Source organism: Pseudomonas sp. PKS (genome assembly GCF_051913525.1).
GTDB classification, from domain to species: Bacteria; Pseudomonadota; Gammaproteobacteria; order Pseudomonadales; family Pseudomonadaceae; genus Aquipseudomonas; species Aquipseudomonas guariconensis_D.
Genome location: NZ_JBEGDO010000010.1, coordinates 113199 through 165886, shown reverse-complemented (window position 1 = coordinate 165886; position 52688 = coordinate 113199). Strand labels below are relative to the sequence as shown.

Below are 52688 nucleotides of genomic sequence, written 5' to 3'. Positions count from 1 at the left end.
AATACCGGCCTGTCACGCCGGGGGTCGCGGGTTCGAGTCCCGTCCGCTGCGCCATCTTCGCCTCGAGGCCCCATGAACACCTCGAAGCAACAAGAAAGCGACCTTATGGTCGCTTTTTTGCTTTCTCGACCCGTCTCATTCAAGTGGGCCAGCTTGTCGGTTATATGAATTTTGCCCAGCCAAGCGTGTAACGCGGTTTCAGTGATGAGCCATGTGTTGCACAATAGGCGCAGTTTGTCCTACCCGGAACCCATGATGTCCAGAACCTCCGTCTTCGGTGCGCTCGGGCTAGCCCTTGTGCTGGCGGGCGTATCCGGTTGCTCCTCGAAGAAGCCCGCCATCTATGAGCACGAGAACTTCGACGACTCGGGCACGTTTTCGCGCAGCTTCCCGGTCAGCGAAGCCGGCTCGTGCGAGGCTGCCCGGCGCGCATTGCTCAGCCAGGGTTACATCATCACCAGCAGCGCTGCCAACCAGATCGCGGGTAACAAGAGCTTCCAGCAGAACGCCGAGAATCACCTGCAGATCAACTTCAACATCACCTGTGTTCCGGACAGCGGTGATGAACAGCGCTCCACCATGTTCGCCAACGCCCTGCAGGACCGTTATGCGCTGAAGAAATCCAACACCTCCGCGAGCCTTGGCGTGGGCGTGCTGGGTTCGGTGTCCATGCCTATCGGTTCGACTGACGACTCCATGGTCAAGGTGGCCAGCGAGACAGTCACTGCACCGCAGTTCTACGAGCGCTACTTCGCCTTGGTCGAAAGTTACCTGCCAAAGCCTAAGAAAGTGAAAAAAGCCGAGCCCAAGGCCGAGGTGCCAAAGCCGGAAAAGCCAGCTGCTGATCTGGGGCTGCCGGAGCAGGCCTCTGCACAGCCTGTGGCCGCGCCGCTTGCGGTAAGCGCACCGGCTTCGACAGCCGAACCCGTACCGGTCCCAGCCCCAGTGGCAGCCCAAGCGCCCGCAGCCTTCACGGCGCCTGCCAGCGAAGTGCCGGCGGCCCCCGTGGTCGATGATAGCCAGGGCTCGCAGCCTGTTGCCCCGCCTGTCGAACCTGCGCCGATCCAGGTGCAGCAGGAGGCTCCTGTGACCGAGGCGGCTCCTGCGCCGCTGTAAAGGCAATCACCTAACTTCCCGAATGTCGGCTACGTTTACCTTTCATAAGTCTGTCATGAAACGTTCATCCGGCCCGCTTAGCGTGGCGGCATGACCCGAACAGATGAATGAGAAGAGGAAGCAAGCCAATGGATGACTATCAGGAAGAGTTGCTCGAATACCAGGCCTACGAGCTGGACCCTATGGAGCCGGCAGACGACGCCACCGAGCTCTAGCATTTCACACAGACTTTAGCCCACCCGCCGCTGATTGCGGCGAAACTCCCCCGGTGTCAGGCCGGTCCAGCGCTTGAATGCGCGCTGGAAGGCCTCCGCCGACGCAAACCCCAAAAGATAAGCGATTTCACCAAAGGCCAGCTCCGTGTCGCGGATGTAGGTTTCGGCGAGGTCGCGGCGTGTGTCATTGAGCAGGTTGCGAAACCGCGTGCCCTCCTCAGCCAGCTTGCGGCGCAGGGTCCAGGTGGGCAGTTGCAGGTGACGCGCCACAGCTTCAAGGTCCGGCTCCTGGCCGCCATTGAGCAGCGGGCCGAGCAGATGAGTGATGCGCTCACCCAGGCTGCGCACGCGGGTGCGTTGGGCCAGTTCCGCTTCGCACAGCTGCAACAGGTGCTGCCAGGTGCTGGGGCAATGCTGGAGGTTGGGCAAGTCCAGGGTGGCGCGGTCCAGGCGTAATTGGTTGCTGGATGCGCCAAACTGCACCGGGGTTGCGCTCAACGCCTGGTATTGGGCCGCATAGCTGGGCGCCTGGAACTCGATCTCCATGCGCTCGGCCTGCACCGAACGGCCTGCCAAGTGCGAGAGTTGGGCCAGCCAGCCGGCCAGCAGTGAGTCGACCACGAAACGGTTATAGGCGTTGTAGGGGCTGATGGAGTAGAAGCGCAGCCAAGCGCCGTGGGCGTCCTCCAGGAAGCTCGACTGACCCCGGTAATTGGCGGCATACAGTGGCTCGAAGTGCAGCAGGACACGCGCGGCCTCGCCCAGGGTCGGGGCCTGGGCTGCCGTGACGCCAGCCAGCCCTGCCTGGGCCAGGCGGCTTAGGCGGCCTATGTGCAGGCCCAGTGCCGGATCGCCGCACAGCTCGATCGCGGCATGACCCAAGTGCATGTAGCGGGGAATCGACAGGCGTGCGCCAGCTTCGGCCAGGCGAGGGCGGTCCAGCCCATAGCGGCGTAGAAGAGGAACCGGGTCATGGCCCAATTGCTGGAGTGCTTCGCCCAGCGGCTGGACGAAGCCCACCGAAAGGTCGCCCAGGCGCACGCGAGGCCGAGTCATGGGATTACAACCAGAGGTTGAGCAGGCGGGCACCCTGGCTGGAGCTGCCGGCCAAATGCGTGCCTGCCTGGTTGGCAAAGCCCTGGCCGTCACTGCCCTGTTCCCAGAACTGGCCACGCAGGAATACGCTCAGGCTTGGCGTGATGCTGTTGGCGCTCAGGGTCAGTTGCTGCCAGGCCATTTGTTCGCTGACTTCGCCACGTTGCAGTGGCAATTCGGCCGTCGCATCCTGGTGGCGGTTGCCGCGCCAGGGCGTGTTCCAGGAGTCCTTGCCGCTGAGGAAAACAGGATTGGCGATCAGATCCACCGACTGCTGCGCCAGTTGGCGGTAGTTTTCCGGATACCAGCTGTCGCTGCCCACCAGCACGCCCAGGCGGCCAGCCGGGGTCTGGATGACATGCAAGGGGAACTTGCGACCGTGATGGACGTAGCGGCGTACTTCGCTGTCCGGATACTGCTGGCGTTGGGGTTGGCCTAGTACCGAACCGTCACCGCCGAACACCAGGCTGCTGTTGAACAGCGGGCCGCTGCCAGGGCGCAGCACGCCATTATCCAGGTAGGGCGCGGGCAGGATGATGGAGCCGGCCACCAGCGTCACGCCGAACTCCTTGGCCAGGCCGCCGAACAGTTGTTGGTAGTCGCTGGCCATCTGTTCGGCCTTCATTCGCAGATGGGCGTCGGAGCGGCGATCGTCACCGGTGGCGGTGAGCATGGCCAGGCCATAGCGCAGCGGGTTGCTCACCTCCAGCCACTGCCAGGCCTCGTGGCGCTGGGTGACCTGGTACAGCTCGTTCTTTTCACCCCGAGCCCAGAGCCAAGTGCCGATGTGTTCCGGCAACACCACCACCGTGCGCGGACCGACCAGTCCTTGGGCGCGAGCCTGTTCAAGGTAGGCTGACAGCTTGCGGTGCAGGCGTTGCAGGTTTTGGTAGTCGCCCGGGTAGAGCACCGGTTCGATACCCAGCAGGTTGCCGTGTTCGCCCGGTACACCGTGGTTGAGCGCCAGTTCGATACGCAAATCGGAAAGGTAGTGGCCTTCCGGGCGCTGCATCGTCCAGAAGCCGTAGCCGCAGAGGGCGGCGATCATCACCAGCGCCAGAGCGCCTGCCAGGAGTTTTCGCATGAAGCGCCAGGGCACCTTCACAGTCTAGGGTGTCCTAGGGTAGACCTGCTGTGCAGGAGGATCAATAAGTTGTCAGTTTCGATCATTGAGCCTGTTCAAACGGCTGTTTAATGTCGATGTCTATAAACGACGGGGCCTGCGAGGCACCCGCGCTCCGTGATCCTGCCACCTGGGAGTTCATCCATGGCCGCCACCCTTTATCCGCACCTGCTGGCCCCGCTCGACTTGGGCTTTACCACCTTGCGCAATCGGACCTTGATGGGCTCGATGCACACAGGTCTTGAGGAGCGCCCTGGTGGTTTCGAGCGCATGGCCGCCTATTTCGCCGAGCGGGCTCGGGGTGGTGTCGGCCTGATGGTCACCGGTGGCATCGCGCCGAACGACGAAGGTGGGGTGTATTCCGGCGCGGCCAAGCTCAGTACCGAGGAGGAGGCCGACAAGCACCGGATCGTCACCGAGGCCGTGCATGCCGCCGGTGGCAAGATCTGCCTGCAGATCCTCCACGCCGGGCGTTACGCCTATAGCCCCCGCCAGGTCGCGCCCAGCGCCATCCAGGCGCCGATCAACCCGTTCAAACCCAAGGAGCTGGACGAGCAGGGCATCGAAAAGCAGATCGCCGACTTTGTCAATTGCGCCACGCTGGCCCAGCGCGCGGGCTACGATGGCGTCGAGATCATGGGGTCGGAAGGCTACTTCATCAACCAATTCCTCGCCGCCCATACCAATCAGCGTACCGACCGTTGGGGCGGCAGCTACGAGAACCGCATGCGCCTGGCCGTGGAAATCGTGCGCCGGGTGCGTGAGGCAGTAGGGACCGACTTCATCATCATCTTCCGCCTGTCGATGCTCGACCTGGTGGAAGGGGGCAGCACCTGGGACGAGATCGTGCAACTGGCCAAGGCCATCGAAAAGGCTGGGGCTACCCTGATCAACACCGGTATTGGCTGGCACGAGGCGCGTATTCCGACCATTGCCACCAAGGTGCCGCGCGCGGCTTTCACCAAAGTGACCGCCAAGTTGCGTGGCGCTGTGAGCATTCCGCTGATCACCACCAACCGTATCAACACGCCGGAAGTGGCCGAAGCCGTGCTGGCTGACGGCGATGCCGATATGGTGTCCATGGCCCGGCCTTTCCTGGCTGACCCGGAGTTCGTCAACAAGGCCGCTGCAGGCCACAGCGAAGAGATCAACACCTGCATCGGTTGCAACCAGGCCTGCCTGGACCACACCTTCGCCGGCAAGCTCACCAGTTGTCTGGTCAACCCTCGTGCCTGCCACGAGACCGAGCTCAACTACCTCCCAGTCACCCAGATCAAGCGCATCGCCGTGGTCGGTGCGGGTCCCGCAGGCCTGGCCGCGGCCACCGTGGCCGCCGAACGCGGCCACCAGGTGACGCTGTTCGACAGTGCCAGTGAGATCGGCGGGCAGTTCAATGTCGCCAAGCGTGTCCCTGGGAAGGAAGAGTTCCATGAAACCCTGCGTTACTTCCGCAACAAGGTGGCGCGCACCGGTGTCGACCTGCGTCTGAATACTCGGGTTGGGGTCGATGAACTGGTGGCGGGCGGTTTTGACGAGATCATTCTCGCCACCGGCATTAGCCCGCGCACGCCGGCGATTCCAGGCATCGAGCATGCCAAGGTGCTGAGCTACCTGGACGTGCTGCTCGAGCGCAAGCCGGTGGGCAAGCGTGTGGCGGTGATCGGTGCGGGGGGGATCGGGTTCGACGTATCCGAGTACCTGGTGCATGAGGGGGTAGCCACCAGCCAGGATCGCGAGGCGTTCTGGAAGGAGTGGGGCATCGATACCCATCTCGAGGCCCGTGGTGGTGTGGCGGGCATCAAGGCCGAGCCGCATGCGCCAGCGCGGCAGGTGTACCTGTTGCAGCGCAAGAAAACCAAGGTCGGTGATGGCCTGGGCAAGACCACAGGCTGGATCCACCGCACGGGCCTGAAGAACAAGCAGGTGCAGATGCTCAACAGCGTGGAGTACCTGGCCATCGACAACGATGGCCTGCATGTGCGTATCGACGAGGGCGAGCCTCAGGTACTGGCAGTGGACAATGTCGTCATCTGCGCAGGTCAGGAGCCGTTGCGTGAGCTGTATGACGGCCTGGTCGCGGCGGGGCAGTCGGTACACCTGGTCGGTGGAGCGGACGTGGCGGCAGAGCTTGATGCCAAGCGGGCAATTAACCAGGGATCGAGGTTGGCTGCTCAGTTGTGATCGACCCATGGTCGCAGGGGGCGCTTTGCGCCCCTCTTCGCTGTACCTGGTGGCTTGGGAAGTTTCCTCAAAACGCTCGGAAACGTCGCCTATAGAGGGATTCAGCACAGCACATAGGCTCTTGGGCTACCCGGACTTATGAGAGCGCTGCATGTTTCCCTCAAAGATGCTCGAAGCATTTACATCCTTGCGTTGGTTCAAGACAAGCGTGCTTTTGGGGGCGCTGGCCGGGCCGTTGTGTGGCCAGGCGGCAGAAACCATCATCAGCGCTCGCTACAACGGCAATGCTTCTGGAGAATTCGAAAACACCACGCCAGCGGCAGCCTACTGCAAGATGTTCCCTGGGCGTTGCGTTGGCTACAAGCTGTTCACGGCCAACTTGCCCATTACCTACGACAAGCAGTCGGTGCATGGCTCCCCGAATCCTCGCCAGCAGTTCTACATAAAGGCACCCGCGCGCCGTACCGTTCGAGTGACCCATGACAAGGGCAGCGACGCCTATGATCTGTTGTTCGAGATCACTCACCTCAGCCAGGGACTGATGAACGACCCGAGATTCCCGGGTGCGGCGAATCCGGTGTTCACGGCCTACCCTCAAGGCGGTTGCAATCATGTGGTGGCAACGGCCAATGGCCGCGCGAGTTACTACCTTTGGGCCGTACGCTCACCGGCAAACCCAACCGGTTGTTATTCAAGCGGTGGGGGGGCGGGCACTGTGGGTGACGTTCACCAGAATCCTGTCGATGCGCTGGGCGTGGGCTACAGACTGGCCATGCCTTCGGCGCTGCGAATGAAGCAAGGTATCTATCGCGGCAGTCTTGACTTCACGATCGGTCCCGGTGGGGATATTGACCCGGGCGAGGGCGTCACCAATCTCAGTTCGCCAGCCCTGCGGATCAATTTCGAACTGGATGTCCAGCACGCGTTTGTCCTGAACTTCCCGGCAGCGAGTGATCGTGCCGTGCTGGAACCTCCAGGGGGCTGGTCGCGGTGGCTCGGGGGTGGCACGCCGCCTTCTCGCCTAGAGCGCAGCCTGCGCTTGAACCTGTGGTCCACCGGCCCGTTCAAGGTCTACAAGATGTGTCAATACGATCAGGGTACGAGCTGTGGCATTCGCAACGGTGCGGGCCACCAGGTGCCGGTAGACTTGGCTCTGACGCTACCCTCGGGCGTGCAGCATGCCAATGCGCCTGTGCAGCGACTGACCATTCCGACCGGCCGCGATGCCGCCTTGGCGTTTGAAATGGCGATGCCCGTGGCAGGCCAGGCGGGACAGTTGCACTTCGATGTCATCTCCCAGCATGTCAAATCCATGCTCGACTATCCCGGCAGTACGTATCTGGGCGATGTGACGGTATTGTTCGATGCCACGCTCTGAGAGAAGGGCCCAGGTGGTGCAAAGGCGGAAAATGGGGTGCACAGCAGCCCGCTGATCTCGATACACTCGCCCGATGTCTTACGCCTTTGCCGACCTTCCCCACGCACCTTTGCAGCCATTGTCCTTGCCCTGGCTCGAGCACGCCGGTGTCCAGCTCGCCGTGCTGCGTCTGGACCTGATCGACCCGCTGGTCAGCGGCAACAAAGGCTTCAAGCTTCACCACCACCTGCTCGACGCCCATGCCATGGGCGCCCCGGGGCTGATCAGCCTCGGCGGCAATCACTCCAATCACCTTCACGCCCTGGCGGCGGCGGGCAAGCGCCTTGGCTTCGCCACCGCCGGGTTGCTGCGTGGACATCCGCAGGACACTCCCACCGTTCGTGATCTGCAGGCCTTTGGCATGGAGTTGCACTGGCTTGGTTACGCCGGCTACCGGGCGCGACACCAGGCCGGTTTCTGGGCGCCCTGGCAGGCGCGTTATCCCGGGTGGTATTGCATTCCCGAAGGCGGGGGCGGGCTAGCAGGGGCTGAGGGTTGTCGATTGATCGTCGAGCAGGCACGGGCGCAGCTCCCGGCGCTCGGTTGGGAGGATTACCACGGCTGGTGGCTGGCGGTGGGGACCGGTACCACGTTGGCGGGCCTGGTGATGGCAGAGCAGGGCCGTCGAGGGGGGCATGGCGCCTTGGCGGTGCCATCCGGGCATGGCGTCGAAGAAAACCTCTCGGCCTTGGTGCAGGGCGGCTATGAACTGCATGACGCGTGCCGTGGCGGATTCGCCCGGATCGATGACGAACTGCTGGCTTTCATCGACCAGAGCGAGCGCGAAAGTGGCCTGCCGCTGGAAGCGGTGTACACCGGCAAGGCCTTGCTGGCCCTGCGCGATCAGGTCGTGGCCGGACGTTTCGCGCGTGGCACACGACTGATCTTCCTGCACACCGGCGGGCTGCAGGGGCGTCGCGGTTACTTGTAGGGCAGCATGCGCAGCAGCGTGTCGTCGCGGCGTACATAGTGGTGATAGAGGCCGGCCACGGCGTGCAGGCCGATCAGCCAGTAACCCCAGCTGCCGACTCGCTCATGCCAGCCTTTGACGAACTTGGCCAGGTCCTGATCGGGCGCGACCAGTGCAGGCAGGTCGAGGCCATAGAAAGGGATCGGTTTGTCGGCGGCGCTGAGGATGATCCAGCCGGCGATTGGCAGGCCAATCATCATCACGTACAGCAGCAGGTGCACCAGGTGCGCCAGGCCCGTCTGCCAGGCCGGTGGTTTGGGGACGATCGGTGGCGTCGGGCGGCTCAGGCGTAGGGCCAGACGCAGCCAGACCAGCACGAACACCGTCAGGCCGAGCATGAAGTGCAACTCTTTCATCAGGTCGCGCTCGGCGCTGCCTTTGGGAAACAGGCCGCGCAGCTCGATGGTGGCGTAGACCGCAGCCAGCAGCACCAGCATCAGCCAGTGCAGGGCGATGGACAGACGCGCGTAATGCGCCGTGGGCGTGGGTGAAGCCATGGTGGTTCCTCATCATCAGGTCGGGGTAGCGCTCTTGGGGGCGCGTGTGGGTATTTTAATGGCTGGCAGGATTTTTTCTTTGCGCCAGGTCGATGAAATTTGATGTCGATGGTGGCCCTGTCGCGAGGTAGGGGCGCTTTAGTATCAAGTCGAGAGTTGCGGCCAGCTGTCCGCGACCAGGAACACCCGCTCGGCCTCTTGCCAGGTACCGTCCCCGGCCACCTCCAGCCTGACCAGCAATTGCGCGCGCGCCTGATCGTCCAGTTCGGCCAGCCAGGCCTCGAACTGCTGGGGCGACCAGCACGCCGTGGTTTCCACTCGCGCCGGTGCCAGCCAGGCATGGCGGGGCAGGGGCTGCCAGCGTCCGGTTGGATTGGCCTGCTGGTAGTCAGGCCAGTCGCTTCGACGCAACCAGCGCCCGCGCAGATGCTGTGCGTTGGCGCCGACCGGTGAATCGGCAAGCACTGGCCAAGGGTAGAACAGGTAGCCGCCGAGCCAGGCATGTGCCCGTGCCTCGTGTACCCCTAGCAAGGCCAGGGCCTGGCGGCTCTGGGGCCAGGACGAGATCGTCAACTGATGGCGGGCCAGGTGGCCCAGCTTGCGGTCCAGGCGGTCATGGCAGCCCGGGCCCAGCCAGTGCGCAGGATCATGGCCGTCACCGCCGGATGGCCCAAGGTAGAGCTTGATAGCCAGTTCCAGATGGTGAACGCCTTCCTGGTCACGCAGGACGATATCCAGCTCTCCCAGGGTGTGTCCGCCTTCGCGGATCGGCAGATTGGCCGCCAGCAACTCAACGCCGGGCGCCTGGCCCAGGGCGAACTGCCACAGGCTTTCGTAGTACAGGCCAAGCCGGTGGCTGGTGAGGCGGGCGAGCCAGTCGAGCAGCGCCTGGTCGTCCTGGTCCAGCGCCAGCAGCCACTGTCGCAGGCGTTCGGGGTCGTCCGCCCAGGCGCTGGCTGTCAGCGGATGACGTTGCGCGCAGGGTGGCTGGCTCAGCAGGGCGGGCGACAACACTGTCCACGCCAGGTCGCGTACGGCGGGGCGGCGCAACTGGCCAGGGAGGTCGTGAAGATCGGCGAAGGGCGTCATCCAGCGAGCATAGCCGGTTTGCCGCTGGCTGGTCGTTTCGCCCATAATCCCAAGGGCCACACTGGCCATCCGTCACCCGTCGCAGAGCCTTGCAGGAGCACCATGGAGCAATTTCGCAATATCGGTATCATCGGTCGCCTTGGCAGCTCCCAGGTGCTCGACACCATTCGCCGACTGAAAAAATTCCTGATCGAGCGCCACTTGCATGTGATCCTCGAGGACACCATTGCCGAGGTGTTGCCCGGCCATGGCCTGCAAACCTCCACGCGCAAGCTGCTGGGCGAGGTCTGTGACCTGGTCATCGTGGTCGGTGGTGACGGCAGTCTGCTCGGCGCCGCCCGCGCCCTGGCCCGACACAACATCCCGGTGCTGGGCATCAACCGCGGCAACCTGGGCTTTCTCACCGACATCCGTCCCGACGAGCTGGAGACCAAGGTCGCCGAGGTGCTCGACGGCCATTACCTGGTGGAAAACCGCTTCCTGCTGCAGGCGGAGGTGCGTCGCCACAACGAGGCCATCGGCCAGGGCGATGCGCTCAATGACGTGGTGCTGCACCCAGGCAAGTCGACGCGGATGATCGAGTTCGAGATCTACATCGATGGCCAGTTCGTCTGCAGCCAGAAGGCCGACGGCCTGATCATCGCCACCCCCACCGGCTCCACTGCCTACGCGCTCTCCGCGGGTGGGCCGATCATGCACCCAAAGCTCGATGCCATCGTCATCGTGCCGATGTACCCGCACACCTTGTCCGGACGGCCGATCGTGGTGGACGGCAACAGTGAACTCAAGATCGTCGTCTCCCAGGACCTGCAGATCTACCCGCAGGTCTCCTGCGACGGTCAGAACCACTTCACCTGCGCCCCTGGCGATACCATCACGGTGAGCAAGAAACCGCAGAAGTTGCGCCTGATCCATCCGCTGGACCATAACTACTACGAGGTGTGCCGCACCAAACTCGGCTGGGGCAGCCGTCTGGGGAGTGGAGGCGACTGATGCTCGATCCGGCACGCAGTTTCGACATCATCGGCGATGTACACGGTTGTGCCCTGACCCTGGAGCGCCTGCTCGACGCCATGGGCTACAAGCGCCAGGGGGGCGTGTGGCGCCATCCCCGTCGCCAGGCGCTGTTCCTCGGCGACATCGTCGACCGCGGCCCGCGCATCCGCGAGGCCCTGCACATCGTCCATGACATGGTCGAAGCCGGCCAGGCCTTCTGCATCATGGGCAATCATGAGTACAACGCCCTGGCCTGGGTTACTCCGGCGCTGCCAGGCAGTGGCAAGACCTACGTTCGCGAGCACACCCCGCGCCACGCTCGGCTGATCGACGAAACCCTGACCCAATTTGCCCAACACCCAGGTGACTGGCACGATTTCCTGCAATGGTTCTATGAGCTGCCATTGTTCGTCGACGCCGGGCGCTTCCGCCTGGTCCATGCCTGCTGGGACCCGGGGCTGATCGAACCGCTGCGTCGGGAGTACCCGAACGGGTGCATCGATGAGCATTTCATCCAGGCCTCGGCAGTCTCCGGCAGCTTTGCATCCACCGTGTGCAACCGCCTGCTGCGCGGCACCGACATGCGCCTGCCGGACGGTCTGACGCTGACCGGTGGCGATGGTCTGACTCGCGCCTTCTTCCGCACCAAGTTCTGGGAAGAAGACCCCCAAACCTATGGAGACATCGTGTTCCAGCCCGACGCTTTGCCCGAGGACGTAGCCCGCACGCCCCTGAGCCACAGCCAGAAAAACGCCCTGCTGCGTTACGCCGAGGACGAGCCGTTGCTGTTCGTCGGTCACTACTGGCGCAGCGGCCGCCCGGCACCGATCCGCGGCAACCTGGCCTGCCTGGACTACAGCGCCGTGCTCTACGGCAAGCTGGCGGCCTACCGCCTGGATGACGAAACCCGTATCGACCCCCACAAGTTCGTCTGGGTCGACGTCGAACGCCCGCAGGCCAGCCAATGAACGTGATCGCAGCAATGCGCCTGCCGCTAACGGTCGACCTGGGCGGTTTCGTCAAGATGTTGCGCCGGTTGCAGGTCCCGCACCGGGTGGTCGAGCAGGGACAGGAGCAGATCCTCTGGGTGCCGGAGTCCCTGGCCGCGGATGTGCGCGAGCTGTATCAGCGGTACCCCGAGGGCAACGACGAGATCCAACTGCCCGAAGAGGTGCTCGCCGGCATGGCCCAGCGTCCTTCCCTGGCCGACCAGGCCCGGGCCTGCAAGGTCACCGCCGGGATGCTGCTGCTGTGCCTGGTCGTCGCCGTGCTGACCGGGCTGGGCGACAACCTGTCGACGGTCGGCTGGTTCACCTTCCTGGATTTTCGAGTGCAGGGCCAATACCTGTACTTCACCTCGTTGGAACAGGGCTTGGCCGAGGGGCAGTGGTGGCGGCTGGTATCGCCGATGCTCCTGCATTTCGGTGTGCTGCACCTGGCCATGAACGCCCTGTGGTACTGGGAGTTGGGGCGGCGCATCGAGTTGCGCCAGGGCCCTTGGGCGCTGCTGGGCCTGACCCTGCTGTTCAGCCTGGTGTCCAACCTGGCCCAGCATTACACCAGCGGTCCCAGCTTGTTCGGCGGCTTGTCCGGTGTGCTCTACGGTTTGCTCGGGCATGTCTGGCTGTATCAGTGGCTGGCGCCCAGCCCGTTGTTCAGCCTGCCCAAGGGCGTACTGGTGATGATGCTGGTGTGGCTGTTGATCTGCCTGACCGGCGTGGTCGGCCAGCTCGGCTTTGGCCAGATCGCCAATGCCGCCCACGTCGGTGGGCTGCTCATCGGATGCCTGACCGGGCTCTTGGGCGGGGCCCTGGCACGGCGTAAACTGTCGGCTTGATTTAGGAGATGTTATGTCCACCTTTGCGCAAATGATCGAAAACATCACCCCCGAGATCTACGAGAGCCTTAAACTGGCCGTGGAAATCGGCAAATGGGCCGACGGCCGCAAGCTGACCCCGGAGCAGAAGGCGCTGTCGCTGCAGGCGGTGATCGCCTGGGAGATGAAGAACCTGCCCGAGGAGCAACGCACCGGCTACATGGGCCCACAGGAGTGCGCGTCGAAATCGGCACCGGTCCCCAACATCCTGTTCAAGTCGGACTCGGTACATTGATCGAACTCGCTCGTGGCTCTCTGAGCAAAATGGCGGTGCGCCTGGAAGCACCGGTTGTCCAATACGCCTTTCGCCTCGGTGAGGAGCAGGTGCCGGTCAATCCACTGATCGGCAAGACCCTGCGCCTGGAGTACCTCGGCGCCATCCACTGCACCCACTGCGGCAAACGTACCAAGACCAGCTTCAGCCAGGGTTACTGCTACCCCTGCATGACCAAGCTGGCCCAGTGCGATGTCTGCATCATGGCCCCGGAAAAATGCCATTACGACGCCGGCACCTGCCGCGAGCCGTCCTGGGGCGAGCAGTTCTGCATGACCGATCATGTGGTTTACCTGGCCAACTCCTCGGGCATCAAGGTCGGCATCACCCGCGCCACCCAGCTGCCCACCCGCTGGCTCGACCAGGGCGCCAGCCAGGCCTTGCCGATCCTGCGCGTGGCCACCCGGCAACAGTCCGGCCTGGTCGAGGATCTGCTGCGCAGCCAGGTACCGGACCGCACCAACTGGCGAGCGCTGCTCAAGGGCGACGCCGAGGTGCTCGACCTGCCGGCCATCCGCGAACAGATCTTCGATGCCTGCGCCGAAGGCCTGAAGGGCTTGCAGGCGCGCTTTGGCTTGCAGGCGATCCAGCCGCTGGCCGACGCCGAAGTGGTCGAAATGCGCTACCCGGTCGAGGCTTATCCGAAAAAGATCGTGAGCTTCAACCTGGACAAGGACCCGGTGGCCGAAGGCACGCTGCTGGGCATCAAGGGCCAGTACCTGATCTTCGACACCGGTGTGATCAACATTCGCAAGTACACGGCCTACCAATTGGCCGTGCACCAGTAAAAGGACCAGCACGATGCGTACCGAACAACCGCAAGTGATCTACCTCAAGGATTACCAGGCGCCTGAGTACCTGATCGACGAGACGCACCTGACGTTCGAGCTGTTCGAGGACCACAGCCTGGTCCATGCGCAGCTGGTCATGCGCCGCAACCCGGCCCGTGGCGCCGGCCTGCCGCCGCTGGTGCTCGACGGCCAGCAGCTGGAGCTTCTGAGCGTGCAGCTGGATGACCAGCCACTGGCCGCTGGCGACTACCAGCTCGACGATGACAGCTTGACTGTGCAACCGAAGGCCGAGCGTTTCACCCTCGACACCAGCGTGAAGATCCACCCGCAAAGCAATACGGCACTCGAAGGCCTGTACAAGTCCGGCAAGATGTTCTGCACCCAGTGCGAGGCCGAAGGTTTTCGCAAGATCACCTACTACCTCGATCGCCCGGACGTGATGAGCACGTTCACCACCACCGTGATCGCCGAGCAGCATCGCTACCCGGTGTTGCTGTCCAACGGCAACCCGATCGGCAGCGGACCGGCTGAGGACGGTCGTCACTGGGCGACCTGGGAAGACCCGTTCATGAAGCCGGCCTACTTGTTCGCCCTGGTGGCCGGTGACCTGTGGTGCGTCGAGGACACCTTCACCCGCCAATCCGGTCGTGACGTGACCCTGCGTATCTACGTGGAGCCGGAGAACATCGACAAGTGCGACCACGCCATGGTCAGCCTGAAGAAGTCCATGCGCTGGGACGAGGAGGTCTACGGCCGTGAATACGACCTGGACATCTTCATGATCGTCGCGGTCAACGACTTCAACATGGGCGCCATGGAAAACAAGGGCCTGAACATCTTCAACTCCAGCTGTGTGCTGGCGCGCGCCGAAACGGCCACCGACGCCGCCCACCAGCGGGTCGAAGGCGTGGTGGCCCACGAGTACTTCCATAACTGGTCGGGCAACCGGGTGACCTGCCGCGATTGGTTCCAGCTGTCGCTCAAGGAAGGCTTCACGGTGTTCCGCGATGCCGAGTTCAGCGCTGACATGAATTCGCGCACCGTCAAGCGCATCGAGGACGTGGCTTACCTGCGCACGCACCAGTTCGCCGAGGACGCCGGTCCCATGGCCCACCCGGTGCGCCCGGACAGCTTCATCGAAATCTCCAACTTCTACACCCTGACCGTGTACGAAAAGGGTGCCGAAGTGGTGCGCATGGTCCGCACCCTGCTGGGCAGCGAAGGCTTCCGCAAGGGCAGCGACCTGTATTTCGAGCGTCATGACGGCCAGGCCGTGACCTGCGATGACTTCATCAAGGCCATGGAAGACGCCAACGGCGTGGACCTGACCCAGTTCAAGCGTTGGTACAGCCAAGCCGGTACGCCACGCCTGGAGGTCAGTGAAGCCTATGACGCCGCCGCGCAGACCTACAGCCTGACCTTCCGCCAGAGCTGCCCGCAGACCCCGGACAAAGCCCAGAAGCAACCGTTCGTGATCCCGGTGGAGCTGGGCCTGCTGGACGCCCAGGGCAACGACCTGCCACTGCGCCTGGCCGGCGAAGCCGCGCCGCAGGGTACCAGCCGCGTGCTGTCGGTGACCGAGGCCGAGCAGACTTTCACCTTCGAAGGCATCGCCGCCAAGCCACTGCCGTCGTTGCTGCGTGGCTTCAGTGCGCCGGTCAAGCTGAGCTTCCCGTACGATCGCGACCAGTTGATGTTCCTCATGCAGCACGACAGTGATGGCTTCAACCGCTGGGAAGCGGGTCAGCAGCTGTCGGTGCAGGTGTTGCAGGAGCTGATCGGCCACTATCAGCGTGGCGAGGCCCTCAAGCTAGATCAGCGGCTGATCACTGCCCTGGGCACGGTACTGGGCAATGCGTCGCTCGATGCGGCCATGGTCGCCGAGATGCTGTCGCTGCCGGGCGAGGCCTACCTCACCGAGATCAGCCAGGTGGCCGACGTCGATGCCATCCATGCCGCCCGCGAGTTCGCCCGCAAGCAGATCGCCGAACAGCTGTTCGACGCCCTGTGGGCGCGCTACCAGGCCAACCGCGAAGTCTCCGGCAAGACCGCCTACGTCGCCGAGGCCGAGCACTTCGCGCGCCGCAGCCTGCAGAACATCGCCCTGTCGTACCTGATGCTCACCGGCAAGCCGCAGGTGTTGGAGGCGACGTTGGAGCAGTTCGAGCACTGCGACAACATGACCGAGCGTCTCACCGCCCTGGCGGTGCTGGTCAACTCGCCGTTCGAGGCCGAGCGCGCCAAGGCCCTGGAAGCCTTCGCCGAGCACTTCAAGGACAACCCGTTGGTCATGGACCAGTGGTTCAGCGTGCAGGCCGCCAGCACCCTGCCGGGTGGCCTGGCACGGGTCAAGGCGCTGATGCAGCACCCGGCCTTCACCCTGAAGAACCCCAACAAAGTGCGTGCTCTGATCGGTACCTTCGCCGGGCAGAACCTGGTGAACTTCCACGCCGCCGATGGTTCGGGCTACCGCTTCCTGGCGGACCTGGTGATCGAGCTCAACGCCCTCAACCCACAGATCGCTTCGCGCCAGCTGGTGCCGCTGACCCGCTGGCGCAAGTACGACGATGCGCGCCAGGCACTGATGCGTGGCGAGCTGGAGCGCATCCTGGCTTGCGGTGCGCTGTCCAGTGATGTGTATGAAGTGGTGAGCAAAAGCCTGGCCTGAGCCGGTCTGACAGGGGCTGCTGGGCAGCCCATCGCAGGCTGCGTCAGCTCCTACACGCTAGGTAGGAACTGGCGAAGCCTGCGATGGCGCGCGCAGCGGCCCCTTTCTTTTTGCTTAACAAAACATAACGTCCCGCTCGTTGTTTTCCCGCCGATATCCCCGATAGGATGGCCCCAAAGCCATTGCAGTGCTCTGGAACAGGGTTTTCGCAGCACCTGCCAATAGGCTTACCCACTACAAGAACACAAAAGGGGAGCGGTCATGAGAGACCGGACAAGGGCGCGTGCCCGGCGTGGTGCCTGGCCACTGGCGGCCAGTATGTGGCTGGCGCTGGCCATGGCGACAGCAGCAGGTGGTGCCCAGGCCGCCGCTGCCGAGGAGTACTCGGTGGAGTCGGCCAGGGCCAGCCAGAGCCTGCTGATCGATGCCGCCAATCTCGGTAAACGGCTGGTGGTGGTCGGCGACCGTGGCCATATCCTGTTCTCCGACGACCAGGGCAAGACCTGGACCCAGGCCCGGGTGCCCACCCGGCAGTTGCTCACGGCAGTGTTCTTCCTCGACGACAAGCGCGGCTGGGCGGTCGGCCATGACGCCCAGGTGCTGACCACCAGCGATGGCGGCGCCACCTGGAGCAAACAGTTCGAGGACCTCTCCCGCGAAGCGCCACTGCTCGACGTGACCTTCCTCGATGCCCAGCACGGATTTGCCGTGGGTGCCTATGGCGCCCTGATCGAGACCACCGATGGTGGCCAGCACTGGCAGGACATCGCCGAGCGGCTGGACAACCCCGACCAGTTGCACCTCAACGCCATTGCCACCATCAAGGACGCAGGCCTGTTCATCGTCGGCGAACAGGGCAGCATGTTCCGTTCCAGCGACAACGGCCAGAGCTGGTCGCGCGTCGAAGGCCCCTACGAGGGGTCGCTGTTCGGCGTGATCGCTACCTCCCACCCCCGCACGCTGCTGGCCTATGGCCTGCGCGGCAACCTGTTCCGTTCCACCGATTTCGGCGATACCTGGCAGCCGATCCCGCTCAAGGCCGCCCGTGGCTCGCTGGAGTTCGGCCTGGCAAGCGCCACCTTGCTCAACGATGGCAGCCTGGTCCTGGTGGGCAACGGCGGCACGGTGCTGCGCAGCCAGGATGACGGCCAGAGCTTCACGGTCTACAACCGCGCCGACCGTCTCGCCCTGTCGGCCGCCGCGGCGCTTGCCAATGGCGGTCTGCTGCTGGTGGGCCAAGGGGGCGTGCACCTGGCCACCGCCGAAGGCGCAGAGGAGGGGCAGCAATGACCAGCCGGGAGAGTTTCGACATGCACCAGCAGCACCATCAAGACAAGGCGACCTTGCTCGAACGGCTGATCTTCAACAATCGGCCGGCGGTCATCGCCCTGTGCCTGCTGGTGAGCATCTTCCTGTTCTGGCAGGCCACGCAGATCCGCCCGTCCACCAGTTTCGAGAAGATGATTCCGCTGCAGCATCCGTACATCGAACAGATGCTCGAGCACCGCAATGACCTGGCCAACCTCGGCAACACCGTGCGCATCTCGGTGGAGGCGGTCAACGGCGATATCTTCGACAAGGACTACATGGAGACTCTGCGCCAGATCCATGACGAGGTCTTCTACATTCCAGGCGTCGACCGGGCCGGGCTCAAGTCGCTGTGGAGCCCGAGCGTGCGCTGGACCGAGGTGACCGAAGACGGCTTCGCCGGCGGTGAGGTGATCCCCAACACTTACAACGGCTCGGCCGAAAGCCTCGACGAGCTGCGCGACAACGTGCTCAAGTCCGGCCAGGTCGGGCGTCTGGTGGCCAACAACTTCAAGTCCAGCATCGTCGACGTGCCGTTGATGGAGAGTTACCCGGACCCTCAAGACCAGAGCAAGCAGGTCAAGCTCGACTACCAGCAGTTTTCCCATCAGTTGGAAGAGAAGATCCGCGACAAATTCCAGGCCCAGAACCCCAACGTGAAGATCCACATCGTCGGTTTCGCCAAAAAAGTTGGTGACTTGATCGACGGTCTGGTGATGGTGGTGATGTTCTTCGGCGTCGCCCTGGCCGTCACCTGGGCACTGTTGTACTGGTTCACCTGGTGCATCCGCAGCACCATCGCCGTGCTCATCACCACCCTGGTGGCCGTGGTCTGGCAGTTGGGGTTGATGCATGCGGTCGGCTTCGGGCTGGATCCGTACTCGATGCTGGTGCCGTTCTTGATCTTCGCCATCGGCATCTCCCACGGGGTGCAGAAAATCAACGGCATCGCCTTGCAGTCGAGCGGAGCCGACAACGCCTTGACCGCTGCCCGGCGCACGTTCCGACAGCTGTTCCTGCCGGGCATGATCGCCATCCTGGCCGATGCGGTGGGCTTCATCACCTTGCTGGTGATCGACATCGGCGTGATCCGTGAGCTTGCCATCGGTGCGTCGATCGGCGTGGCGGTGATCGTCTTCACCAACCTGATTCTGCTGCCGGTAGCGATTTCCTACGTAGGCATCAGCCAAAAGGCCATCGCCCGCAGCAAGAAGGACGCCACCCGCGAACACCCGTTCTGGCGCCTGCTGGCGAACTTCGCCAGCCCCAAGGTGGCCCCGGTGTCCATCGCCCTGGCCCTGGCAGCCTTTGCCGGCGGCCTGTGGTACAGCCAGAACCTCAAGATCGGCGACCTCGACCAGGGCGCGCCGGAGCTGCGTCCTGACTCGCGCTACAACCAGGACAACAACTTCATCATCAGCAATTACTCCACCAGCTCCGACGTGCTGGTGATCATGGTCAAGACCCCGGCCGAGAGCTGCTCGATCCATTCGACCATGGCACCGATCGACGAGCTGATGTGGACCATGGAGAACACCCCCGGCGTGCAGTCGGCGATCTCCTTGGTGACCGTGTCCAAGCAGGTGATCAAGGGCATGAACGAGGGCAGCCTTAAATGGGAGACCCTGTCGCGCAACCCGGACGTGCTCAACAACTCCATCGCCCGCGCCGATGGCCTGTACAACGCCGACTGCTCCCTGGCACCGGTGCTGGTGTTCCTCAACGACCACAAGGCCGAGACGCTGGAGCGGGTGACCGCGGCGGCCCAGGCCTTTGCCGACAGCCATAACAAAGAGGGCCTGCAGTTCCTCCTGGCGGCCGGTAACGCGGGCATCGAGGCGGCCACCAACGAGGTGATCAAGTCGGCCGAGCTGACCATCCTGGTGCTGGTGTACCTGTGCGTGGCGGTGATGTGCCTGATCACCTTCCGCTCGTTCGCTGCAACGTTGTGCATCGTCCTGCCGCTGGTGCTCACCTCGGTGCTGGGCAACGCCCTGATGGCCTTCATGGGCATCGGCGTCAAGGTTGCCACCTTGCCGGTGGTGGCCTTGGGCGTGGGGATCGGCGTGGACTACGGCATCTACATCTACAGCCGTCTGGAGAGCTTCCTGCGGGCAGGGCTGCCGCTGCAGGAGGCCTACTACGAAACCTTGCGCTCCACCGGCAAGGCGGTGCTGTTCACCGGCCTGTGCCTGGCCATCGGGGTGTGCACCTGGATCTTCTCGGCGATCAAGTTCCAGGCGGACATGGGCCTGATGCTGACCTTCATGTTGCTGTGGAACATGTTCGGTGCGCTGTGGCTGCTGCCAGCGCTGGCGCGGTTCCTGATTCGTCCGCAGAAACTGGCGGGCAAGGCGGGTGGGTCGATCTTCGCGCATTGATCCAAAGGGGGGGCCGCTTTGCGGCCCTTCGCAGGCTTGACCTGCGGCCACAGGTATCGCGTCGCCGAGGCTATAATGCCGGTCCATTTCTCTGCGGACCTCCCCATGACCACCCTTGCCACTGCCCTAGAATCCTGTGACATGCTGCTGATCGACGGCCTGCATGCCTTCGATTTCACCTTCGACGCCGATGGCCTGTCGGTCGAATGCATGGACGGTCGTCAACTGCGCCGCTGGCGCTTCACGCCAGAGCAAGTCGCCGCTGCAGTCGCCGAGGGCGATCAATGGCTGCTCGACGATGCCGACGGTGAGCATCGGCTAGTCTGTATGGATGCCTTGCGCGCCTCGGAAGATGATGACGATGAAGATCTGGAAGAGCCTGCTGACCGCTAGTCTCATGGGCCTGACGCTCAACGCACACGCAGGCGTGCTGTTGGTCGGTAGCTACACCGACGGCACCAGCCAAGGCCTCTATCGCTATAGCTTCGATACCCGCAGCGGCCAGATCGACGCCACGCCCCGGCAGGTGGTCAAGAGCGTGAGCCCCTCGTGGCTGGTGCTCTCGGCTGACCAGCGCCTGTTGTTCGCGGTCAACGAAACGCCCCAGGGCCACGTGAGCAGTTTTTCCCTGGGCACCCAGGGCCAGATCAAGCCGCTCAACCAGGTGGCCAGCCGGGGCGACGAACCGACCCACGCCAGCCTTAGTCATGACCAGCGCTACCTGTTCATTGCCAACTACGCTGTCGCACCCGTGCCGGGTGGTAGCCTGGTGGTGATCCCGGTGGCACGGGACGGCACGCTCAAGGATGTAGTCCAGCAACTGCGCCATGCCCCGAGCAAGGTCAACCCTGAGCGTCAGGCCGGTGCCCATGTGCACTCGGTGGTGCTCTCGCCCGACGGTCGCCATCTGTACGCCAGCGACTTGGGTGCCGACAAGGTATTCATCTACCGCTACGACGGTGCCAGCCCAGAGCACCCGTTGAGCCCGGCGATTCCCGCCTCGGTGACCTTGCCTGCCGGCAGTGGCCCGCGTCATCTGTTGTTCGACGCCAAGGGCCGGCACGCCTACCTGACCCTGGAAATGAGCGGCGAGGTGGTGACGTTCGACGTACACGACGGCAACCTGATCGAACGCCAGCGCCTGCCCCTGACCGAGCAGCAGGACGCTGCGGCCAAGGCGTCTGGTGGCCTGCACCTGTCGGCCGACGGGCGATTCCTCTATGTCAGCAACCGCGGCACTGCCAACGAAATCGTGGTGTATGCGGTGGGCAAGGATGACGGCCAACTGAGCCTGTTGCAGCGCCGCTCGGTGGAGGGAGACCACCCCCGGGAGTTCGCCCTTGATCCCAGTGGCAACTTCTTGCTGGTGGCCAACCAGAAGAGCAACCAGATCGTGGTCATGCGCCGCGACCCACGCAGCGGCAAGCTCGGCGAGACCGTTCAGACCCTGCCCCAGGACGCGCCGTCGGACCTCAAGTTTCTCGAGTGACTATCAATCGGCTTGATAATCGCTACTGGCGCAATGAATTTCTGCGGGCCTCCCTGGCGGCGTAAGTTTGACCCAAGGCCAACAACGGCCATCGTCAAACCACCGACGTCGAGGACAGCCCCCATGAACTTCAATCTCTTCCCGGTCATTGCCGCTTCCGCCATTTCCGCCTCCGTCGTCCTGCCGGCCCATGCCCAGGTCGAAGTGCGCGGCAAATCGTCCGTCACCCAGAGCTATACCGAAAAGTACCTGCAGCAAAGCGCGCATTTCCATGCAGCCCTGGGCGGCAAACACGCACATTGATCGTAGAGAGGGGTGGTAGTAGCACAACGCCATGTGTTTAAATTTGACGCTGTATTTTTGACTCCGGAGGTGGAGCATGATGTGGCGTATCGCGGCGGTGGTGCTGTTGCTGTTCTCTTCGCCGATCCTGGCTATCTAAAAGATACAAACCTGCTGCGCTGGCTTCTTAGCGGGTGAACCCCTTTCCACAGGTACAGCGGTGCTCTCAAGCACACCGCTGTACCTGTGGAAACGGGCTTATCTAGGCGTCGAGCCGCCGCGAATGGGCACCCTGCAGACAGAGTGCATCAGCGGGCCATGATGGCCTTGAACAGGTCTGATGCCAGCCAGCCCTGTAACCAGGTGCGCAAACGTGGGTACGGGGCCTCGGTAAACCAGGCCGGTTCCACCCCGGAAAACTGACGCATCAACGGGAGCAGGGCGGCATCGGCCAGGCTCGGGTGCTCTGCCAGCAGGTAGGGACGACCTTCGAGCAATCCCTCCAGCTCCGTCAGCCAGGGTTCGGCCTGCTGGCGATAGTGCTCGCGCGAATGTTCAGGGTAACGTTCGGCGTACTTGTACAGGTTCACCTGGGCCTTGAAGGTCTGGTCGTTGCGCGCAATCAGCTCCAGCGCCTGGGCCGCCGCCGCAGGGGCGGCCTGCAGACGCCAATCCTGCGGATCGTTCTGCTCCAGGGCCCAGCGCATGATGTCCAGGCTTTCTTCGAGCACCTGGTCACCGGTGTCGAGCACCGGCACCGTGCCCTTGGGCGACAGTGCCAGCAGTTCGGCGGGCTTGTTCTTCATCGCCACTTCGCAAATCTCCACCGCGCAACCGGCATAGCTCAGGGCCAGGCGTGCGCGCATGGCCCAGGGGCAGCGGCGGAACGAATAGAGCTTCACCCGCACACCTCCACATCGCTCAGGCCATTGCCCTGGCGGCGCACCTGGATCTGCACCGGGATGCGCTCATGCATCTCCTGCACGTGGGAAATCACCGCCACTTTGCGCCCCTGGGCCTGCAGGCCGTCGAGGGCATCCATCGCCAGTTGCAGGGACTCCGGGTCTAGGCTGCCGAAGCCCTCATCGATGAACAGTGATTCGATGCGCAGGGTGCTAGAGGCCATGGACGCCAAGCCCAAGGCGAGGGCCAGGGACACCAGGAAGGTTTCACCGCCGGAGAGCGAATGCACCGAGCGCAGCTCGTCGCCCATCTCGGTGTCCAGCACCAGCAGGCCCAGGGCGCTGCCGCCCCGCTTGAGGCGATAGCGCTTGGCCAATTGGCGCAATTGGCTGTTGGCGTGATGCAGCAACAAGTCCAGGTTGTAGCCTTGGGCGATCTTGCGGAAGACATCGCCCGAGGCTGAGCCGATCAGCGCGTTCAGGCGTGCCCAGCGCTGCCACTGTTGGTAGGCCTGTTCGATCTCGTTGGCCAACGCCTGGTGCGCTTGCTGGCGACGCTGATCGTCGGCCTGGCGGGCGCGCAGTTCGGCGCACTGCTGCTCCTGGCTGGCCAGCGCTTGCTCAAGGGTGCTCAGCGCTGCTTCCAGAGACTCGGGCTCCACTTCGACAGTGGCTTGGGCGGCGTGCTGCTGCAGGCGCTGTTCGCGCTCCTGCAACAGCACGCGGCCTTGCTCGATGGTTTTTTCCGCTGTTTGCAGACGCTGGCGCAGTTCGCCGAGCTGGGCATCGTCGATGGCCAGCAGGCGGTCGAGGCCGGTGTCGTCCAGTTCGGGATGTTCGCTGCGCCATTGGGCAATCTGGCCCTGCAACTGCTGGCACTCCTGCTCCAGCGTGTGCTGGCGCTGGCGGCTGGCCTTGAGCTCGCCGGCCAGTTGCACGCCTTGGGTGCGCAGCGCCTGCAAGCGCTCGGCGGTCTCGCTCTCGGCGAGGCGGGCGTGTTCCAGTTGCGCGTCCATGTGCTGTTGCCAGGCCTCGGCACTGGGCTGTTCGCCGAGCAGTTCGGCCAGGGTGGCCAAGGCTTGCAGGCGCTGTTCATCCAGGGTGGCGAGCTTGTGTTGAAGCTGCTGCTGGGTGTTCAGGCGCACTTGCTGCTGGTCGCGCAGCTTGTCCAGCTGAACCTGGCGCGCCTGCTGTTCTTGCTGCTCGTCCTTGCGCTGGTCGAGCTGCTGGCGGCGCTGGGCGATCTGCTGGTCGAGGCCGAGGAAGGCGTTGGCCGGATCGTCGCGCAGGGCCTGGAGGATGTCCGCGGGCAAGACGTTGGTCAGATCGTCCAGCGCTTGTTCGAGCTGTTGCTCGTCGGCGGCCAGGGCCTGGTGTTGTTGCTCGAGATGACGTTGGGCCTGCTGCTGTGCTTCGTTGGTGGCCTGCAACTGCTGGTTCAGGCGGGCAGCCTCTTTTTGCAAGGCGAGCAGGGTGCTCTGGCGTTTCTCGTCGCGGTTGATCTCTTCTTCCAGGCGGCGCAGCTGGCCGTCGAGCCAGGCACTGCGGGCTTTGTCGTCCTGCGGTGCGAGGGCCGGCCACAGGGCATGGGCCTGGAGCTGCTCGAGGATCGGTTGCAGTTGCTCGCCCAACTGTACCTGTTGCTGCTGGTAGTCCTTGAGCTGGGCGTTGACCACGCCCAGTTGGGTACGCAGTTCCATCAACTGGCTGTTGAGGGCCTCGACCTGGGTGCGGGCGGCGTCTTCTTCGGCCTGGTCATGGCGACCCAGGCTCTGTAACAGGGCTTCGGGCTGGTGGAAGGGATGCTCGGCGCTGCCGCAAACCGGGCAGGGCTCGCCGTCGCGCAGTTGCGCGCGCAGCTCCTCGACACTGCTGGTTCGGGCCAGGCGCTGGCGTTCCAGCAACTGGCGGGTCAGGGCGAGGGCCTGTTCGGCGGTTTCCAGCTCGGCCTTGGCGGCGGTGCCTTGGCCGATGAGCTGTTGGCGCTGTTGCATGGCCTGTTGCTGGCGCTCGCGCAGGCTAGCCAGGGTATGACGCAGTTCCTGTTCACGGCCATGCAGGCGTGACAAGTCTTCGACCAGGCGTTGCTGCTTGCGGTTGTCCTGAAGCATCGCGCCCAGCAGGTCGATCTGCTCGGCCAGCGCCTGGGGCTCGGCACCGGCTTCGCGGAACAACAGCTCGAAGCTGTCGCGTTGGGACTGCAACTGGGCATTGGCCTGGCTGACCTGGGCCTGCAGGCCCGGCAGCTCTTCGCGGCCCTTGGCCAGGCGGCCGCCCACCAGCATCACTTGCTTCAACTGAGGCAGATAGGCCTGCCAGGCATCGGTCAGCCCGGCCAGCTGTTCACTGTGCGCGAGCGCCGCGTCGATCTGCTCCAGGGTTTGCAGACTGCGTTGCTGGTTTTCCTCCAACTGCTGCAATTGCTGCTGGCCGTCGGCGACGTCCCGGGCTGCGTGCTCAGCGGCGGCGCGTTGGGCGGCCAGCTCTTCGCTCAGGCGCGCCAGGCTGTCCTGGGCGGCGAAGGCCTGGCGCAGGCGTGGGGCGTTTTCGCTGTGCTGGGCTTGGCGCTGGGCAAGCGCTTGGCGCGCGCCTTCAAGCGCTTGCTCAAGTTCGCCTGTGCGGCTCTGCAGGTCGTCTTGCTGGCGTGCTTGTTCGGCGAGTTCTGCGGCCAGTGGGGTCAACTGTGCGGTCAGTACTTGCTGGCGATGGAACTGGTGGCGCTGCGGCGCCAGGCGTTCCAGGCGCTGCAGGTCCAGGCGCTGCTCGGCCAGTTGCTGCCATTGTTGCTCGGCCGCTTGCAGCGCCTGTTGGGCCTCGGTGTGCTGGGCCTGCAACTGGCGCTGCTCCTGAAGCCAGGTGCGCTGTTGCTCCAGTTGCCGCTGGCGCGTCTGGTCGGTCTTGAACTGCTGCTGGGCCTGCTCCAGTTGCTGGTCGAGTGCGGCGCGGGCTTCGGTGTCCATGGGCAGCAGGTGCTCGGCCTGCTTCTTCAGGTCGTTGTGCTGCTCGCCGGTTTCCCTGGCCTTGGTGAAGGCACGTTGGCCCAGGCGGGTGTAGATGGCGGTGTTGGTGAGCTTTTCGAGCAGCTCGCTGCGTTCTTTGTCGTCGGCCTTGAGGAAGGCACCGAACTCGCTCTGGGCCAACATCACCGCGCGGGTGAACTGTTCGAAGTTCAGGCCCAGGCGTGCTTCGACCAATTGCTTGTATTCGTTCTTGCCGCTGCCAAGCAGTTGCTCGCTGTCCAGGTCGTACAGGCTCTGGCGGCTGTGTTGCAGCTTGCCATTGGCTTTCTCGCGGGCGCGGTTGGCTTCCCAGCGGGCGCGGTAGCGGCGCCCGTCGATGCCGACGAAGTCCACCTCGGCATAGCCGCTGCCGGTACCTCTGCGCAGCAGGTTGCGTGGGTCGGAGGTCGGGATCTCGCCGTCGGCATCGGGCACCTTGGCCTCCCGGCCGATGTCCTCGAGCCGAGGGACTGCGCCGAACAGCGCCAGGCACAGGGCATCGAGCAGGGTGCTCTTGCCGGCGCCGGTGGGGCCGGTTATCGCGAACAGGCCGGCGCTGGCCAGGGGCTCGGCGGTGAAGTCGATGTCGATCGGGCCTGCCAGGGAGGCGAGGTTTTTCAGGCGAATGGCAAGGATCTTCATGGTTGCTCCTCCTCCAGCTGGACGTCTTGCAGGAGCTGGGCGAAATCAGCCAGCGCCTGCTCATCGACCGGGTTGCCATAGGCCTGTTCCCAGGCGCGACTGAACAGGTCCTGCGGGGTCAGTTGCGACAGCTCGACGAAGGGCTGCTCGTCATCGTCCTGCCTGTCGCGCCCAGCGTATTCGGCGCTGATGCGCACCAGGCGCACGGCCTTGCCCTGCAGGGCACTCTCGATCTGCTGGCGCAGGTCTGGCTGCGGCTCGTCCAGGTGCACCCGCACCTCCAGCCAGGGCTGGCGGTTGGGATCGTCCAGAAGATCGACCACCGGCAGGTCGGCCAGCTGTTGCAGCAGCTCGCCCAGCGGTGCCGGACCGATGCGTTGCAGGGCCACGGCCCGCGGTACCGGGCGAGGCTCGACGCTGACCAGTTCGGCACCGTCGAGCTCGATTTCCAGTATCTGGTGCGGGTAGTTGATTTCAGCGAACGACAGCGGGATCGGCGCGCCGCTGTAGCGGATGCGCTCCTCACGGTTGACCCGTTGCGGTTTGTGCAGGTGGCCCAGGGCGACGTAGCTGATGGCTTTGTCGAACAGACGCGCCGGCAGGGCCTCGGCGTTGCCGATGATCAGGCTGCGCTCGGAGTCTTCCGAGACTGCGCCACCGGCCATGTGCGCATGGCTGATGGCGACCAGGGCCTGGTCTTTCTTGCGCTTGGCCTGGGCGGCGGCGATCAGTTGCTGGTGCACCTGGGTGATGCCTTGCAGGTAGTCGTCGCCCAGCTGTGGGCCGGTGACTTCCGCCGGGCGTAGGAACGGCAGGGCCAAACACCAGGCGCAGACTTTGCCGCGGGCGTTGGTCAGCGGGATCAACAAGCGCTCGGCGTCCAGCTGGCCTTCGTCGAGCCAGTGCACACGCCCCAGCGCGTGAGTGCGCAGGCGCCGCATCAAGGCAGCCGGCAGTTCGATCCGCGAGCCGGAGTCGTGGTTGCCGGCGATCATCACGATGTCGAGCTTGGGCTGTTGCTCATGGGCCTGGACGATGAAATCGTAGAGCCGCTCCTGGGCTTTGACCGGTGGGTTGACTGTGTCGAAGATGTCGCCAGCGATCAGCAGGGCGTCAGGTTGGCGCAGGCGCAGCTGGCCGAGCAGCCAGTCGAGGAAGCAGGCATGTTCGAAGTCGCGTTCCTGGCCGTGCAGGCTTTGGCCCAGGTGCCAGTCGGAGGTGTGAAACAGACGCATTGAAATTTCCGCAAGCATGCAGGGGTGGTGTCGGGCACCACGCGCTGAAGGTTATTTGGGGTAAAGCGGCGGCAGGCTGCCTGTTTCGCCCGAAGGCGCCAGGACCTGCTCGGCCGGGGGGATGGTGCCGATGGCGCGCCACAGCTCGTCGCCTTGCCAGTATTGGCCGCTTTCGCTGTACAAGGCGCCATTGAGCCCATCCAGGGCATCGGACAAGGGTACGAAACGGGCGGCCATCTCGGCCAGGGTTTCCGGCTGCTGGCGCGCCCAGGCGTCGAGCGCCTGACGGGTGGCCTGGGGGTCGTTGGCTTGGCAGGCACGCTTGAGATCGTCCAGCAGGCTGCGTGGGCTCGGACCGCTCTGGGTGGCCCGCAGCACCGCCGGCTGCGAGCGGGCGCGCCACCACAGGGCGAAGCCCAGCAGGGTGGTCAGCGCCAGCACCAGGGTCGCCAGTTGCCAGGGCCACAGGCGAGCATTGCTGGCACTGCTGTCGCCGACCGGCGTGTCGGCGCTCAGGGCCGGGTTGTCTTCCACTTGCAGGGTGCGCGCCGGCAGGCTGCTGTGCTCCAGGTGGTCTTCGCGGGTATTCCACCAGGTGATTTCCAGCGCGGGCAGGGCCAGGTCGCCGCTGTGGGTCGGAACCAGCGCCTCGCGCTCCTCGCGGTTGGCGGTCATGCCCCGTTCGCTGATTTCATTGCGCAGCACGGGTTGGTCCGGATAACGGCGCAAACCGCGGATCTCGGTGGCCGGCAAGGGCGGAAGCTGGGTGCTGGACAGCCCCTCGGCGCGCAAGGTGATGCTGCGGGTCAGGGAGTCGCCGATCTGCGTCTGCTGGCCGCTAGGGTCCGGGCTCCAGTGCTCTTCCAGGGTCAGGCTGCGCGCCGGCAGCCAGGGCTGGTTGGCGGGCCAGGCGCCGGGGATCGGCCGCACCTTCAGGTGCAGCGGCAACGAGCTGACCTGGACCTGGCGACCCACACGCGGGGTGCCGGCCGGCTGCTCGCCAGTGTCGGCGGCGGTGGCGGTGAAGGTCAGTGCCGGGAGCTCCAGGGTGCCGCTTTGTTGCGGGTAGATCGCATAGCGGGTCTCGATCACGCCGTGGCGTACGCCGTTGATTTCCTTTTCATAGGTGCGCGATTCGCCCAGTGGCTCGACCTTGGCGTTGTCCAGTTGCAACGGGCTCAGGCTGCTGTCGTCGTACAGCGACACCGAGTGATAAATGCGCAGGGTCAGCACCGCTTGGGCCTGGACGTAGACCTCTGGGCTGTCCAGGCTGGCCTCGACGAAGACCTGGGAGGCGCGTTCAGGACGGCTGGCATCGGCTTGCAGCACTTGCAGCTCGATGGCCTGGCTCTGCGATTGGCCCAGTTGCAGCTCAGGGATACGCAAGCTGCCACTGCGCTTGGGCAGCAGGGTGATGATCCAGCGGGTGCTTGCGCGGGTCTCTCCGTCAAGGGTGTGCAGGCTGTTGAGCTGGCGGGTGCCACGCACTTCGAAGTCGCCTTCCAGGGCGCGCAGGTCGGGTTTGCCGAACTGTGTGACGTCCTGGCTTTCCAGGGTCAGCTCCAGGGTTTCGCCGGCCTGCAGGCGGGTGCGGTCGACGCTGGCCTGCAGGGTAGGTTGGGCCTGGGCCTGGAAAAGCCACAGCAGGCTGAATAGAAAGACGCCGAGGCGACTCATCGTGAGGTGTCCTGATGCAATTGCTGTTCATACCAGAATTTGCGCCGCAGCAGTTGGGCCGGGTTGTCGGGGATTTCCCGCAACCATTGCTCCAGGGCCTGGCGCTGTTCGGCATCCAGGCTGGTGGAGACCGGCCGCTGCGGCGGCTGGGTGGTGCTGTCGTCATCGCCAGGCTGCGAGCTGCCAGGCCCTTGCGCATTGCTTGCGTTCTCGCCCTGGGCCTGGGCCGAAGCCTGCTCATCGCTGCCAGGCGTGCCCTGAGCCGGATTGGACGCCGAGCTGCTGTTGCCCTCGGTCTCGTTGCCGGGGGTACCTGCGGACTCGCTGCCTGCCGGTTGTTCCTCGGCTTTGGCCTGGCGTTGCTGCAACAATTGCTGGACCAACGCCTGGTTGTCCAGGGCCGGCTGCAGGTCGGGTTGACGTTCCAGGGCCTGCTCGTAGGCATCCAGCGCGGCTTCCAGTTCCCCGGCGCGGGCCAAGGCATTGCCTCGATTGTAGTGGGCTGCGGCGCTGCCGCCCTGGGCAAAGGCCTTGGCCGCGCCTTCGTAGTCGCCCGCCTGGTACAGCGCCATGCCGCGCCACTGCGGGTCTTCGAAGCGCCGGGCGGCGTCGGCTGGGTGTTTTTGCTCAAGCAGGCGCTGGCCTTGCTGGTCCGGGCGCAGCCATAGGTCGTTGAATTCGAAGGCCTGGCTCGGTTGCGGCAGGGCCAGCAGCAGCGGCAGGCAGAACAGCCAACCGCGCCGACCGGCGCAGGCGGCCAGCACCAGCAAGGGCAACAGCAGCCAGTAGCCCTGGTCGGCCCAGCTGTCCAGTTGCACGGTCTGGCCGTTGCTGCGCAGGGCGTGAGGGTTGTCGAACAGCCCCAGGCCACGCAGGTCCAGGTCGTCGATGCGTGCATGGCGGTAGCGTCCACCGGTGCCGTTGATGAAGGCTTTGAGGCTGGCGCTGTCCAGGCGGGGCAGGAGAATGCCGCCTTGATCGTCCTTGAGGTATTCGCCGTTGGCCTGACGCACCGGTGCGCCCTCGCTGCTGCCGATCCCAAGCATCAGCAGGCTGGGGCCCTGGCGGCCCAGGGCCTTGAGTATGCCGCTGCGTTCGGTGTCGCTCAGCGATGAGCCGATCAGCAACAGGCGCCCCTGGCCCAGGCCGCTCTGGGCGAGCAGGGCAAGGCCTTTCTGTACGGCCAGGTCGGCCCGTTGGCCGGGTTGCGGCATGATCGACGGGTCGACCGCCTCGAGCAGGTTGCGGGTGGTGCCCAGGTCGTCGGACAGTGGCACCAGGGTATGCGCGCTGCCGGCATACACCACCAGGGCGGTCTGGCTGTCGCGACGGTGCTCGAGCAGGTCGAGGATCTTGCGGCGGGCCTGCTCCAGGCGGTTGGGCGTGCTGTCCTCGGCGAGCATCTGCGGGGTCAGCTCCAGCAGGATCACCAGCGGGTCGGCGGGGCGCTGGCGGGTTTCTTCCAGGCGTTGCCAGCTTGGGCCGAGCAAGGCCAGGACCACCAACAACCAGGCCAGGCCCAGGGCAATCCACGGCAGTTTGCTGGTCTGGCCTTTGCCGCCGCCGAGCAGGACGCCATGGAACTGCACGGGCAGGATCAGTTGCCAGCGCCCGGCGCGCTTGCGCCGGTGCCAGAGCTTGAACAGCAGCCAGCCGAGCAGAGGGACCACCAGCAGCCAGAGGGGGCGCAGCCATTGCGGCCAGAGTTCGATCATCGTCGCCTCCTCAGACGCAGGCGCTTGAGGCGCTGGCGCCATTCCGGGTGCGGCTGCAGAAAGCGTGGGCGGCGCAGCAGGCGCTGGAAGACGTTGTCCGGCCATTGCACGGCGACCACCAGCAGCACGCTCAAGAGCAATGCCACGGCCAGCGGCCAGGCGTAGAGGGCTTTGGCGGTGCGCGCCTGGGTCGGTTGCTGGGCCACCGGTTCGAGCTGGTCGAGGGTATCGCCGATCGCGACCAGCTCGGCGCCGTCATGGGCGCGGAAGTAGGCCCCCTGGGTCAGTTCGGCGATTTCCTTGAGCGAGGCTTCGTCCAGGTCCAGGCTCGGGTTCAAGCCCAGCAACCCTGGCGTACCGCTGGCTTCGGGGTTGGCACCGATGCCGATGGTGTAGATGCGCACGCCTTCCTGGGCGGCCAGGCGGGCGGCGGTGAGCGGGTGGATCTGCCCACCGTTGTTCGCACCGTCGGTGATCAGCACCAGCACCCGGCTCTGCGCCGGACGCTGGCGCAAGCGTTTGACCGCCAGGCCAATGGCGTCGCCGATGGCGGTGTTCTTGCCGGCGATGCCGATCTGCGCCTCGTCCAGGAAGGTGCGCACGGTGCGTCGGTCAAAGGTCAGCGGCGCCTGCAGGTAGGCTTCGCTGCCGAACAGGATCAACCCGACCCGGTCGCCCTCGCGGTCCTGGAGAAAATCGCCGAGCAGCGCCTTGACCAGGTCCAGGCGGCTGATTTCGTCGTCCTTCCACTGCATGTCGGGAAAGTCCATCGAGCCGGACACATCCACCGCCACCAGCAGGTCGCGACCGCTGGCCGCCACCGGCACCGGATCACCGAGCCATTGGGGGCGGGCGGCGGCCAGCAGCAGGAGCAGCCAGATCGTCACGAAGGGCGCCTGCTGGCGCCAGGTCGGCAGATTCAGGCGGGCACGGCGCCCGGCCAGGCCTTCGAGTTCATCGAGAAAACCCACCTTTAGCACTGGCTCGCCGCTGTCGGCAGCCGGCAGCACCAGGCGCGCGAGCCAAGGCAACGGCAACAGCAAGAAGACCCACGGCCAGGCCAGCTCAAACATGCTTGCGGATCCAGATTTCGACCGCCTGGGCGAGCCCGGCGATGGCCTTGTCGTCGAGCTTGCACTCGGGTTTGTAGGCACCTTCGACCAGCACCATCCAGCGGGTTAGGCCTGCGGCCGGGCAGCGGTTGTCGAGAAACGCCAGCCACTGACGGCCGTTGAGCGTGTGGCTGTTGGCGCCAGGGTAGTGGTTGCGACACAGGCGCTTGAGCAGCGCATTGATTTGCTGCAGCCAGGCGCCGGCGGGGGCGCCGTCGTAGGGGCGGGGCAGGCGAGCCAGTTCGGCCAGTGCTTCCAGGCGGATGGGGTCCAGCGGCTGCTCGGCGCGCACCACTCGGGGTTTGGCTGGACGCCAGTGGCGCAGCCGCCACAGCCCCCAGCCGAGCAGGGGCAGCAGGGCGAGCAGCCCCCACCAGCCCGGCGCGGGCGGCCACAGGCTCACCGCCGGCGGCGCGATCAAGGGGTGCAACTGATCCAGCGGGTTCATTGACCGCTCCCCGGGCGCTGGGCGTTGAGGTACTCACGCAGTTGCTCGATCATCTCACTCTGGGTGCTCAAGGGCATCATCAGTACCCGCAGCTTCTGCGCCAGCAGCTCCCAACGCTCGATGCGCGCCTCGGCCTGCTGGCGATAGGCCTGGCGCAGGTTGGCATCGAGGGTGTCGAGCTCCAATTGGGCGCTGCGTTGGGCAAAACGCAGCAGGCCGGCGGCCGGCAGGGCGTGGTCGAGCGGGTCGGAGACGGGCATCAGCAACAGGTCGCAGTGGCGCGAGAGCATGCTCAAATGCTGCTCGACACCGGGGGTCAAGGCGCGTTCGTCACAGATGATGATGGCCAGGCTGCCTGGGCGCAGCACTTCGCGGGCGCGGCGCAAGGCAAGGCCCAGGCTGTCGGGCTGGGGCACGGCCTCGGTGTGCAGCGACTGATTCACTTTGGCCAGGCGGTTGAGCAACTGCAGCAGGCTTTGCTTGCTGCGCCGGGGCTTGATCTCGTGGTGTTCGTTGTCGCCGAACACCAGTCCGCCGATGCGGTCGTTGTGACCCAGCGCGGCCCAGCCGAACAGGGCTGCAGCCTCGGCTGCCAGGACTGACTTGAACATCAGTCCGGAGCCGAAGAACAGGCGCTGGCTCTGCTCGACCAGGATGAAGATCGGCCGCTCGCGCTCCTCGTGGAACAGCTTGGTGTGCGGCTCCTGGGTGCGCGCTGTGACGCGCCAATCGATGTTGCGCACGTCGTCGCCGGCCTGGTAGACCCGAACCTGGTCGAAGTCCACGCCGCGCCCGCGCAGCTTGGAGTGGTGCAGGCCCACCAGCGGGCTGCGTTGGCCGGGCCGGGAAAACAGCTGGATTTCGCGCACGCGGTGACGCATGTCGATCAACTCGGCAAGGCCGATGCGGATGCCGGGTTCGGTCAGGTGCGCGGTGGGCATGGGGTCAGGCGACAGCGACAACGTCGAGGATGCGCTGGACCACCCGGTCCTGGTCGATCCCCGCCGCTTCCGCTTCGAAGGACAGGATGATGCGGTGGCGCAGCACGTCGAACAGCACTGCCTGGATGTCCTCGGGGCTGACGAAATCACGCCCGGCCAGCCAGGCGTGGGCGCGGGCGCAGCGGTCCAGGGCGATCGAGCCGCGGGGGCTGGCGCCATAGGCGATCCAGTCGGCCAGCTCGGCGTCGAACTTGGCCGGTGTGCGGGTGGCCATCACCAACTGCACCAGGTACTCCTCCACGGCGTCGGCCATGTACAGGCCGAGGATTTCCTTGCGCGCGGCGAAGATCGCCTGCTGGCTGACCCGCCGCTCCGGCTTGACCTCGCCGCCGAGCGCCTCGCCGCGGGCCTGCTGGAGGATGCGCCGTTCCACGGCGGCATCCGGGAAACCGATTTTCACGTGCATCAGGAAGCGGTCGAGCTGGGCCTCGGGCAGGGGATAGGTGCCTTCCTGCTCGATCGGGTTCTGGGTGGCCATGACCAGGAACAGCGGCGACAGCTCGTAGGTGCTGCGCCCGACGCTGACCTGGCGTTCGGCCATGGCTTCGAGCAACGCCGACTGCACTTTGGCCGGTGCGCGGTTGATTTCGTCGGCCAGCACCAGGTTATGGAAGATCGGCCCCTGCTGGAACACGAAGCTGCCGGTTTCCGGGCGGTAGATTTCGGTGCCGGTGATGTCGGCCGGGAGCAGGTCGGGGGTGAACTGGATGCGGTGGAACTGCGCTTCGATACCTTCGGCCAGTTCCTTGATGGCCTTGGTCTTGGCCAGGCCCGGTGCGCCTTCGACCAGCATATGGCCGTCGGCCAGCAGCACGATCAGCAGGCGTTCGACCAGCTTCTCCTGGCCAAGGATCTGGGAGGAAAGAAAGGTGCGCAGCGCGATCAGCGCCTCACGGTGTTCCATCGTCGACGGTTCCTGGAAATGGGCCTGGCGTGCTGGCACAGCGGCGTCCGGGCAGGGGGTGATACTTTAATCCATCCAGGCCCATGCCGACCAATGGCGGCGTGGATTTTTCTCACAGGGCTGTCCGGTGAAGCCGAGGCGGTTCATCGGGCCGCCGCGCCACCAGGGCCAGTCCGCCCAGCGGCGCCAGGCCGTCGGCCGCAGGCGTACCGATCTCGTGGCCGGTACCAAAGCCCGAAGAGCGCGTCTGGGCTAGTGTTTCCTTATTGCCTTTGTCGTGGGCTATGTAGGGGGGCAGTGGGCCTTGAGGATCTTCGCGGCGATCATCTGGCCAATAGGGATAGCGGAGGTGGCTGCCGGCGAGGGGGCGTTGCAGACATGCACCATGCGTGGGGTTTCGGCGAACAGGAAGTCATGCACCAGGGTGCCGTCGCGCATGACCGCTTGGGCGCGAATGCCGGCCTCGTAGGGCAGCAGGTCTTCTACCTCCAGCTGCGGGCAGTACTTGCGGCACTGCTCCAGGTAGCCTCGCTTGAACAGCGAGTTCTTCATTTCGGTGGTGCCGGAACCCAGGTTGTTCCAGATCGTTTTCCAGAACCCCGGGAAACGCGCGTACTCGGCCACATCGCGCCAGTTCACCGAGAACTTGCGGTAGGTCTCCCGGCCCAGGCCCAGCACGGCGTTGGGGCCGACGGTGACGCTGCCGTCGATCATGCGTGTCAGGTGCACGCCAAGGAACGGCAGGTCTGGGTCGGGGATCGGGTAGATCAGGTGGTTGACGATCTGGTTCTTGCTCGCCGGCAGGCGGTAATACTCTCCGCGGAAGGGGATGATCTGGTGGTCGATCTGCACCCCGGCCAGGCGCGCCAGGCGGTCGGACTGCAAGCCGGCACAGGCGACCAGCTGGCGGGCGCGCCAGCTCTGACCGTCGCTGCTCACCTCGACGTAGTCGCCCTGTTCCTGGATCGCCCGCACGGTGGTGGCCAGATGAACGTGGCCGCCGGCTTTCTGGATGACCCGGGCCATGGCGTCGCACACCTGCTTGTAGTCGACGATGCCGGTGGCATCGAGAAACAGCGCGCCCTTGCCGACGATGTTCGGCTCGCGGCGCTTGAGCTCGTCGGCGTCCAGGCGTTCGACCTTCAGCCCGTTTTGCTGCGAGCGCTCGTACAGCGCCTGCATGCGCTGCATTTCCAGATCGTTCGAGGCCACCAGCAGTTTGCCGCAGACGTCGAAGGCGATGCCGTGCTCGGTGCAGAAGTCCTTGGTGGCCTGGGCGCCGCGCTTACACAGGTCGGCCTTGAGGCTGCCCGGTGCGTAGTAGATGCCCGCATGGATCACGCCGCTGTTGTGGCCGGTTTGGTGAAGACCCAGGCTGGTCTCCTTCTCGAGGATCAGCAACGAGGCACCAGGGCGCTGTTCGAGCAGGGCCATGGCGGTGGCGAGGCCAACGATGCCGCCGCCGATGATGCAGTAGTCGTAAGTCATGCAGGGAATACCTTGGTGTTTTTGTCGGTGAACCTGCTTATAAGGTTGTCAGACTATGCGGGGCGTATGAAAGGCTCGCCAAGCCGTATGCGAAGGCTCGGAAACCAGTCGAGGGCGGGAAGGTCGATCTTCAGGCGTCTGGCCGACGCCCGCAGGTGGGCTTCGGCGCAGGTGGTATCTCGAACCACTCACGAGATCCGGCTTGCGCCCGTTGCTCCCGGGGAGGCGGAGCTCCGTGCCGCAGGGTGTTTGCGAGATATAGGAGCCGAGCCCACGGGGAACAAGCCCGCCGCTACCGCGTTCAGAGCTCGCTGACGTAGGTCCCGGTGCCGTCGAGAATGTTGCGCAAGGTCAGCTCGACCTCCTCGAGGTCTGTGCCCGGTGAGGTCAGCAGGATCTCCAGTTGCTCCGAGCCTTTGAGCGCATCCCGGTCGCCGGCGGCCACTTCGATCAGCAGGCGGTTGGCGCTGAGGGTGACCTTCAGCCCGTCGAGCGTCGAGGGCTCGTCGTCCAGGGTCAGGTCCACGGTGTCTTCGTCGGGATAACGGGTGAGCAGGAACATCTGCCCCTTGTCGCTGTGGCAGCACAAGGTCGCCATGTTGTCTTCCTCTTCGTCGCAGGGTGTGGCGAAGAGCAGGGCGGTTTTCAGTTGCATGGGCAGGCTCAGGTCAAGGAAGTGAGCGGGAATTCTGACAGCCTTGCGCATGGACATAAACGTAAAGTTACCGCCCCTTGACCGAAATTGTCGCAGCGCTGCAAGCCGTGGTGACCGCTCAGTCGTTAAGCTGCCCAGTCGATGGACACCCGTAAAGCCACAGCCCTGAGGGGCAGTCGTCTTTGCAGGTGCCCATCCATGGAACGGATGGACGTGCAGATTGCGTCCAAACGCCTGGTTTTCACCGCCCTGTCGCCACGGTTTGGCTATCGTTGACCGTGAACGGCGGACGCACGCGACGCTTCACCTAATAACAAAGCCCAAGCGGAGTACCACAGATGGCGTTCTTCACCGCAGCCAGCAAAGCCGACTTCCAGCATCAACTGCAAGCGGCCCTGGCGCAGCACATCAGCGAGCAGGCACTGCCACAAGTGGCGCTGTTCGCCGAACAGTTCTTCGGCATCATCTCTCTGGACGAACTCACCCAGCGCAGGCTTTCGGACCTGGCGGGCTGCACCCTCTCTGCCTGGCGCATCATCGAGCGCTTCGACCCCCAACACCCGCAGGTGCGGGTCTACAACCCCGATTACGAACGCCACGGCTGGCAATCGACCCACACCGTGGTCGAGGTGCTCCACCACGACCTGCCGTTCCTGGTCGACTCGGTGCGTACCGAACTCAACCGCCGCGGCTACAGCATCCACACCCTGCAAACCACCGTGCTCAGCGTGCGCCGCGGCGCCAAGGGCGAGCTGGTGGAGTTGCTGCCCAAGGGCACCCAGGGCGAAGGCGTGCGCCATGAATCGCTGATGTACCTGGAGATCGACCGCTGCTCCAGCGCTGCCGAGCTGACCACCCTGACGAAGGAAATCGAGCAGGTGCTGGCCGAGGTGCGGGTGGCTGTCGCCGACTTCGAGCCGATGAAGGCCAAGGTCCGCGACCTGGTGCAACTGGTGGAGCAGACCGCATTCGGTCCGGCACAACATGACAAGGCCGAGGTGAAGAGCTTCTTGTCGTGGCTGCTGGACAACCATTTCACCTTCCTCGGTTACGAAGAGTTCGTGGTCGAGTCCGACGCCGATGGTGGCCACCTGGTCTATGACGAAGGCTCGTTCCTCGGCCTGACCCGCCTGCTGCGCGCCGGGCTGGGCGCCGACGACCTGCGCATCGAGGACTACGCCGTCGCCTACCTGCGTGCGCCCGAGCTGCTGTCGTTCGCCAAGGCCTCGCAGCCGAGCCGCGTGCACCGCCCGGCGTACCCGGACTACGTGTCGATCCGTCAGATCGACGCCGACGGCAAGGTCATCAAGGAGTGCCGCTTCATGGGCCTGTACACCTCGTCGGTGTATGGCGAGAGCGTGCGCACCATTCCGTACATCCGCGGCAAGGTCGCCGAAGTCGAGCGCCGCTCGCACTTCGACGCCAAGGCCCACCTGGGCAAGGAGCTGGCCCAGGTGCTCGAGGTGCTGCCTCGTGACGATCTGTTCCAGACGCCGGTGGACGAGCTGTTCACCACGGTCATGTCGATCGTGCAGATCCAGGAGCGCAACAAGATCCGCGTGTTCCTGCGCAAGGACCCGTACGGCCGCTTCTGCTACTGCCTGGCCTATGTGCCGCGTGAAATCTACTCCACCGAGGTGCGCCAGAAGATCCAGCAGGTGCTGATGGAGCGCCTGAAGGCCAGCGACTGCGAGTTCTGGACGTTCTTCTCCGAGTCGGTGCTGGCGCGTGTTCAGCTGATTCTGCGCGTGGATCCGAAGAACCGCATCGACCTGGACCCACAGCAGCTGGAAAACGAAGTCATCCAGGCGTGCCGCTCCTGGCAGGACGACTACTCCGCCCTGGTGGTGGAGAATTTCGGCGAGGCCCAGGGCACCAACATCCTGGCTGACTTCCCCAAAGGCTTCCCGGCTGGCTACCGCGAGCGCTTCGCTGCCCATTCGGCGGTCGTCGACATGCAGCATGTGCTGGCGCTGTCCGAGAGCAAGCCGCTGGCGATGAGCTTCTACCAGCCGCTGACCCGCCTGGGCGAGCGCCTGCTGCACTGCAAGCTGTACCACGCCGATACCCCGCTGGCGCTGTCGGATGTGCTGCCGATCCTGGAAAACCTGGGCTTGCGCGTGCTCGGTGAGTTCCCGTACCGCCTGCGCCATGCCAGTGGTCGCGAGTACTGGATCCACGACTTCGCCTTCACCTACAGCGAAGGCCTGGACCTGGACATCCAGCAGCTCAACGACATCCTGCAGGATGCCTTCATCCACATCGTCAAGGGCGACGCCGAGAACGACGCCTTCAACCGCCTGGTGCTGACCGCCGGCCTGCCATGGCGTGACGTGGCGCTGCTGCGCGCCTACGCACGCTACCTCAAGCAGATCCGCCTGGGCTTCGACCTGGGTTACATCGCCAGTACCCTGAACAACCACACCGACATCGCCCGCGAGCTGACCCGGTTGTTCAAGACCCGCTTCTACCTGGCGCGCAAGCTCACCGTTGAGGACCTGGACGACAAGCAGCAGCGCCTGGAGCAGGCCATCCTTACTGCTCTGGACGAGGTCCAGGTGCTCAACGAAGACCGCATCCTGCGTCGCTACCTGGACTTGATCAAGGCCACCCTGCGCACCAACTTCTACCAGCCGGACGCCAACGGGCAGAACAAGTCGTACTTCAGCTTCAAGTTCAACCCCAAGCTGATCCCCGAGCTGCCCAAACCGGTGCCGAAGTTCGAGATATTCGTCTACTCGCCGCGGGTCGAGGGTGTGCACCTGCGCTTTGGCAACGTTGCCCGCGGTGGCCTGCGCTGGTCGGACCGCGAGGAAGACTTCCGCACCGAAGTGCTCGGCCTGGTCAAGGCGCAGCAGGTGAAGAACTCGGTGATCGTGCCGGTGGGGGCCAAGGGTGGTTTCCTGCCGCGTCGTCTGCCGCTGGGCGGCAGCCGCGACGAGATCCAGGCCGAGGGCATCGCCTGCTACCGGATCTTCATCTCGGGCTTGCTCGACATTACCGACAACCTCAAGGACGGCGGCGTGGTGCCTCCGGCCAACGTGGTGCGTCACGATGACGACGACCCGTACTTGGTAGTGGCCGCGGACAAAGGCACCGCGACCTTCTCCGATATCGCCAACGGCATTGCCAATGACTACGGCTTCTGGCTGGGCGACGCCTTCGCCTCCGGTGGCTCGGCTGGCTACGACCACAAAGGCATGGGCATCACCGCTCGTGGCGCCTGGGTCGGCGTTCAGCGCCACTTCCGCGAGCGCGGCATCAATGTGCAGGAAGACCCGATCACCGTGGTGGGCATCGGTGACATGGCCGGCGACGTGTTCGGCAACGGCCTGCTGATGTCCGACAAGCTCAAGCTGGTGGCGGCATTCAACCATCTGCACATCTTCATCGACCCGAATCCGGACCCGGCCACCAGCTTCGTCGAGCGCAAGCGCCTGTTCGAGCTGCCGCGTTCGGCCTGGAGCGACTACGACACCAGCATCATGTCCGAAGGTGGCGGGATCTTCCCGCGTAGCGCCAAGAGCATCGCCATCACCCCGCAGATGAAGGAACGCTTCGCCATCGAAGCCGACCGCCTGACGCCCACCGAACTGCTGCACGCCCTGCTACAGGCCCCGGTGGATCTGCTGTGGAACGGTGGTATCGGTACCTACGTCAAGGCCAGCAGCGAAAGCCATGCCGATGTCGGCGACAAGGCCAACGATGCCCTTCGGGTCAACGGCAACGAACTGCGCTGCAAGGTGGTGGGCGAGGGCGGCAACCTGGGCATGACCCAGCTTGGCCGGGTCGAGTTCGGCCTCAACGGCGGCGCGACCAACACCGATTTCATCGACAACGCCGGTGGCGTGGACTGCTCCGACCACGAGGTCAACATCAAGATCCTGCTCAACGAAGTGGTGCAGGGTGGCGACATGACCGAGAAGCAGCGCAACCAACTGCTCGGCAGCATGACCGACGAAGTCGCCTCGCTGGTGCTGGGCAACAACTACAAGCAGACCCAGGCCCTGTCCCTGGCGGCCCGCCGTGCCCTGGAGCGGATTGCCGAGTACAAGCGGCTGATGGCTGACCTGGAGTCGCGTGGCAAACTGGACCGGGCCATCGAGTTCCTGCCGTCCGAGGAGCAACTGGCCGAGCGCCTGGCCGCAGGCCAGGGTCTGACCCGCGCCGAGCTGTCGGTGCTGATCTCCTACAGCAAGATCGACCTCAAGGAGCAACTGCTCAAGTCGCTGGTGCCCGATGACGACTACCTGACCCGCGACATGGAGAACGCGTTCCCGCCATCGCTGGTCAGCAAGTTCGCTGACGCCATGCGCCGTCACCGCCTCAAGCGCGAAATCGTCAGCAACCAGATCGCCAACGACCTGGTCAACAATATGGGTATCACTTTCGTCCAGCGTCTGAAGGAATCCACCGGCATGAGTCCGGCCAACGTCGCCGGTGCCTATGTGATCGTTCGGGATATCTTCCACCTGCCGCACTGGTTCCGTCAGATCGAGGCACTGGACTACCAGGTCCCAGCCGAGATCCAGCTGACCCTGATGGACGAGCTGATGCGCCTGGGGCGTCGCGCGACCCGCTGGTTCCTGCGCAGCCGCCGCAACGAGCAGGACGCTGGTCGCGACGTCGCGCACTTCGGGCCGAAGATCGCCCAGTTGGGCCTGAAGCTCGATGAGCTGCTGGAAGGCCCGACCCGTGATCGCTGGCAGCAGCGCTACCAGGGCTTCGTCGAAGCCGGTGTGCCGGAGTTGCTGGCGCGCATGGTTGCAGGCACCACCCACCTGTACACCCTGTTGCCGATCATCGAGGCTTCGGACGTCACCGGTCACGACCCAGCCCAGGTGGCCAAGGCGTTCTTCGCCGTGGGCAGCTCGCTGGACCTGACCTGGTACCTGCAGGAGATCAGCAACCTGCCAGTGGAGAACAACTGGCAGGCCCTGGCCCGCGAGGCGTTCCGCGACGACATCGACCTGCAACAGCGGGCGATCACCATCTCTGTGTTGCAGATGGCTGACGCGCCGGAGGACATGGACGCCCGTGTAGCACTGTGGTGTGAACAGCACCGGGTGATGACTGAGCGCTGGCGCGCCATGCTCGATGACCTGCGCAACGCCACGGGCACCGACTATGCGATGTATGCGGTGGCCAACCGCGAGCTGGTCGACCTGGCCATGAGCGGGCAGGCGGCGGTGATACCGTCCTGAGCGTAAGCTGAAAACAAAAAGCCCCGGCAGCGATGCCGGGGCTTTTTGTTTGTGCTTTCAAAATCGGTGGCGTCGGGGCACGTCTGTGGGAGCGTTTGTCCCGCAATAAAACGGCGCGGACGTTACTTGAAGCGCCGTTCTACACCTTTCTCAACCAGAATCTTCGCCGAGATTTCCTCCACCGAGAAATGCGTGGAGTTGATGTGGGGGATGTTCTCCCGGCGGAACAGGCTTTCCACCTCGCGCACCTCGAACTCGCACTGGGCGAAGCTTGAATAGCGGCTATTGGGCTTGCGCTCGTGGCGGATGGCGGTGAGGCGGTCGGGGTCGATGGTCAGGCCAAACAACTTGTGATGGTACTTCTTCAGTACCGCCGGCAATTGCAGGCGTTCCATGTCGTCTTCGGTCAGTGGGTAGTTGGCCGCGCGGATGCCGAACTGCATGGCCATGTACAAACACGTCGGCGTCTTGCCACATCGCGACACGCCCACGAGGATCAGGTCGGCTTTGTCGTAATAATGGGTGCGCGCGCCATCGTCGTTATCCAGGGCGAAGTTGACTGCCTCGATGCGCTCCATGTAGTTGGAGTTGCCGCCAATCGAGTGGGACTTACCCACGGAATACGACGAATGGGCGGTCAATTCCTGCTCGAGCGGGGATAAAAACGTCGAAAAGATGTCGATCATGAAGCCGTTCGACGTTGCCAGGATTTCTCGGATGTCCTGGTTGACGATGGTGTCGAAGATGATCGGTCGCATGCCGTCCCGTTCAGCCGCTGCATTGATTTGCTGCACCATGCTCCGGGCTTTGTCCGGGGTGTCGATGTAGGGACGGGTGAATTTATTGAAAGGAATGCTTTCGAATTGTGCCAGCAGGCTTTGGCCCAGTGTTTCTGCAGTGATACCGGTACCGTCGGAGATGAAGAACGCGGATCGTTTCATTTGCACCCTGGGCCTTAAGCTGCCGAAGTTTTCTGGAGTATGATAGGTTCGGTTTGCCGAACGCGACTGTTCGGCATTCTCACTTATTTTCCAGGTCCAGGCCACAAGCGTCCGGCCAAGTCAGTGTGACAGGCGGCCGCCCTTGAGCTTTTCCAATACAGTTAGTGGAGAGATCACCTTGGTAGAGTACGTAGTTTCCCTCGATAAGCTCGGCGTCCATGATGTAGAGCATGTGGGGGGCAAGAACGCATCCCTGGGCGAGATGATCAGTAACCTCGCAGGTGCCGGCGTATCGGTGCCGGGCGGCTTTGCCACTACGGCTCAGGCGTACCGCGATTTTCTCGAGCAGAGTGGCCTGAACGACCGCATCCACGCAGCCCTGGACGCATTGGACGTCGATGATGTCAACGCCCTGGCCAAGACCGGCGCGCAGATCCGCCAATGGGTGATGGACGCCGAATTCCCGGCGCGTCTGGATGCCGAAATCCGCACCGCCTTCGCCGAAATGTCCCAAGGCAACGACAACATGGCCGTGGCCGTGCGCTCCTCGGCCACCGCTGAAGACCTGCCGGACGCCTCCTTCGCCGGCCAGCAGGAAACCTTCCTGAACATCCGTGGCGTGGACAACGTGATCCGCGCCGCCAAGGAGGTGTTCGCCTCCCTGTTCAACGACCGCGCCATCGCCTATCGCGTGCACCAGGGCTTCGACCACAAACTGGTCGCCCTGTCCGCCGGCGTGCAGCGCATGGTCCGTTCGGAAACCGGCACTGCCGGTGTGATGTTCACCCTCGACACCGAGTCGGGCTTCCGTGACGTGGTGTTCATCACCGGCGCCTACGGCCTGGGCGAAACCGTCGTACAGGGTGCGGTCAACCCTGACGAGTTCTACGTCCACAAGCAAACCCTGCAGGCCGGCCGTCCGGCCATCCTGCGCCGCAACCTGGGCAGCAAGGCCATCAAGATGATCTACGGCGACGAGGCCAAGGCCGGTCGTTCGGTCAAGACCGTCGATGTCGATCGCGCCGATCGCGCGCGCTTCTGCCTGACCGACGCCGAGGTCAGCGAGCTGGCCAAGCAGGCCATGATCATCGAGCAGCACTACCAGCGCCCGATGGACATCGAGTGGGCCAAGGACGGTGACGACGGCAAGCTGTATATCGTCCAGGCACGTCCCGAGACCGTGAAGAGCCGCTCCAGCGCCAATGTCATGGAGCGCTACCTGCTCAAGGAGAAGGGCACCGTCCTGGTGGAAGGCCGCGCCATCGGCCAGCGCATCGGCGCCGGCAAGGTTCGCGTGATCCACGACGTGTCCGAGATGGACAAGGTCCAGCCAGGCGACGTGCTGGTCTCGGACATGACCGACCCGGACTGGGAGCCTGTGATGAAGCGCGCCAGCGCCATCGTCACCAACCGCGGCGGGCGCACCTGCCACGCGGCGATCATTGCCCGTGAACTGGGCATCCCAGCGGTCGTCGGTTGTGGCAACGCCACCCAAGTGCTCAAGGACGGCCAGGGCGTAACCGTCTCCTGCGCCGAAGGCGACACCGGCTTCATCTTCGAAGGTGAGCTGGGCTTCGACGTCAAGCAGAACTCGGTCGATGCCATGCCTGAGCTGCCGTTCAAGATCATGATGAACGTCGGCAACCCGGACCGCGCCTTCGACTTCGCCCAGCTGCCGAACGCGGGTGTGGGCCTGGCGCGCCTGGAGTTCATCATCAACCGCATGATCGGCGTGCACCCCAAGGCGCTGCTCAACTACGCAGGCCTGCCGGCCGACCTCAAGGAGAGCGTCGACAAGCGCGTGGCCGGTTACTCCGACCCGGTCGGCTTCTATGTCGAGAAGCTGGTCGAGGGTATCAGCACCCTGGCCGCGGCGTTCTATCCGAAGAAGGTCATCGTGCGCCTGTCGGACTTCAAGTCCAACGAATACGCTAACCTGATCGGCGGCAAGCTGTACGAGCCGGAAGAAGAGAACCCGATGCTGGGCTTCCGTGGCGCCTCGCGTTACATCAGCGAGTCGTTCCGTGACTGCTTCGAGCTCGAGTGCCGCGCCCTCAAGCGCGTACGCGACGAAATGGGCCTGACCAACGTCGAGATCATGGTGCCGTTCGTGCGCACCCTGGGCGAGGCAAGCCAGGTGGTCGATCTGCTGGCCGAAAACGGCCTGGGCCGTGGCGTCAATGGTCTGCGCGTGATCATGATGTGCGAACTGCCCTCCAACGCCTTGCTGGCGGACGAGTTCCTCGAGTACTTCGACGGCTTCTCCATCGGTTCCAACGACCTGACCCAGCTGACCCTGGGCCTGGACCGTGACTCCGGCATCATTGCCCACCTGTTCGACGAGCGTAACCCGGCAGTGAAGAAGCTGCTGGCCAACGCCATCGCCGCGTGCAACAAGGCCGGCAAGTACATCGGCATCTGCGGTCAGGGCCCTTCGGACCACCCAGACCTGGCCAAGTGGCTGATGGAGCAAGGCATCGAGAGCGTATCGCTGAACCCAGACTCGGTGCTCGAGACCTGGTTCTTCCTGGCCGAGGATCAGGGCGCGGCATGATGCAATGAACGCGGGAGTGCTTCATGGCGCTCCTGCCTGGTTTCTTCCAGGGCGAGTTCCAGCGATGGATCCCGCCCTTTTTTGTGCAATCGACCTATGCAAAGCAGCAGTACCCTGTTTCCCGTGGCCTTGCTCAGTGCCGAGCGCCGTGGCGATCTGAGCGAGGATGTGTACCGGATCAAGGCCGGCAACAGCCCCGACCCCAGTGTCGAGCTGGCCGTTACGCGCCTGGGGCTGGCCGACCAGGCCGCAGCCCAAGGTGTGCCGGTGATTCTCCTGCATGGCAGCTTCTCCAACCGGCGCTTCTGGTATTCGCCAAAGGGCGTCGGCCTGGGCGCCTTTCTGGCGCGCGCCGGGTTCGATGTATGGATCCCGGAAATGCGCGGCCATGGCCTTTCTCCCCGCAACCGCCAGTGGCGACACAACCGGGTGGCCGACTATGCCCGCTTCGACTTGCCGGTGATCGGCGCATTCATCCAGGAGCAGGCCAGGCAGGCGCCGCACTGGATCGGCCACTCCCTGGGCGGCACCATCCTCGCCGCAGCCTTGGGCGGCGCGTACTTGGCAGTCGAGCAGGTGGCCAGCGCGGCGTTCTTCGGTACCCAGGTCAGTCGGGTCTATTGGCCGTTGAAAGTCCCTCCAGTTGCCTGGAGCGCCCGTTTGCTGCTCAAGCGCCTGGGGCAGTTGTCCGGGTCGCGGCTCAAGCGTGGGCCGGAGGACGAGCCGATCGGCCTGGCCTTGGAGACCTTGGGCTGGCATGGCCTGTTCGGGCGTTTCGGCGACAAGCAGGACGACTGGTGGGCGGGGCTTGCGAATGTGAACGTGCCGGTGCTGGCAGTGGCCGGTGCGGCGGATTACCAGGACCCGGCCTGGGCCTGCCGCAAGTTGTTCGAGCAGTTGGGGGGCGAGCGCAAGCAGTTTTTGCGGCTGGGGGCCGAGGAAGGATTCGACGCGTTCGGGCATGTGGACATGTTGGTCAGCAAGGCGGCCCAGGTGCAGGTATGGCCGTTGGTGGAACGCTGGCTGAGGGCTCCTGAGTCACCGTTGCCGGGGGCTACGATGGTTGTCGAGTCCGCCCCAGCGCTGTAGGGACTGACTGATTAGTCTCGGATGACTGCAAGGCCCTCCCCGGTGTAGCCTTGCTCAAATCCCGCTTTCGTTGTGACTGACAGGAGTTTGCCATGCAGCATTACGTAACGCCCGACCTGTGCGACGCCTACCCGGACTTGGTTCAAGTCCTGGAGCCCATGTTCAGCAACTTCGGTGGCCGCGATTCCTTCGGTGGCCAGATCGTCACGATCAAGTGCTTCGAGGACAACTCGCTGGTCAAGGAGCAGGTCGAACTCGATGGCAAGGGCAAAGTCTTGGTGGTGGACGGCGGGGGCTCGCTGCGCCGCGCGCTGCTGGGTGACATGCTGGCCGAAAAGGCGGCCAAGAACGGCTGGGAAGGCCTGGTGATCTATGGCTGCGTGCGTGACGTGGACGTGCTGGTGCAGACCGACGTCGGTGTCCAGGCCCTGGCCAGTCACCCGATGAAGACCGACAAGCGCGGTATTGGCGATCTCAACGTGGCTGTGACCTTCGCGGGGGTGACCTTCCGTCCGGGCGAATACGTGTATGCCGACAACAATGGCGTGATCGTCTCGCCAAGTCCGCTGAAAATGCCGGAGTGATGCGCCGCGCGCGCTGATGGAGCAGGAATGTTCGAGGAAGACAACGCGCAGTGGGGGCTGGTCCATGCCCTGGTGCTCGATGGTAAAGGCGGTGCGCGCTCGATTGCCCGGACAGCGCTGGATGCGCTTGAGTTGCAGCCAGAGGAAAGCCTCTGGTTGCACTGGGATCGCAGCCATCCTCAAACGCGTACCTGGTTGCTCCAGGACAGCGGCCTGAGCACCTTCGCCTGCGACTTGCTGCTGGAAGAGAACACGCGTCCGCGTTTGTTGCCATTGGCCAACGAGCAGATGCTTTTGTTTTTACGGGGCGTGAATCTCAATCCCGGCGCTGAGCCCGAGGACATGGTCTCGGTGCGGATCTTCGCCGAGGCTCGGCGAGTGATTTCGTTGCGCCTGCGACCACTGCGCGCCAGTGATGAAGTGCTCCAGCAGTTGGACGAGGGCAGGGGGCCGAGGTCGGCCTCCGAGCTGTTGCTGCTGATGGGGGAACTGCTCACCGAAAAGGTCCAGGCGTTGGTTAGCGACCTTTCGGAAGTGGTCGATCTCGAAGAAGAGAAGGTGGAAACCGACGAACGGTACTCGCCGGTGCAGGGCAGCCTGCAGCAGATCCGCCGTCGTGCCGCGGGGTTGCGGCGTTTTCTGGCCCCGCAGCGTGAGCTCTATGCGCAACTTTCGCGCAACAAGTGGAGCTGGTTCGCCGAAGGGGATGCTGACTACTGGAACGAGCTGAACAACAGTCTGATCCGCTATCTCGAAGAGCTCGAGCTAACCCGCGAGCGGGCCGCCTTGGTGCTGGAAAGCGAGGATCGACGGCGCAGCGAGCGGATGAACCGGACCATGTACCGCTTCGGCATCATCACCTGCATCTTCCTGCCGATGAGCTTCGTCACCGGCCTGCTGGGCATCAATGTCGGAGGCATTCCGGGCGCCGAAAGCCCCTATGGCTTCCTGCTCGCCTGCGTCGTGGTGCTGGGATTGGCGGCAGGGCAGTGGTGGCTGTTCCGACGGTTACGCTGGGTGTGATGGACTGTCCGGCCGGGGGATGCATGAGGCATTTTGAAACATTCGTCCCACATTCATGTGTGACCCGTAGTCCGGAGCCCTCGTCTTTGACAGACATTGCGCGAGGTGCCTATGCACGATCCGTTTGAAGAATCCTTGCGCGACCTGCTCAAGGCATCGCCCTCCGGCCAGGACCGAGACGATGCCGCATGCCTGGGTCGCGTCCTGAAGACCGCCAACCGCCAGGTCGGTGCGGGCGATCTGTTCAGCTTGCTGGGGCGCTGGAGCCAGGCGCTGATGATCGCTGTGAACAATGGCTCGGCGCATGTCGCGCCGGTGCGTCGCAACCCTGCCGCTGGCAGAAAAGCAGATAAGGCCGATTGAATATGGAACTCGATCTCTGGACCCAGAGCCTGGTCACCGCCATGACCGCCCTTTGGACCAAGGTGGCGAACTTCATCCCGAACCTGTTCGGCGCCCTGGTCGTGGTGTTGCTCGGCTTCGTGGTGGCCAAGCTGCTCGATACGTTGTTATCCAAACTGCTGGCCAAGTTCGGCCTGGACCGCCTGATGAGCGGTACCGGCCTGACCAAGATGCTCAGCCGGGTGGGCATCCAGGTACCGATTTCCACCTTGATCGGCAAGATCGTCTATTGGTTCGTGTTGCTGATCTTCCTGGTTTCGGCCGCCGAGTCCCTGGGCCTTGAGCGTGTCTCGGCCACCTTGGACATGCTCGCCCTTTACCTGCCCAAGGTGTTTGGTGCAGCGCTGGTGCTGCTGGCTGGCGTACTGCTGGCGCAACTGGCCAATGGCTTGGTACGTGGCGCTGCCGAAGGCGTCGGCCTGGAATATGCCGCAGGTGTCGGGCGTATCGCCCAGGGCCTGGTGATCATCATCAGCATCTCGGTTGCGATCAGCCAGTTGGAGGTCAAGACCGACCTGCTCAACCATGTGATCGTCATCGGCCTGATTACCGTTGGTCTGGCCGTTGCGTTGGCGATGGGGCTGGGCAGCCGGGAAATTGCCGGGCAAATCCTGGCCGGAATCTACGTGCGGGAACTCTATCAAGTGGGCCAGCAGGTGCGGATTGGAGAGGTCGAAGGGCATATCGAGGAGATCGGTACGGTCAAGACGACCCTGCTGACCGATGATGGCGAATTGGTGTCGCTTTCCAATCGGGAATTGCTCGAGCAACGAGTCAATAGCCGCTAACCGCACAAAAGCTGTTAATGTATGCCGCCGCGAAAACGGCCCAAGGGGGCCGCGCGGCGACATTGACCTGACTGTCGGCCAGATCCGTTTTGAATAAAGTTCACTCGCCGCCCATGCGCTATGACCCCCGTGAGCTCACCGATGAGGAGTTGGTGGCGCGTTCGCATGAGGAGCTGTATCACGTAACGCGCGCTTATGAAGAGCTCATGCGGCGCTACCAGCGGACCCTGTTCAACGTCTGCGCGCGTTATCTGGGGAACGACCGGGATGCCGACGATGTCTGCCAGGAAGTGATGCTCAAGGTGCTTTACGGTCTGAAGAACTTCGAGGGTAAGTCCAAGTTCAAGACCTGGCTCTACAGCATCACCTACAACGAATGCATTACCCAGTACCGCAAGGAACGTCGCAAACGACGGTTGATGGATGCCTTGAGTCTGGACCCTGTTGAAGAGGCGTCCGAAGAGAAGGCACCCAAGGCCGAAGAGAAGGGCGGACTGGACAGATGGCTGGTGCATGTGAACCCGATCGACCGGGAAATTCTGGTGCTTCGATTTGTCGCAGAGCTGGAATTTCAGGAGATCGCCGACATCATGCACATGGGCCTGAGCGCCACGAAAATGCGCTACAAGCGTGCGCTCGACAAGCTTAGAGAGAAATTTACGGGGCTGGCTGAAACTTAGCACCGCGTAAATATCTCTAACCAACCGGCGAGTTCTGCTAGACTAGCCGTCGAGTTGTCCCCCGGATGTTGGTGGGACTGCTTAACTATCACCAGATGGGGATTTAACGGATGAAATTGAAAAACACCTTGGGCTTGGCCATTGGTTCGCTTGTAGCCGCCACTTCGTTTGGCGCTCTGGCACAAGGTCAAGGCGCCGTCGAGACCGAACTCTTCTACAAGAAAGAGTTCTTCGACAGCCAGCGCGACTTCAAGAACGACGGCAACCTGTTCGGTGGCTCGATCGGTTACTTCCTGACCGACGACGTCGAACTGCGTCTGGGCTATGACGAAGTTCACAACGCTCGTGGCGAAGACGGCAAGAACATCAAGGGCTCCAACACCGCCCTGGACGCCGTTTACCACTTCAACAACCCGTACGACGCCATCCGTCCGTACGTTTCGGCTGGTTTCTCGCACCAGAGCCTGGGCCAGACCGGCCGTGGTGGTCGTAACCAGTCCACCTTCGCCAACGTTGGCGCCGGCGCCAAGTGGTACATCACTGACATGTTCTACGCCCGTGCTGGCGTTGAAGCTCAGTACAACATCGACCAGGGCGACACCGAGTGGGCTCCTAGCGTCGGTATCGGCATGAACTTCGGCGGTAGCCCGAAGCAAGCTGAAGCTGCTCCGGCTCCTGTTGCTGAAGTCTGCTCCGACAGCGACAACGACGGCGTTTGCGACAACGTCGACAAGTGCCCTGACACCCCGGCCAACGTTACCGTTGACGCCGACGGCTGCCCGGCTGTTGCCGAAGTCGTACGTGTTGAGCTGGACGTCAAGTTCGACTTCGACAAGTCGGTCGTCAAGCCAAACAGCTACGGTGACATCAAGAACCTGGCTGACTTCATGAAGCAGTACCCACAGACCACCACCACCGTTGAAGGTCACACCGACTCCGTTGGTCCAGACGCTTACAACCAGAAGCTGTCCGAGCGTCGCGCCAATGCTGTCAAGCAGGTTCTGACCCAGCAGTACGGTGTTGAGTCCAGCCGTATCGACTCGGTTGGCTACGGTGAGACCCGTCCGGTTGCTGATAACGCCACCGAAGAAGGCCGCGCCATCAACCGTCGCGTTGAAGCTCAGGTCGAAGCTCAAGCCAAGTAATTTGGTTTGACGCTTCACGAAAAACCCGGCCTCGGCCGGGTTTTTCTTTTTCCGGGGGTCGCCCTGTGAGGGCGCCAGGAGAGTTATGCAGGTCCGTTTTCCAGGGATTCTCGTCCGCTTAGGGCACGCGGCGTGGAACTGGCAAGCAACCCATGTGCCCAGGGCCCTGTCGTCCGAGCCGCGCGGTGGCTATAATCGCCCCCTCACTCACCGCGAGTCTTGCCCGCCCATGTATACCCTGGCCCGCCAGCTGTTGTTCAAGTTTTCCCCGGAAACCTCCCACGACCTGTCCCTGGACCTGATCGGCGCCGGTGGCCGCCTCGGTCTCAACGGCTTGCTGTGCAAGCAGCCGGCGGCGCTGCCGGTGACGGTCATGGGCTTGAACTTTGCCAATCCGGTGGGCCTTGCAGCAGGTCTGGACAAGAACGGCGCTGCCATCGACGGCTTCGCCCAGCTGGGCTTCGGCTTTGTCGAGATCGGTACCGTGACGCCACGCCCGCAGCCGGGCAACCCCAAGCCGAGACTGTTCCGGCTGCCAGAGGCCACTGCGATCATCAATCGCATGGGCTTTAACAACCTGGGTGTCGATCACTTGCTGGCCCGGGTACGTGCATCGCGCTACGACGGCGTGCTGGGCATCAATATCGGCAAGAACTTCGACACCCCGGTCGAGCGCGCGGTGGACGACTACTTGATCTGCCTGGAAAAGGTCTACACAGCCGCCAGCTACATCACCGTCAACGTGAGTTCGCCCAATACCCCAGGCCTGCGTACCCTGCAGTTCGGCGACTCGCTCAAGCAACTGCTCCAGGCGCTGGCCGAGCGCCGCGAACAACTGGCGAGCGAACATGGCAAGCGCGTGCCGCTGGCGATCAAGATCGCCCCGGACATGACTGATGAAGAAACCGCCATGGTGGCCTCTGCGCTGCTCGAGACCGGCATGGACGCAGTGATCGCGACCAACACCACCCTGAGCCGTGAAGGCGTCCAGGGCCTGCCATATGGTGAAGAGGCGGGCGGTCTGTCCGGTGCGCCAGTTCTCGAGAAAAGCACTCACACCGTGAAGGTTCTGGCGGGCGAACTGACCGGCAAGTTGCCGATCATTGCCGCCGGTGGAATCACCGAGGGACGTCATGCAGCCGAGAAGATTGCAGCCGGCGCGAGCCTGGTGCAGATCTATTCGGGCTTTATCTACAAAGGGCCTGCGCTGATCCGTGAGGCAGTGGACGCGATTGCTGCCATGCCACGGCCGTAATAAAGGCAGACATAAAAAAGGGCCCCTTTAAGGGGCCCCTGGGCCTCAGCCCGCCGCCCGGATAGGGCGCGCATGGTGACTCGAATTCAGTGTCCTCGTCTCAGCCAACGGCGTGATTTTCGTTGAGTCTCTGGATGCCTGCGGTGCCGGTCATTCCATCCCAGTTATCGCCCCGGCCCTCCCGCCAGCCATTGATCCAGGCTTGACGAACGGACGGCAGATTGAAGGGGCAAAGTTCGCGGGATTTGCCGGTAACCCCGTATTGGTAGCCACGTGAATATGCTCTTTCCAACGGATCACGCTTAAGTCTTCTCATAGGGTGTTGCCCTCACTTGTTGACTGTAATGTCCCGTCGGCCTCTCCGAGGCCGGGCAGAATCGTTCTGCCGGTGTGCGCTCGCTGCCGGCGTGGCGAGCAAAAAGTGTTGCCTCGTTGCGAGACAACCTAAGGCCAGTTCTAACCAAAGCGAGTCACAGT

Annotated in this window: 42 protein-coding genes and 1 pseudogene; 25 read left to right on the top strand and 18 right to left on the bottom strand. The window is 64.0% G+C overall.

The features are described 5' to 3' along the window. Window positions 1-255 precede the first annotated feature (255 nt). A complete protein-coding gene (locus tag ABOA88_RS13190) occupies window positions 256-1116 on the top strand; it encodes a DUF2242 domain-containing protein (protein WP_367851688.1) in 861 nt (286 codons plus the stop codon). 230 nt (window positions 1117-1346) lie between these two features. Here ABOA88_RS13190 and ABOA88_RS13185 read toward each other — a convergent pair whose 3' ends face one another. Both ABOA88_RS13185 and ABOA88_RS13180 read right to left on the bottom strand, forming a co-directional pair. Then, window positions 1347-2387 carry an AraC family transcriptional regulator gene (locus tag ABOA88_RS13185; protein WP_196169955.1) on the bottom strand — a complete coding sequence of 347 codons (1041 nt, stop codon included), beginning with the start codon at window positions 2385-2387 and terminating at the stop codon, window positions 1347-1349. Window positions 2388-2391: 4 nt separating this feature from the next. Further along, window positions 2392-3510: a carbon-nitrogen hydrolase family protein gene (locus ABOA88_RS13180; RefSeq protein WP_196169954.1), complete on the bottom strand. Its 1119-nt coding sequence runs from the start codon at window positions 3508-3510 to the stop codon at window positions 2392-2394. Window positions 3511-3693: 183 nt separating this feature from the next. Between ABOA88_RS13180 and ABOA88_RS13175 the strand changes: the two genes are divergently transcribed. From ABOA88_RS13175 to ABOA88_RS13165, 3 genes are all read left to right on the top strand, one after another. Next, a complete protein-coding gene (locus ABOA88_RS13175) occupies window positions 3694-5730 on the top strand; it encodes an oxidoreductase (protein WP_367851687.1) in 2037 nt (678 codons plus the stop codon). Between the two features lie 151 nt (window positions 5731-5881). Beyond that, complete coding sequence (locus ABOA88_RS13170) at window positions 5882-7108, top strand: hypothetical protein (RefSeq protein ID WP_367851686.1); 1227 nt, start codon at window positions 5882-5884, stop codon at window positions 7106-7108. 73 nt (window positions 7109-7181) lie between these two features. Next, complete coding sequence (locus ABOA88_RS13165) at window positions 7182-8078, top strand: 1-aminocyclopropane-1-carboxylate deaminase/D-cysteine desulfhydrase (RefSeq protein ID WP_196169951.1); 897 nt, start codon at window positions 7182-7184, stop codon at window positions 8076-8078. Here the strand turns inward: ABOA88_RS13165 and ABOA88_RS13160 are convergent. Together ABOA88_RS13160 and ABOA88_RS13155 are read right to left on the bottom strand one after the other, a co-directional pair. Next, window positions 8069-8614, bottom strand: a complete 546-nt coding sequence (locus ABOA88_RS13160; RefSeq protein WP_043206798.1) for a cytochrome b — start codon at window positions 8612-8614, stop codon at window positions 8069-8071. The genes ABOA88_RS13165 and ABOA88_RS13160 overlap by 10 nt on opposite strands. A 144-nt stretch (window positions 8615-8758) precedes the next feature. After that, window positions 8759-9748, bottom strand: a complete 990-nt coding sequence (locus ABOA88_RS13155; protein WP_367851692.1) for a DUF1853 family protein — start codon at window positions 9746-9748, stop codon at window positions 8759-8761. A gap of 57 nt (window positions 9749-9805) precedes the next feature. Between ABOA88_RS13155 and ABOA88_RS13150 the strand changes: the two genes are divergently transcribed. The 11 genes from ABOA88_RS13150 (at window position 9806) to ABOA88_RS13100 (ending at window position 21789) form a co-directional block, all read left to right on the top strand. Then, window positions 9806-10696 carry an NAD(+) kinase gene (locus tag ABOA88_RS13150; protein WP_043206793.1) on the top strand — a complete coding sequence of 297 codons (891 nt, stop codon included), beginning with the start codon at window positions 9806-9808 and terminating at the stop codon, window positions 10694-10696. After that, on the top strand, window positions 10696-11667 hold the full coding sequence (locus tag ABOA88_RS13145; protein WP_196169950.1) for a metallophosphoesterase: 972 nt from the start codon (window positions 10696-10698) through the stop codon (window positions 11665-11667). The genes ABOA88_RS13150 and ABOA88_RS13145 overlap by 1 nt, the downstream gene beginning before the upstream one ends. Then, a complete protein-coding gene (locus ABOA88_RS13140; RefSeq protein WP_367851685.1) occupies window positions 11664-12536 on the top strand; it encodes a rhomboid family intramembrane serine protease in 873 nt (290 codons plus the stop codon). Before ABOA88_RS13145 ends, ABOA88_RS13140 begins: the two co-directional genes overlap by 4 nt. Window positions 12537-12549: 13 nt before the next feature. After that, complete coding sequence (locus tag ABOA88_RS13135; protein WP_043206786.1) at window positions 12550-12810, top strand: YeaC family protein; 261 nt, start codon at window positions 12550-12552, stop codon at window positions 12808-12810. Continuing rightward, window positions 12807-13637 carry a DUF2797 domain-containing protein gene (locus ABOA88_RS13130; protein WP_196169948.1) on the top strand — a complete coding sequence of 277 codons (831 nt, stop codon included), beginning with the start codon at window positions 12807-12809 and terminating at the stop codon, window positions 13635-13637. Before ABOA88_RS13135 ends, ABOA88_RS13130 begins: the two co-directional genes overlap by 4 nt. Before the next feature lie 13 nt (window positions 13638-13650). Further along, the gene (gene pepN / locus ABOA88_RS13125; protein ID WP_367851684.1) at window positions 13651-16308 is read left to right on the top strand and encodes an aminopeptidase N; all 2658 of its coding nucleotides are present in this window, start codon (window positions 13651-13653) and stop codon (window positions 16306-16308) included. Window positions 16309-16569: 261 nt separating this feature from the next. Further along, complete coding sequence (locus ABOA88_RS13120; RefSeq protein ID WP_196169946.1) at window positions 16570-17598, top strand: WD40/YVTN/BNR-like repeat-containing protein; 1029 nt, start codon at window positions 16570-16572, stop codon at window positions 17596-17598. Then, window positions 17595-19997, top strand: coding sequence for an efflux RND transporter permease subunit (locus ABOA88_RS13115; protein ID WP_367851683.1), 2403 nt, complete (start codon window positions 17595-17597; stop codon window positions 19995-19997). Before ABOA88_RS13120 ends, ABOA88_RS13115 begins: the two co-directional genes overlap by 4 nt. Window positions 19998-20102: 105 nt before the next feature. Further along, on the top strand, window positions 20103-20390 hold the full coding sequence (locus ABOA88_RS13110; RefSeq protein ID WP_043206779.1) for a DUF5629 family protein: 288 nt from the start codon (window positions 20103-20105) through the stop codon (window positions 20388-20390). After that, entirely contained in the window at window positions 20353-21486 is a 1134-nt protein-coding gene (locus ABOA88_RS13105) for a lactonase family protein (RefSeq protein WP_437437096.1), read from the top strand. Before ABOA88_RS13110 ends, ABOA88_RS13105 begins: the two co-directional genes overlap by 38 nt. A 123-nt stretch (window positions 21487-21609) precedes the next feature. Beyond that, entirely contained in the window at window positions 21610-21789 is a 180-nt protein-coding gene (locus ABOA88_RS13100; protein ID WP_043206774.1) for a hypothetical protein, read from the top strand. A 287-nt stretch (window positions 21790-22076) separates the two neighbouring features. Here ABOA88_RS13100 and ABOA88_RS13095 read toward each other — a convergent pair whose 3' ends face one another. The 12 genes and pseudogenes from ABOA88_RS13095 to ABOA88_RS13040 form a co-directional block, all read right to left on the bottom strand. After that, a complete protein-coding gene (locus ABOA88_RS13095; protein WP_367851681.1) occupies window positions 22077-22670 on the bottom strand; it encodes a glutathione S-transferase in 594 nt (197 codons plus the stop codon). Next, complete coding sequence (locus ABOA88_RS13090) at window positions 22667-26311, bottom strand: AAA family ATPase (protein WP_367851680.1); 3645 nt, start codon at window positions 26309-26311, stop codon at window positions 22667-22669. The genes ABOA88_RS13095 and ABOA88_RS13090 overlap by 4 nt, the downstream gene beginning before the upstream one ends. Then, window positions 26308-27546 carry an exonuclease SbcCD subunit D C-terminal domain-containing protein gene (locus ABOA88_RS13085; protein ID WP_367851679.1) on the bottom strand — a complete coding sequence of 413 codons (1239 nt, stop codon included), beginning with the start codon at window positions 27544-27546 and terminating at the stop codon, window positions 26308-26310. The genes ABOA88_RS13090 and ABOA88_RS13085 overlap by 4 nt, the downstream gene beginning before the upstream one ends. Before the next feature lie 51 nt (window positions 27547-27597). Further along, window positions 27598-29223, bottom strand: a complete 1626-nt coding sequence (locus ABOA88_RS13080) for a BatD family protein (RefSeq protein ID WP_196169941.1) — start codon at window positions 29221-29223, stop codon at window positions 27598-27600. Continuing rightward, window positions 29220-30938: a tetratricopeptide repeat protein gene (locus ABOA88_RS13075; RefSeq protein ID WP_196169940.1), complete on the bottom strand. Its 1719-nt coding sequence runs from the start codon at window positions 30936-30938 to the stop codon at window positions 29220-29222. The genes ABOA88_RS13080 and ABOA88_RS13075 overlap by 4 nt, the downstream gene beginning before the upstream one ends. Further along, window positions 30935-32011, bottom strand: coding sequence for a vWA domain-containing protein (locus ABOA88_RS13070; protein ID WP_367851678.1), 1077 nt, complete (start codon window positions 32009-32011; stop codon window positions 30935-30937). Before ABOA88_RS13070 ends, ABOA88_RS13075 begins: the two co-directional genes overlap by 4 nt. After that, window positions 32004-32498, bottom strand: coding sequence for a DUF4381 domain-containing protein (locus tag ABOA88_RS13065; RefSeq protein WP_367851677.1), 495 nt, complete (start codon window positions 32496-32498; stop codon window positions 32004-32006). The genes ABOA88_RS13070 and ABOA88_RS13065 overlap by 8 nt, the downstream gene beginning before the upstream one ends. Then, a complete protein-coding gene (locus ABOA88_RS13060) occupies window positions 32495-33439 on the bottom strand; it encodes a DUF58 domain-containing protein (protein ID WP_196169937.1) in 945 nt (314 codons plus the stop codon). The genes ABOA88_RS13065 and ABOA88_RS13060 overlap by 4 nt, the downstream gene beginning before the upstream one ends. Window positions 33440-33443: 4 nt before the next feature. Further along, the gene (locus ABOA88_RS13055) at window positions 33444-34403 is read right to left on the bottom strand and encodes an AAA family ATPase (protein WP_043206762.1); all 960 of its coding nucleotides are present in this window, start codon (window positions 34401-34403) and stop codon (window positions 33444-33446) included. Window positions 34404-34685: 282 nt separating this feature from the next. Further along, window positions 34686-35891: an L-2-hydroxyglutarate oxidase gene (gene lhgO, locus ABOA88_RS13050; RefSeq protein WP_367851676.1), complete on the bottom strand. Its 1206-nt coding sequence runs from the start codon at window positions 35889-35891 to the stop codon at window positions 34686-34688. 192 nt (window positions 35892-36083) lie between these two features. Continuing rightward, a pseudogene (locus tag ABOA88_RS13045) lies at window positions 36084-36167 on the bottom strand (GntR family transcriptional regulator); the annotation flags it as partial. Between the two features lie 25 nt (window positions 36168-36192). Then, entirely contained in the window at window positions 36193-36546 is a 354-nt protein-coding gene (locus ABOA88_RS13040; RefSeq protein ID WP_196169935.1) for a hypothetical protein, read from the bottom strand. Window positions 36547-36884: 338 nt separating this feature from the next. On the opposite strand from ABOA88_RS13040, the gene ABOA88_RS13035 reads away from it, so the two are divergent. After that, entirely contained in the window at window positions 36885-41750 is a 4866-nt protein-coding gene (locus ABOA88_RS13035; protein ID WP_196169934.1) for an NAD-glutamate dehydrogenase, read from the top strand. Between the two features lie 122 nt (window positions 41751-41872). On the opposite strand, the gene ppsR is transcribed toward ABOA88_RS13035, so the two are convergent. Beyond that, entirely contained in the window at window positions 41873-42691 is an 819-nt protein-coding gene (ppsR, locus tag ABOA88_RS13030; protein WP_043206750.1) for a posphoenolpyruvate synthetase regulatory kinase/phosphorylase PpsR, read from the bottom strand. A 178-nt stretch (window positions 42692-42869) separates the two neighbouring features. Between ppsR and ppsA the strand changes: the two genes are divergently transcribed. From ppsA to ABOA88_RS12985, 9 genes are all read left to right on the top strand, one after another. Beyond that, window positions 42870-45245, top strand: coding sequence for a phosphoenolpyruvate synthase (gene ppsA / locus ABOA88_RS13025; RefSeq protein ID WP_196169933.1), 2376 nt, complete (start codon window positions 42870-42872; stop codon window positions 45243-45245). A 96-nt stretch (window positions 45246-45341) separates the two neighbouring features. Continuing rightward, complete coding sequence (locus ABOA88_RS13020) at window positions 45342-46334, top strand: alpha/beta fold hydrolase (RefSeq protein WP_367851675.1); 993 nt, start codon at window positions 45342-45344, stop codon at window positions 46332-46334. Window positions 46335-46426: 92 nt separating this feature from the next. Then, on the top strand, window positions 46427-46918 hold the full coding sequence (gene rraA / locus ABOA88_RS13015) for a ribonuclease E activity regulator RraA (RefSeq protein WP_043206744.1): 492 nt from the start codon (window positions 46427-46429) through the stop codon (window positions 46916-46918). Between the two features lie 27 nt (window positions 46919-46945). Then, window positions 46946-47941 (top strand): zinc transporter ZntB, encoded by a 996-nt coding sequence (locus ABOA88_RS13010; RefSeq protein ID WP_196169931.1) that lies wholly within the window; start codon window positions 46946-46948, stop codon window positions 47939-47941. 111 nt (window positions 47942-48052) lie between these two features. Beyond that, the gene (locus ABOA88_RS13005) at window positions 48053-48304 is read left to right on the top strand and encodes a hypothetical protein (protein WP_043206741.1); all 252 of its coding nucleotides are present in this window, start codon (window positions 48053-48055) and stop codon (window positions 48302-48304) included. A gap of 2 nt (window positions 48305-48306) precedes the next feature. Next, complete coding sequence (locus tag ABOA88_RS13000; protein WP_043206740.1) at window positions 48307-49131, top strand: mechanosensitive ion channel family protein; 825 nt, start codon at window positions 48307-48309, stop codon at window positions 49129-49131. 113 nt (window positions 49132-49244) lie between these two features. Then, entirely contained in the window at window positions 49245-49811 is a 567-nt protein-coding gene (sigX, locus tag ABOA88_RS12995) for an RNA polymerase sigma factor SigX (RefSeq protein ID WP_043206738.1), read from the top strand. A 110-nt stretch (window positions 49812-49921) separates the two neighbouring features. Continuing rightward, window positions 49922-50956, top strand: coding sequence for an OmpA family protein (locus tag ABOA88_RS12990; RefSeq protein ID WP_070092515.1), 1035 nt, complete (start codon window positions 49922-49924; stop codon window positions 50954-50956). Window positions 50957-51185: 229 nt separating this feature from the next. Then, a complete protein-coding gene (locus ABOA88_RS12985) occupies window positions 51186-52211 on the top strand; it encodes a quinone-dependent dihydroorotate dehydrogenase (protein WP_367851674.1) in 1026 nt (341 codons plus the stop codon). 100 nt (window positions 52212-52311) lie between these two features. Here ABOA88_RS12985 and rmf read toward each other — a convergent pair whose 3' ends face one another. Then, window positions 52312-52527, bottom strand: a complete 216-nt coding sequence (gene rmf / locus ABOA88_RS12980; protein WP_080642046.1) for a ribosome modulation factor — start codon at window positions 52525-52527, stop codon at window positions 52312-52314. Window positions 52528-52688: the final 161 nt, after the last annotated feature.

Coding starts and splice junctions, on each gene's coding strand:
- ABOA88_RS13080 (WP_196169941.1), bottom strand. CDS start 29,223: ATGAGTCGCCTCGGCGTCTTTCTATTCAGCCTGCTGTGGCTTTTCCAG.
- ABOA88_RS13175 (WP_367851687.1), top strand. CDS start 3,694: ATGGCCGCCACCCTTTATCCGCACCTGCTGGCCCCGCTCGACTTGGGC.
- ABOA88_RS13145 (WP_196169950.1), top strand. CDS start 10,696: ATGCTCGATCCGGCACGCAGTTTCGACATCATCGGCGATGTACACGGT.
- ABOA88_RS13150 (WP_043206793.1), top strand. CDS start 9,806: ATGGAGCAATTTCGCAATATCGGTATCATCGGTCGCCTTGGCAGCTCC.
- ABOA88_RS13140 (WP_367851685.1), top strand. CDS start 11,664: ATGAACGTGATCGCAGCAATGCGCCTGCCGCTAACGGTCGACCTGGGC.
- ABOA88_RS13105 (WP_437437096.1), top strand. CDS start 20,353: ATGACGATGAAGATCTGGAAGAGCCTGCTGACCGCTAGTCTCATGGGC.
- ABOA88_RS13190 (WP_367851688.1), top strand. CDS start 256: ATGTCCAGAACCTCCGTCTTCGGTGCGCTCGGGCTAGCCCTTGTGCTG.
- ABOA88_RS13065 (WP_367851677.1), bottom strand. CDS start 32,498: ATGAACCCGCTGGATCAGTTGCACCCCTTGATCGCGCCGCCGGCGGTG.
- ABOA88_RS13090 (WP_367851680.1), bottom strand. CDS start 26,311: ATGAAGATCCTTGCCATTCGCCTGAAAAACCTCGCCTCCCTGGCAGGC.
- ABOA88_RS13005 (WP_043206741.1), top strand. CDS start 48,053: ATGCACGATCCGTTTGAAGAATCCTTGCGCGACCTGCTCAAGGCATCG.
- ABOA88_RS13135 (WP_043206786.1), top strand. CDS start 12,550: ATGTCCACCTTTGCGCAAATGATCGAAAACATCACCCCCGAGATCTAC.
- ppsR (WP_043206750.1), bottom strand. CDS start 42,691: ATGAAACGATCCGCGTTCTTCATCTCCGACGGTACCGGTATCACTGCA.
- ABOA88_RS13155 (WP_367851692.1), bottom strand. CDS start 9,748: ATGGGCGAAACGACCAGCCAGCGGCAAACCGGCTATGCTCGCTGGATG.
- ABOA88_RS13185 (WP_196169955.1), bottom strand. CDS start 2,387: ATGACTCGGCCTCGCGTGCGCCTGGGCGACCTTTCGGTGGGCTTCGTC.
- rraA (WP_043206744.1), top strand. CDS start 46,427: ATGCAGCATTACGTAACGCCCGACCTGTGCGACGCCTACCCGGACTTG.
- ABOA88_RS13180 (WP_196169954.1), bottom strand. CDS start 3,510: ATGCGAAAACTCCTGGCAGGCGCTCTGGCGCTGGTGATGATCGCCGCC.
- ABOA88_RS13070 (WP_367851678.1), bottom strand. CDS start 32,011: ATGTTTGAGCTGGCCTGGCCGTGGGTCTTCTTGCTGTTGCCGTTGCCT.
- ABOA88_RS12985 (WP_367851674.1), top strand. CDS start 51,186: ATGTATACCCTGGCCCGCCAGCTGTTGTTCAAGTTTTCCCCGGAAACC.
- ABOA88_RS13160 (WP_043206798.1), bottom strand. CDS start 8,614: ATGGCTTCACCCACGCCCACGGCGCATTACGCGCGTCTGTCCATCGCC.
- lhgO (WP_367851676.1), bottom strand. CDS start 35,891: ATGACTTACGACTACTGCATCATCGGCGGCGGCATCGTTGGCCTCGCC.
- ABOA88_RS12990 (WP_070092515.1), top strand. CDS start 49,922: ATGAAATTGAAAAACACCTTGGGCTTGGCCATTGGTTCGCTTGTAGCC.
- ABOA88_RS13110 (WP_043206779.1), top strand. CDS start 20,103: ATGACCACCCTTGCCACTGCCCTAGAATCCTGTGACATGCTGCTGATC.
- ABOA88_RS13075 (WP_196169940.1), bottom strand. CDS start 30,938: ATGATCGAACTCTGGCCGCAATGGCTGCGCCCCCTCTGGCTGCTGGTG.
- ABOA88_RS13120 (WP_196169946.1), top strand. CDS start 16,570: ATGAGAGACCGGACAAGGGCGCGTGCCCGGCGTGGTGCCTGGCCACTG.
- ABOA88_RS13035 (WP_196169934.1), top strand. CDS start 36,885: ATGGCGTTCTTCACCGCAGCCAGCAAAGCCGACTTCCAGCATCAACTG.
- ABOA88_RS13165 (WP_196169951.1), top strand. CDS start 7,182: ATGTCTTACGCCTTTGCCGACCTTCCCCACGCACCTTTGCAGCCATTG.
- ABOA88_RS13010 (WP_196169931.1), top strand. CDS start 46,946: ATGTTCGAGGAAGACAACGCGCAGTGGGGGCTGGTCCATGCCCTGGTG.
- ABOA88_RS13060 (WP_196169937.1), bottom strand. CDS start 33,439: ATGCCCACCGCGCACCTGACCGAACCCGGCATCCGCATCGGCCTTGCC.
- ABOA88_RS13085 (WP_367851679.1), bottom strand. CDS start 27,546: ATGCGTCTGTTTCACACCTCCGACTGGCACCTGGGCCAAAGCCTGCAC.
- rmf (WP_080642046.1), bottom strand. CDS start 52,527: ATGAGAAGACTTAAGCGTGATCCGTTGGAAAGAGCATATTCACGTGGC.
- ABOA88_RS13170 (WP_367851686.1), top strand. CDS start 5,882: ATGTTTCCCTCAAAGATGCTCGAAGCATTTACATCCTTGCGTTGGTTC.
- ABOA88_RS13040 (WP_196169935.1), bottom strand. CDS start 36,546: ATGCAACTGAAAACCGCCCTGCTCTTCGCCACACCCTGCGACGAAGAG.
- ABOA88_RS13115 (WP_367851683.1), top strand. CDS start 17,595: ATGACCAGCCGGGAGAGTTTCGACATGCACCAGCAGCACCATCAAGAC.
- sigX (WP_043206738.1), top strand. CDS start 49,245: ATGCGCTATGACCCCCGTGAGCTCACCGATGAGGAGTTGGTGGCGCGT.
- ABOA88_RS13100 (WP_043206774.1), top strand. CDS start 21,610: ATGAACTTCAATCTCTTCCCGGTCATTGCCGCTTCCGCCATTTCCGCC.
- pepN (WP_367851684.1), top strand. CDS start 13,651: ATGCGTACCGAACAACCGCAAGTGATCTACCTCAAGGATTACCAGGCG.
- ABOA88_RS13055 (WP_043206762.1), bottom strand. CDS start 34,403: ATGGAACACCGTGAGGCGCTGATCGCGCTGCGCACCTTTCTTTCCTCC.
- ABOA88_RS13020 (WP_367851675.1), top strand. CDS start 45,342: ATGCAAAGCAGCAGTACCCTGTTTCCCGTGGCCTTGCTCAGTGCCGAG.
- ABOA88_RS13000 (WP_043206740.1), top strand. CDS start 48,307: ATGGAACTCGATCTCTGGACCCAGAGCCTGGTCACCGCCATGACCGCC.